The 44,577-nt window shown below is 59.7% G+C and carries 44 protein-coding genes (1 of these 44 only partly in view); 23 read left to right on the top strand and 21 right to left on the bottom strand.

What is annotated here, in order from left to right; all coding sequences use genetic code 11:
* The 5 genes from DXA66_RS06745 to DXA66_RS06765 all read left to right on the top strand — a co-directional run.
* On the top strand, window positions 1–636 hold the 3' portion of the coding sequence (locus DXA66_RS06745) for an energy-coupling factor transporter transmembrane protein EcfT (RefSeq protein ID WP_097776963.1). The gene continues 180 nt to the left of window position 1, outside the view; the window shows 636 of its 816 coding nt (coding positions 181–816); its start codon lies beyond the left edge, outside the window; its stop codon occupies window positions 634–636.
* A 225-nt stretch (window positions 637–861) separates the two neighbouring features.
* Window positions 862–1,608, top strand: a complete 747-nt coding sequence (gene truA, locus DXA66_RS06750) for a tRNA pseudouridine(38-40) synthase TruA (RefSeq protein ID WP_097776964.1) — start codon at window positions 862–864, stop codon at window positions 1,606–1,608.
* Window positions 1,609–1,620: 12 nt separating this feature from the next.
* Window positions 1,621–2,853, top strand: a complete 1,233-nt coding sequence (locus DXA66_RS06755; protein WP_118527729.1) for a DUF5711 family protein — start codon at window positions 1,621–1,623, stop codon at window positions 2,851–2,853.
* Window positions 2,854–2,927: 74 nt separating this feature from the next.
* Window positions 2,928–3,623 (top strand): hypothetical protein, encoded by a 696-nt coding sequence (locus tag DXA66_RS06760; RefSeq protein WP_097774251.1) that lies wholly within the window; start codon window positions 2,928–2,930, stop codon window positions 3,621–3,623.
* Between the two features lie 24 nt (window positions 3,624–3,647).
* Window positions 3,648–5,957: an ATP-dependent Clp protease ATP-binding subunit gene (locus DXA66_RS06765; protein ID WP_118527731.1), complete on the top strand. Its 2,310-nt coding sequence runs from the start codon at window positions 3,648–3,650 to the stop codon at window positions 5,955–5,957.
* Between the two features lie 394 nt (window positions 5,958–6,351).
* On the opposite strand, the gene DXA66_RS06775 is transcribed toward DXA66_RS06765, so the two are convergent.
* Window positions 6,352–6,954, bottom strand: a complete 603-nt coding sequence (locus DXA66_RS06775; RefSeq protein ID WP_118527733.1) for a Type 1 glutamine amidotransferase-like domain-containing protein — start codon at window positions 6,952–6,954, stop codon at window positions 6,352–6,354.
* A 179-nt stretch (window positions 6,955–7,133) separates the two neighbouring features.
* Here DXA66_RS06775 and gltX point away from each other — a divergent pair, with 179 nt between their 5' ends.
* From gltX to DXA66_RS14375, 4 genes are all read left to right on the top strand, one after another.
* Window positions 7,134–8,603, top strand: a complete 1,470-nt coding sequence (gene gltX, locus DXA66_RS06780) for a glutamate--tRNA ligase (RefSeq protein ID WP_118527735.1) — start codon at window positions 7,134–7,136, stop codon at window positions 8,601–8,603.
* A gap of 185 nt (window positions 8,604–8,788) precedes the next feature.
* Window positions 8,789–11,077, top strand: coding sequence for a PP2C family protein-serine/threonine phosphatase (locus DXA66_RS06785; protein ID WP_243089046.1), 2,289 nt, complete (start codon window positions 8,789–8,791; stop codon window positions 11,075–11,077).
* Between the two features lie 81 nt (window positions 11,078–11,158).
* Complete coding sequence (locus tag DXA66_RS06790; protein WP_118527739.1) at window positions 11,159–12,106, top strand: pectinesterase family protein; 948 nt, start codon at window positions 11,159–11,161, stop codon at window positions 12,104–12,106.
* A 48-nt stretch (window positions 12,107–12,154) separates the two neighbouring features.
* Complete coding sequence (locus tag DXA66_RS14375; RefSeq protein ID WP_165852638.1) at window positions 12,155–12,316, top strand: hypothetical protein; 162 nt, start codon at window positions 12,155–12,157, stop codon at window positions 12,314–12,316.
* 104 nt (window positions 12,317–12,420) lie between these two features.
* Here DXA66_RS14375 and DXA66_RS06795 read toward each other — a convergent pair whose 3' ends face one another.
* From DXA66_RS06795 to DXA66_RS06845, 11 genes are all read right to left on the bottom strand, one after another.
* Window positions 12,421–13,947, bottom strand: coding sequence for a cell wall metabolism sensor histidine kinase WalK (locus DXA66_RS06795; protein ID WP_118527741.1), 1,527 nt, complete (start codon window positions 13,945–13,947; stop codon window positions 12,421–12,423).
* A gap of 18 nt (window positions 13,948–13,965) precedes the next feature.
* Complete coding sequence (locus DXA66_RS06800; RefSeq protein ID WP_044953253.1) at window positions 13,966–14,652, bottom strand: response regulator transcription factor; 687 nt, start codon at window positions 14,650–14,652, stop codon at window positions 13,966–13,968.
* A gap of 351 nt (window positions 14,653–15,003) precedes the next feature.
* Complete coding sequence (locus DXA66_RS06805) at window positions 15,004–16,050, bottom strand: sulfate/molybdate ABC transporter ATP-binding protein (RefSeq protein ID WP_118527743.1); 1,047 nt, start codon at window positions 16,048–16,050, stop codon at window positions 15,004–15,006.
* Window positions 16,047–16,718 carry a molybdate ABC transporter permease subunit gene (gene modB, locus DXA66_RS06810; protein WP_118527745.1) on the bottom strand — a complete coding sequence of 224 codons (672 nt, stop codon included), beginning with the start codon at window positions 16,716–16,718 and terminating at the stop codon, window positions 16,047–16,049. The genes DXA66_RS06805 and modB overlap by 4 nt, the downstream gene beginning before the upstream one ends.
* Window positions 16,719–16,778: 60 nt before the next feature.
* The gene (gene modA, locus DXA66_RS06815; RefSeq protein WP_118527747.1) at window positions 16,779–17,666 is read right to left on the bottom strand and encodes a molybdate ABC transporter substrate-binding protein; all 888 of its coding nucleotides are present in this window, start codon (window positions 17,664–17,666) and stop codon (window positions 16,779–16,781) included.
* Between the two features lie 79 nt (window positions 17,667–17,745).
* Window positions 17,746–18,678: an MOSC domain-containing protein gene (locus DXA66_RS06820; RefSeq protein ID WP_118527749.1), complete on the bottom strand. Its 933-nt coding sequence runs from the start codon at window positions 18,676–18,678 to the stop codon at window positions 17,746–17,748.
* Window positions 18,679–18,687: 9 nt separating this feature from the next.
* Window positions 18,688–19,656 (bottom strand): GTP 3',8-cyclase MoaA, encoded by a 969-nt coding sequence (moaA, locus tag DXA66_RS06825; RefSeq protein WP_118527751.1) that lies wholly within the window; start codon window positions 19,654–19,656, stop codon window positions 18,688–18,690.
* Window positions 19,649–20,146: a cyclic pyranopterin monophosphate synthase MoaC gene (gene moaC, locus DXA66_RS06830; RefSeq protein WP_118527753.1), complete on the bottom strand. Its 498-nt coding sequence runs from the start codon at window positions 20,144–20,146 to the stop codon at window positions 19,649–19,651. The genes moaA and moaC overlap by 8 nt, the downstream gene beginning before the upstream one ends.
* A 195-nt stretch (window positions 20,147–20,341) precedes the next feature.
* The gene (locus DXA66_RS06835; RefSeq protein ID WP_118527755.1) at window positions 20,342–21,361 is read right to left on the bottom strand and encodes a molybdopterin-binding protein; all 1,020 of its coding nucleotides are present in this window, start codon (window positions 21,359–21,361) and stop codon (window positions 20,342–20,344) included.
* A gap of 12 nt (window positions 21,362–21,373) precedes the next feature.
* Window positions 21,374–21,889: a molybdopterin-guanine dinucleotide biosynthesis protein B gene (locus DXA66_RS06840; protein ID WP_243089047.1), complete on the bottom strand. Its 516-nt coding sequence runs from the start codon at window positions 21,887–21,889 to the stop codon at window positions 21,374–21,376.
* Window positions 21,890–21,923: 34 nt separating this feature from the next.
* Window positions 21,924–22,151: a DUF1653 domain-containing protein gene (locus tag DXA66_RS06845; RefSeq protein WP_154256597.1), complete on the bottom strand. Its 228-nt coding sequence runs from the start codon at window positions 22,149–22,151 to the stop codon at window positions 21,924–21,926.
* Window positions 22,152–22,392: 241 nt separating this feature from the next.
* On the opposite strand from DXA66_RS06845, the gene DXA66_RS06850 reads away from it, so the two are divergent.
* The 4 genes from DXA66_RS06850 to DXA66_RS06865 all read left to right on the top strand — a co-directional run bounded on the left by DXA66_RS06850 (window position 22,393) and on the right by DXA66_RS06865 (window position 27,033).
* Entirely contained in the window at window positions 22,393–23,706 is a 1,314-nt protein-coding gene (locus DXA66_RS06850) for an SMP-30/gluconolactonase/LRE family protein (protein WP_118527759.1), read from the top strand.
* A gap of 27 nt (window positions 23,707–23,733) precedes the next feature.
* Window positions 23,734–24,294: a TIGR01440 family protein gene (locus DXA66_RS06855; protein WP_005937663.1), complete on the top strand. Its 561-nt coding sequence runs from the start codon at window positions 23,734–23,736 to the stop codon at window positions 24,292–24,294.
* A 5-nt stretch (window positions 24,295–24,299) separates the two neighbouring features.
* A complete protein-coding gene (locus DXA66_RS06860) occupies window positions 24,300–25,022 on the top strand; it encodes a YggS family pyridoxal phosphate-dependent enzyme (RefSeq protein WP_118527761.1) in 723 nt (240 codons plus the stop codon).
* Between the two features lie 220 nt (window positions 25,023–25,242).
* Window positions 25,243–27,033, top strand: coding sequence for an ABC transporter ATP-binding protein (locus DXA66_RS06865; protein WP_118527763.1), 1,791 nt, complete (start codon window positions 25,243–25,245; stop codon window positions 27,031–27,033).
* An 80-nt stretch (window positions 27,034–27,113) separates the two neighbouring features.
* On the opposite strand, the gene DXA66_RS06870 is transcribed toward DXA66_RS06865, so the two are convergent.
* The 6 genes from DXA66_RS06870 to DXA66_RS06895 form a co-directional block, all read right to left on the bottom strand.
* Window positions 27,114–28,064, bottom strand: coding sequence for an ROK family glucokinase (locus DXA66_RS06870; RefSeq protein ID WP_118527765.1), 951 nt, complete (start codon window positions 28,062–28,064; stop codon window positions 27,114–27,116).
* A gap of 148 nt (window positions 28,065–28,212) precedes the next feature.
* Window positions 28,213–29,097 (bottom strand): fumarylacetoacetate hydrolase family protein, encoded by an 885-nt coding sequence (locus DXA66_RS06875; RefSeq protein ID WP_118527767.1) that lies wholly within the window; start codon window positions 29,095–29,097, stop codon window positions 28,213–28,215.
* Window positions 29,098–29,111: 14 nt separating this feature from the next.
* Window positions 29,112–29,663, bottom strand: a complete 552-nt coding sequence (locus DXA66_RS06880; RefSeq protein WP_118527769.1) for a DJ-1 family glyoxalase III — start codon at window positions 29,661–29,663, stop codon at window positions 29,112–29,114.
* 161 nt (window positions 29,664–29,824) lie between these two features.
* Window positions 29,825–30,124, bottom strand: a complete 300-nt coding sequence (locus DXA66_RS06885) for a YerC/YecD family TrpR-related protein (RefSeq protein ID WP_097776983.1) — start codon at window positions 30,122–30,124, stop codon at window positions 29,825–29,827.
* A 102-nt stretch (window positions 30,125–30,226) separates the two neighbouring features.
* Window positions 30,227–30,721: a GNAT family N-acetyltransferase gene (locus DXA66_RS06890; protein ID WP_118527771.1), complete on the bottom strand. Its 495-nt coding sequence runs from the start codon at window positions 30,719–30,721 to the stop codon at window positions 30,227–30,229.
* 8 nt (window positions 30,722–30,729) lie between these two features.
* Complete coding sequence (locus DXA66_RS06895; RefSeq protein ID WP_118527773.1) at window positions 30,730–31,251, bottom strand: nitroreductase; 522 nt, start codon at window positions 31,249–31,251, stop codon at window positions 30,730–30,732.
* 224 nt (window positions 31,252–31,475) lie between these two features.
* Here DXA66_RS06895 and DXA66_RS06900 point away from each other — a divergent pair, with 224 nt between their 5' ends.
* Together DXA66_RS06900 and DXA66_RS06905 are read left to right on the top strand one after the other, a co-directional pair.
* Window positions 31,476–32,069, top strand: coding sequence for an RICIN domain-containing protein (locus DXA66_RS06900; RefSeq protein ID WP_097776986.1), 594 nt, complete (start codon window positions 31,476–31,478; stop codon window positions 32,067–32,069).
* Between the two features lie 162 nt (window positions 32,070–32,231).
* Window positions 32,232–32,741 carry an 8-oxo-dGTP diphosphatase gene (locus tag DXA66_RS06905; protein ID WP_044953245.1) on the top strand — a complete coding sequence of 170 codons (510 nt, stop codon included), beginning with the start codon at window positions 32,232–32,234 and terminating at the stop codon, window positions 32,739–32,741.
* Window positions 32,742–32,864: 123 nt separating this feature from the next.
* Here DXA66_RS06905 and DXA66_RS06910 read toward each other — a convergent pair whose 3' ends face one another.
* Entirely contained in the window at window positions 32,865–33,923 is a 1,059-nt protein-coding gene (locus tag DXA66_RS06910) for a PTS transporter subunit IIC (protein WP_118527775.1), read from the bottom strand.
* Window positions 33,924–34,265: 342 nt separating this feature from the next.
* Between DXA66_RS06910 and DXA66_RS06915 the strand changes: the two genes are divergently transcribed.
* The 8 genes from DXA66_RS06915 (at window position 34,266) to DXA66_RS06950 (ending at window position 43,327) form a co-directional block, all read left to right on the top strand.
* On the top strand, window positions 34,266–35,468 hold the full coding sequence (locus DXA66_RS06915; RefSeq protein ID WP_243089048.1) for a GH25 family lysozyme: 1,203 nt from the start codon (window positions 34,266–34,268) through the stop codon (window positions 35,466–35,468).
* A gap of 14 nt (window positions 35,469–35,482) precedes the next feature.
* Entirely contained in the window at window positions 35,483–36,325 is an 843-nt protein-coding gene (locus DXA66_RS06920) for an HAD-IIB family hydrolase (protein ID WP_118527779.1), read from the top strand.
* 107 nt (window positions 36,326–36,432) lie between these two features.
* On the top strand, window positions 36,433–37,155 hold the full coding sequence (locus DXA66_RS06925) for a DUF4830 domain-containing protein (protein WP_097776991.1): 723 nt from the start codon (window positions 36,433–36,435) through the stop codon (window positions 37,153–37,155).
* A gap of 293 nt (window positions 37,156–37,448) precedes the next feature.
* A complete protein-coding gene (locus DXA66_RS06930; protein ID WP_005937619.1) occupies window positions 37,449–37,712 on the top strand; it encodes an HPr family phosphocarrier protein in 264 nt (87 codons plus the stop codon).
* Between the two features lie 106 nt (window positions 37,713–37,818).
* Window positions 37,819–39,459: a phosphoenolpyruvate--protein phosphotransferase gene (gene ptsP, locus DXA66_RS06935; RefSeq protein ID WP_097776992.1), complete on the top strand. Its 1,641-nt coding sequence runs from the start codon at window positions 37,819–37,821 to the stop codon at window positions 39,457–39,459.
* Window positions 39,460–39,642: 183 nt separating this feature from the next.
* Window positions 39,643–40,824 (top strand): cation diffusion facilitator family transporter, encoded by a 1,182-nt coding sequence (locus tag DXA66_RS06940; protein ID WP_118527781.1) that lies wholly within the window; start codon window positions 39,643–39,645, stop codon window positions 40,822–40,824.
* A 19-nt stretch (window positions 40,825–40,843) separates the two neighbouring features.
* The gene (locus DXA66_RS06945; protein WP_097776994.1) at window positions 40,844–42,031 is read left to right on the top strand and encodes a pyridoxal phosphate-dependent aminotransferase; all 1,188 of its coding nucleotides are present in this window, start codon (window positions 40,844–40,846) and stop codon (window positions 42,029–42,031) included.
* An 84-nt stretch (window positions 42,032–42,115) separates the two neighbouring features.
* Window positions 42,116–43,327: an NADP-dependent isocitrate dehydrogenase gene (locus DXA66_RS06950; RefSeq protein ID WP_118527783.1), complete on the top strand. Its 1,212-nt coding sequence runs from the start codon at window positions 42,116–42,118 to the stop codon at window positions 43,325–43,327.
* Between the two features lie 99 nt (window positions 43,328–43,426).
* On the opposite strand, the gene DXA66_RS14380 is transcribed toward DXA66_RS06950, so the two are convergent.
* Together DXA66_RS14380 and aroD are read right to left on the bottom strand one after the other, a co-directional pair.
* Entirely contained in the window at window positions 43,427–43,597 is a 171-nt protein-coding gene (locus DXA66_RS14380; protein WP_165852900.1) for a hypothetical protein, read from the bottom strand.
* 32 nt (window positions 43,598–43,629) lie between these two features.
* Window positions 43,630–44,385, bottom strand: a complete 756-nt coding sequence (gene aroD, locus DXA66_RS06955) for a type I 3-dehydroquinate dehydratase (protein ID WP_118527785.1) — start codon at window positions 44,383–44,385, stop codon at window positions 43,630–43,632.
* Window positions 44,386–44,577: the final 192 nt, after the last annotated feature.

The following is a 44,577-nucleotide window of genomic DNA, read 5'->3' on the forward strand; positions in this document are numbered from 1 at the left end:
ATTCCCGGCAAAATGATCCTCAAGAGCTTAAAGCCCATCCTGCCCATCGTGATATTCACAGCGGTGCTGAACCTGTTCTTTGTGTCAGGCGAGGGCGAACCGCTGGTGCATATCTGGTTTTTGACCATTTATGCCGAGGGCGTGCGCTATGCTGTGCTGATGGCGGTGCGCGTCATGGCGCTCATCGCGGGCACCAGCCTGCTCACCTACACCACCAGCCCCATCGTGCTCACGGATGCCATCGAGCAGCTGCTGAAGCCCTTGGGCAAACTGCACTTCCCGGTGCACGAGCTGGCGATGATGATGAGCATTGCCCTGCGGTTCATCCCCACCCTCATTGAGGAGACGGACAAAATTATGAACGCCCAGAAAGCCCGCGGTGCTCAGCTGGACACCGGCAAGATGACCGACCGGGTAAAAGCCTTGGTGCCGGTGCTCATCCCGCTGTTCATTTCGGCCTTCCGCCGCGCGGACGAGCTGGCCATGGCCATGGAATGCCGCTGCTACCGGGGCGGCGACGGCCGCACCCGCCTGAAGGTGCTGCGCTGCGAAAAGCAGGATTATATCGACCTTGCCGTGTGCATCGCCTGCTTTGCAGTGATCCTTGCCTCCCGGCTGGTGTTCCCGAATTTTTAAAACTCCCCAGTCGCCTTCGGCGACAGACCCCTCGAGGAGGGGGCCTTATAGCCTCCCACTTTGGAAAATGACTTTTTCTGATGGGAGAAAAATGCTGCTTTCCAATGCGGCCCCTCCGGTGAAAATGCGTCTGTCGCGGCCCGCAGGCCGCGACAGACGCGAAATAAAAACTCTTTTCCGCTGAATATGGCCAAAGCAAAGCGGAGGCCATTTTAAATTTAAACTATGAACTTTTTACTTACCCTTGCCTACGACGGCACGAACTACTGCGGCTTTCAGGTGCAGCCCAATGGCCGCAGCGTGGCCCAAACCTTTCAGGACGCGCTGCAGGCCGTGCTGGGCAGCCGCCCTGATATCAAGGGCTGCAGCCGCACCGATGCGGGGGTGCACGCGCTGGGCTTCAAGCTCAACTTCCACGCCGACACCCGCATTCCGCCGGAAAAGCTGCCGCTGGCGCTGAACCAGCATCTGCCGCCGGATATCCGGGTGCTGGACGCGCAGGTGGTGCCGGAGGACTTCCACGCCCGGTACGCGGCCCATACCAAAACCTACCTCTACCGCATCCACAACCACCCCATCGACTCGCCTTTTGATGCGGCTTATTACACCCGGGTGCCCCGGCATCTGGACGAAGCCAGAATGCAGGCGGCGGCACAGCAGTTTGTGGGCAGGCACGATTTTCTGGCCCTGTGCGCGGCGGGCTCTTCCGCTGCAGCCCATGGCGATACCGTGCGCACCATCACGGACTGTCATGTTACCCGCAAGGGGGACGAGATCGACATTGAAGTGACCGCCGACGGCTACCTGTACAATATGGTGCGCATTCTGGCGGGCACTTTGTGCGAAGCAGGCGCAGGCCGGCTGGACCCGGCGGAAATTCCCGCCATTCTGGAAAGCCGTGACCGCAGCCGCGCCGGGCCGACCCTGCCCGCCAAGGGCCTGTTTTTGAAGTGTGTGGAGTATGATCTGTAAGGAGAACCATTCATGAGCAAAATTCGCCGCGGCGGACATTCCGCCGAAGGGAAGCCGCTTTCTGCCGGGCGCGTCGAATATCTGGAAGCCGCCCGGGCCCGGGTGCGCACACGGCGCATCCGCCGCACCGTCATCATCGTAGCGGTGCTGACCATCCTTGTCCTGTTTGCCACCGGCGCAGTGGGGTCTTCCATTGCGCGCGCAAAAGACCTTGTGGATACTGCCGTCATCGCGCTGGCACCAGCCGCAGGTTGGCCACAGCAGACCGGCATCACCGACCCGGATGCGGTGGCGCAGATGTCTGGCAGCTTTGTGGAGATGGGCGGCGACAGCTGCGTGGTATACAGTCTTGGCGGCACCCGCCTGAACAGCATCCAGAGCGGCTATGCCCGCCCGGCCATTGCTGCAGGCAAGACCCGCTTTGTGCTGTACAACCGCTCCGGCAATGAGCTGCGGGTGGAAAGCCGCACCCAGAACCTTTATACCAAAACCATGGACAGCACCATCTCGCTGTGCGCCGTGGCAGATGCCGGACAGGTGGCTGTTGTGACCGACAGCACCGACAGCGTGGCAAAGCTGACCGTTTACAATTCCAGTATGCAGCAGCAGCTGGTGTGGAACCTGACCAGTGAGCAGGGCACTCCGCTGCGCATGGCCTTTGCGCCGGACAGCCGCCGCCTTGCCGTGGCCGCTGTATCGGCGGTGGGCGGCCAGCTGAGCACGAACCTTTATGTACTGCCCCTCTCGCAGGGCGACCCGGTATGCCTTGGCTCCGAGAACAGTGTGCCCCAGTGGATGGGCTGGATGTCCAACGGCTTTTTGCTGGTGCTTTATGAGAACCGCGCCGTGCTGTACAACACGAGCGGCGGCAGCGCAGGCGAACGCGCCAGCTACGATTTTGGCGGCGGCACCCTCGTCAGCGTGTCCAACACCAGTAACGGTGCAGCCCTGCTGCTGAGCAATGGCCAGACCAGCACGGCGGTGCTGCTGGACGGGGAGCTGACTGTGGGTTACAGCGGCAGCGTGCTCTCGGCCAGCCAGATCATCCGGGCAAAGAACGACGGCTTCTACCTGCTCACCGACAGCACGGTGGAGCGCTTCAACAGTGTGGGCGAGTTCCAGTGGAGCCAGCCGCTTTCGGCCCGGCCCCGGGCGCTGATTGAGGGTAGGCAGATTTTGGTGTTCACCGGCAACACGGTGCAGGTGGTCACACCGCCGGAGCAGACAGCTTCCAGCGGACAGTGATTTTTGGGTGAGAAGATCATGCGGAAATAGCACTCTTGCGGGGAAAGTGATAAAAATAACAGGGAAAACAAGGTATGTTCAAGAATCCGTCATTTCTTTTTGATATCATATGCACGGCAGCATGGATCATTCTGGTGGTGCGCTATGCGCGCAAGGGCTTTCTTTCGTCCATTGTGCAGCTGGTGGGCAACCTGTTCAGTCTGCTGGGGGCCAAGGAGCTTTCCGCTGCCTGCGCCGGCTGGGTGTTCGAACACATGCTGGCAGGTGGCTTCCGCACCCAGATCGCAGCAAACATTGCTGCGGGCGGTGCAGTAGACCTTTCCGGCATTGCGGAAAAGTATGCGGGCTTCCTGCCTGCTTCTTTCCGCGCTTCCATCGTGGCAGCCTGCGAGCGCTCCATTGGCGCTGTGCTGGCCGATAACGCGGTGGTGCTGGCCGATTCCATTGTGGAAAACGTGCTGCAGCCGCTGCTCACACCGGTGATCACGCTGGTGCTGTTCTTCTTGTTCTACGCGCTTTTGCGCCTGCTGGTCAGTATGCTGGTCACGGTGCTGGGCCTTGTGAACAAGCTGCCGGTCATTGGCACGGTAAACCGCGGCCTTGGCTGGCTTGTGGGCGGTGCCACGGCGCTGCTGGATATCTATTTGGTGCTGTGCATCCTGTGGGGCATCATCGTCATCACAGGCGGCAACCTGAATGTGCTCAACGATACGGTGATGAGCAGCAGTCTTTACTACAAAATCTTCAATCTCTTCAACCCTTTCCTGTAAAGGGTTTTGCATAAAGGAGGAACTATGGTCTGTATTCGATGCCAGAAACGTCCGGCGATCATCTTCATCCAGCGGATGGACAATGGTCAGATGAAGCAGGAGGGCTACTGCCTGCACTGCGCCCGTGAGCTGCACATCAAGCCGGTGGACGATCTGATGAAGCAGTTCGGCATGTCGGATCAGGATCTTGATAACATGGAGAACCGCATGGAAAGCATGATGGAGGAGATGGGCGATGCAAACCCGCTCTCCATGATGATGAACATGGCGAACGGCGGCGAGGATGCTGACCCGGACAGCATGGACGAAGATCTGATCCCCGGCAGCAATGCCACCTTCCCGCTGGGCTTTACCAGCAGCGAGAAGAAGGATGGCGACAAAAAGGCCGACCGCAAAAACGGCAAAAAGCCGCCTAAGCGCAAATTTCTGGATACCTATTGCGAGAATCTGACCCGCAAGGCCCGGGAAGGAAAGCTGGACGATATCATTGGCCGCGACCGCGAAATTTACCGCACAATCCAGATCTTGAGCCGCCGCCAGAAGAACAACCCCTGCCTGATCGGCGAAGCCGGTGTGGGCAAGACCGCCATTGCCGAGGGCATTGCGGAGCGCATTGCCAAGGGGGATGTGCCCATCGGCCTGAAGGATAAGGAGATCTATCTGCTGGACCTCACCAGCCTTGTGGCAGGCACCCAGTTCCGCGGCCAGTTCGAGCAGCGGGTCAAGGGCCTGCTGAGCGAGGTGAAGGCCGCAGGCAACGTGATCCTGTTCATCGACGAGATCCACACTATCACCTCTGCCGGTGAGAGCGAGGGTGCCATGAACGCGGGCAATATCCTGAAGCCCGCCCTCTCCCGTGGTGAAATTCAGGTCATCGGTGCCACCACCTTCAACGAGTACCGCAAGTATATCGAGAAGGATCAGGCGCTGGAACGCCGTTTCCAGCCCGTGCGGGTGGAAGAACCCAGCGTGGCCGATACCCTTGCTGTGATGAACGGCATCAAGCACTACTACGAGCAGCACCATCATGTGCAGGTGCCTGCCGATGTGCTTTCTGCCACTGTCACCCTGAGTGAGCGCTATATCACCGACCGTTATCTGCCCGATAAGGCCATCGACCTGCTGGACGAAGCCTGCGCCTGCTGCAATCTGGCCCACCCGGTCATTTCCGAGTATCTTGGGATGCAGAAGGAGCTGGATGCCCTCAAGCAGGAAGAAGCCGAGATGGAGAATGCGGATGTGAACGAGCCCATCGACTACGAGCGCGTGGCCGAGCGCAAGACCCGCATTGCAAAGCTCGAAGCCGACCTGCCCGCAAAGCAGGCTGCTGCCAGCGAGATTCAGGTGACCATGGACGATGTGGCCAAGGTCATTGAACTGTGGACCGGCATCCCGGCGGTGAAGATCCGCGAGACCGAGTTCGCAAAGCTGGCAAACCTTGAGGGCGAGCTGAAAAAGAAGATCATCGGGCAGGACGAGGCCGTGCATCTGGTGGCGCAGGCCATCAAGCGTAGCCGCGCCGATCTTTCCGGCCGCCGCCGTCCCGCAAGCTTCATCTTTGTGGGCCCCACCGGCGTGGGCAAGACCGAGCTGGTCAAACAGCTGGCAAATCAGCTGTTCGACGGCCCCGACCCGCTCATCCGTCTGGACATGAGCGAGTATATGGAAAAATACGCGGTGTCCCGCATGATCGGTTCGCCTCCGGGCTATGTGGGCTACGAGGAGGCCGGTCAGCTCACCGAGAAGGTGCGCCGCCGCCCCTACAGCGTGGTGCTGTTCGATGAGATCGAAAAGGCGCACCCGGACGTGATGAACATTCTGCTGCAGATTTTGGACGAGGGCAAGATCAACGATGCGCAGGGCCGCACGGTGGATTTTTCCAACACGGTCATCTGCATGACCTCCAACGCCGGCAGCAGCGACCAGAGTACCGGTGGGCTTGGCTTCAATAAGAGCGAGGAACAGCTCAGCGAGGAAAAGACCCGCAAGGCGCTGGCCCAGTTCCTGCGCCCGGAGTTCCTTGGCCGTGTGGATGAAGTGATCGCCTTCAAGCCTTTGACGGAACAGACGCTGCAGGGCATTGCGGCCCTGATGCTGGACGAGTACAAGCCCGGCATGGAGGCCAAGGGCATCGCTTACAGCTACACCCCGGCAGCGCTCAAGGCACTGGTGAAAAAGGCCGAGGGCGGCAAGTTTGGTGCGCGCGATTTGCGCCGCGTCATCCGCAAGGCCGTGGAAGACCCCGCCGCCGAGCGCCTGATCGACGGTACGCTGGCTTCCGGCAGCACTCTTGTGGTGGATGCCGGTGAAAACGGCGAAATTATCCTGAAGTAAACAAAAAGAAAGCCCCTGCATCCGTTTTTGGAATGCAGGGGCTTTTCCACTGTTCAGTGCTGTACGGCAAACTGGAACTTGTCGGGGCGAGGCCCCTCCATCTTGCTGCCGCAAGACCGTTCGGTCGCTTAAAGTCCCCACTGGGGACTTTATTGTTCCGCTTCGCTGCGCAAACGCGAACTTGTCGGGGCAAAGCCCCTCCATCTTGCTGCCGCAAGACCGTTCTGTCGCTTAAAAGCCCCACTGGGGCTTTCATTGTTCCACTTCGCTCCACAAACGCGAACTTGTCGGGGCGAGGCCCCTCCATCTTGCTGCCGCAAGACCGTTCTGTCACTTAAAAGCCCCACTGGGGCTTTCATTGTTCCGCTTCGCTCCACAAACGCGAATTTTCAAATTAGTCTTTACAAATAACCTTTGAATCTTCACCATCAATTACAATTCCCTGACGGTTGTTAATTGGGCATAGATTCAAATCCGAAAACTCAGTCATTATTTTCTCGGTAACTTTCTTAAATGGTGCTGTAAGATAATGCGGAAGAACATAGAAATCAATCAAAGCAAGCCCTGCATCATCTTCTTGTGAGTAGTCCTCCGGCTTTTCATCCATTTGCTCGATATATTGGATGCTTGGAGCGCATATAATTGCACCTGCCGATTCACCAATCATCAGTTTTCCCTTTGCCAATTCTTTCTTCAACAGCTCATCCGTTCCCGTTTTACGGAGCTGGTCTATAAGGAAAAAAGAATTTCCGCCGGTAAAATATATCACATGCGCATCTTCAAAAACAGACTGTATCGTTGAATAAGCCTCCGTTGAAATATCAATTTCAGTTACGATTGCTCCCAACTTTTTGAATAATTTTCGAGCCGAGCCGACATAACCGGTGTAGCCTTCACGCAGTGAAGCTGTTGGAATAAATGCGACTTTCTTATTTTCAATTTCTTCCTTTATCAGACTTCCTACACTTGAAAAGTGCGAACATAAAAATAGTTTCATCAATATTCTCCTTTATAAATTCCGAGTTGTTGCATTGAGTATAGCATAGTGCGAACAAAAAGAAAAGCGGCGCTGTGAATGCATGATGTTATCCCGCATTGACAAAACTGCGCAGAATCAGTACAATAAAACATAGCTATCCGCAAATTTTTTGCATGAGAATAAAGGAGCGTTTTTCTATGCCGAGCAATAAAGTCCGCACCCGTTTTGCGCCGTCGCCCACGGGTTATATGCACGTTGGCAACCTGCGCACTGCCCTGTACACCTACCTGATGGCCAAGCACGAGGATGGCACCTTCATCCTGCGCATCGAAGATACCGATCAGGGCCGCTATGTGGAGGGCGCTGTGGATGTCATCTACAACACCCTGCGGGAGACCGGTCTGCTGTGGGACGAAGGCCCGGACGTGGGCGGCCCCGTGGGCCCCTATGTGCAGAGTGAGCGCATGGGCATGTTCAAACAGTATGCCGAGCAGCTGGTGGCTGAGGGCAAGGCATATTATTGCTTCTGCACCGAGGAGCGTCTGGAGGCCCTGCACGCCGAGCAGCGCGCCAACGGTGAGATGACCCACTATGACGGATGCTGCCGCGACCTGCCCAAGGACGAAGTGGAAAAGCGCCTTGCCGCCGGGGAACCCTATGTTATCCGCCAGAAGATCCCTCGCGAGGGCGTGACCGGCTTCGACGATGTGGTGTACGGTCATATCGAGGTGAACAACAGCGAGATGGACGACCAGATCCTCATCAAGACCGACGGCATGCCCACCTACAACTTTGCAAATGTGGTGGACGATCACCTCATGGGCATCACCCACGTGATCCGCGGCAGCGAGTATCTGTCCTCCACCCCTAAGTACAACCTGCTGTATCAGGCGTTCGGCTGGGAGATCCCCACCTATATCCACTGCCCGCCGGTGATGAAGGATGCGCAGAATAAGCTTTCCAAGCGCAACGGCGATGCCAGCTATCAGGATCTGGTAGCAAAGGGCTACCTGACCGAGGCCGTGCTGAACTACATCTGCCTGCTGGGCTGGAGCCCCAAGGGCGAGTATGCCGAGCAGGAGATCTTCTCCCTGCCGGAGCTGGTCAAGATCTGGTCTCCGGACGGCATCTCCAAGTCTCCGGCCATCTTCGATCCCCTCAAGCTGCGGGCCATCAACGCAGAATATATCCGCCGCCTGTCCCCGGAAGAGTTCCAGAAGAAGGCGGAGCCGTGGATCGACAAGGCCGTGCACACCTCCATCGACAAGAAGCTGCTGTGCGCAAACCTGCAGCCCCGCTGCGAAGTGCTGGGCGAGATCCCGGAGCAGCTGGATTTCTTTGATGCGATGCCCGAGTACGATGTGAGCATGTACGCCAACAAGAAGCAGAAGACCACCCCGGAGACCGCCAAGGAGGCACTGGAAGCCCTGCTGCCTGTGCTCAGCGACGAAGCACTGGATTTTGGCAATCGCGATGCCGTCTTCGATGCCTGCAAGGCCAAGGCTGAGGAGCTGGGCAAGAAGAACGGCTGGCTGCTGTACCCGCTGGGCATTGCCCTTTCTGGCAAGCAGCGCACCCCCGGCGGCGGCACCGACCTTGCCTGCATGATGGGCCGCGAAACCACCCTTGCCCGCGTAAAAGCGGCAATTGAAAAGCTGAACGGCTGATTTTTGCCATAAAACCACAAAGCTCTGCAGCATTTTTGAACGCTGCAGGGCTTTTTTGCGTCTTTGGGCCGGTTTGCGGCAGAACACTGCACCGCGCCAAAAATCGCCGCGCGCCCGCGCTACAGTATATGCAGAAAGCGCGGGGAACAGAACCACAACGCCCCGCCGGAAAGCGGGGAGTTTTTATGACAGAGCGGATGGGTCTGGCAGCGGTCGGGCGGCAGAATAGACAGCGGGCAGCGCTGGCACGGCGGGCAGAGCTACGCCCGGCAGCGCGCAGGCTGGCGGCTGTGGCAGTGGGATTTGCGGGCGGCTGGGCCGTTCTGTACGGTGCACTGATGCCTTTTGGTCTGGGCTTTGTGCTGGGCTTTGCAGAGGACTGCTTTGCCCCCTGTGCGGCGGGTGCGGCGCTGGGTGTGCTGCTGCACGGGTTTGGGGCACTCTCGCTGCGCAGTGTCTGTATGCTGTGCGCACTGGGTGCTGCAGTGGCAGCGCGGTGGATGGGTGCCAGAACACTGACCCCGGCGGCACTGGCGGGCTGCGGCACGCTGGTGGGCGTGGCGCTGTGCTTTGCCTTTGGCGGCGGCGGGGCAGAGCTGGTGTTTTACAGTGCAGCAGATGCCCTGCTGGCCGCAGCCATGGGCTTTTGTCTGCGGCAGTTCGCGCCCGAAAAGCCGGGTGCCGGGATGCTTCTGGTGGGTGCGGCCGCAGCGGCGGCACTGGGCAGCATACAGCTGTGGCAGCTGCTGCCGGGCGTGATCGTCTGCGCGGCGCTGGAACTGTATTTATGCAGCAAAGGGCAGGCCAAAGCCGCGCTTGCGGCCTGCGCGGTGCTGGGCGCTGCGCTGTGCGCGGCAGACCCGGCCCTCAGCTTTGCGGCATCCGGCCTTGCCTGTGCCACGGTGGCAGCGGCAGTGCTGGCACCCGGACGGCGCATGGAAACGGTAGCCGCCTACGCGGGCGGCTGCGTGACCGGTGCACTCTGTGTGCAGCCGCCCGGGAGCGCGTTCCAATATCTGCTGAACGTCTGCATCGGCATCACGGCCGTAGCGGCCATGCCCGCAGCATGGCTTGTGCCGGAGCCGGAAGAAAAGCCGCAGGCAGGGCAGGCCCAGCCGCAGCAGTACAGTGCAGCGGCCACCCGGCTGGAACAGGTGTCCCAGAGCCTTGCATCGCTGGCAGAGACCGTGAACGATGTCTACGAAACGCTGCCGCACCGGCGTGAGGATTTCCATTGGGTAATTGATAACACACATGATACCCTTTGTTTTAACTGCGGACGGCGGGATACCTGCTGGAAGCAGGAGTATGCCGCCACGCTGGAGGGCATGGAAGCACTGCGCCCTCTGCTGGAAAGCAGCGGCGGGCTGGAAACGGCTCAATTGCCCGGGCAATTATCCCGGTGCATCCACCCGGCAGCACTGTGCGCAGCGGCAAACCGCTCCTTTGCGCTGTACCGCAGCCGCAAGGAGGCCCGCCTTCATGCCGAAGCCATGCGCACTGCCCTGACCGAGCAGTACAGCGCCGTGGCCGAAGCGCTGGGCGTGTTGGGAGAACAGCTGGGCCGTCCGGGCGACCCGGAACCCTATAAATCCGGCCGGGTGGCGGACTTTTTTGCGCAGCTTGGCACTCCGCCGCAGGAGTGTGCCGTCACGCTGGATGATCTGGGCCGCACCCATGCGACGGTCACGCTGCCGCGCACCCGCTTCTCGGCGCAGGAGCTGGCCGCGCTGGCCGGGGAGGTGGGCCGCATCTGCCGCCGCACGCTGGAAGTGCCGCAGGTGCTTTCCTGCAAGGGAATGACCACTCTGCTGTTCAGCGAAAAGCCTGTGCTGCGGGCCGTGTTCGGCATGGCGGGCGCGGCGGCGCGGGGCAGTATTTCCGGCGATGCGGTGCAGCAGTTCTGCAGCCCGGCGGCAGCGCAGATGATCCTGTGCGACGGCATGGGCACCGGCAGGCCTGCAGCCGTGGATGGCAACCTTGCCGCCGAGCTGACGGCCCGGCTGCTCAAGGCGGGCTTTACCGCAGAGCTGGCGGCAAGGCTGGTCAACGTGGCCCTTGCCCTGAAAAGTGAGGATGAGAGCGGTGCCACGCTGGACCTCATCAGCGTGGATCTTTACACCGGCACGGCAAGGCTGTTCAAGGCCGGTGCGGCACCGGGCTTCCTTGTGCACGGCGGGCGGGTGCGTGCTGTGGGCGACACCAGCCTGCCGGTGGGCATTCTGGGCGGAGTGAACGGACAGAGCCGGGTGGTGCATTTGACGGTGGGCGATTATGCGGTGCTGGTCTCGGACGGGCTGCTGGTGGACGGCCCGGGCTGGGTGGCAAAGCAGCTGGAGCTTTCTGCTGCGGCAGGAGAAGCGCCGGAAAAAGTTGCAAAGACGCTGGTGGAAACAGCCCGCGTGCGCGCCCAGAAGACCGGCAGGCCGGACGACATTACGGCGGCGGTGCTGCGGCTGGAAAAATGCGTTTGATGTTCATACAAACTTCGTTGATTTTCGACGGAGGAGAAGGTATACTATGAAAGCATAGAAACAAAACGGGAGGACAGAAACATGCTTACCATAACCGTAGCGCAGGATGGCAGCGGCGATTTTGCTTCGGTGTCCGAAGCGGTGCTGGCCGTGCCTTATGCCTGCGCAGCAGAGATCTGCATTGGCCCGGGCGTTTACCGCGAAAAGCTGGTGTGCGAAAAACAGGATATCACCCTGATCGGCGCAGGCATGGAAAGCACCCGCATCGTGTGGGGCGACGGCGGCAAACTGCCGCACCCGGACGGCAGGCCCACCCACACCTTCCGCAGCTATACCGCGTTTTTCCGGGGGACAGAACTGCGGGTGCAGGACCTGACCATTGAAAACGATGCCGGCCCCGGGGCAAAGGTGGGGCAGGCCGTGGCGGCTTATGTGGACTGCTCTCACACCCTCTTTGAGAATGTGCGGCTGCTAGGCAATCAGGATACGCTGTTCTGCGCCCCTCTGCCGGAGAAGGAGCGGGAGAAGGATGGCTTCCTTGGCCCGGGCCGCTTTGCGCCCCGCCGCCCGACGGCCCAGTATTACCGGCACTGCGAGATCGCGGGAGATATCGATTTTATTTTTGGCGGCGCGGACGCTCTGTTTGAGCAGTGCACCATCCGCACCGTGAACAACCACCTGCCTGCAAGCTACGTCACGGCTCCCTCGGGCCGTGCCGATGGCCTCGGGTTTGTGTTCTGGGACTGCGACTTTGTTTCGGACGACTGCCCGGCGGGCACGGTGTTTCTGGGCAGGCCGTGGCGGCCCACCGGTAAAACGGCTGTGCTGGACTGCCGTCTGGGGGGCCACATTGCACCGGAAGGCTTTTCCGCATGGCAGAGCCGCACCGACTCCGACCTTGCCAGCTTTGCCGAAGCGGGCAGCACCGGCGCAGGCGCTGTGCCGCGCGGTGCATGGGTGAAGCAGCTGGACAGCCAGCAGGCCGAAGAGCTGCTCAGATGTGCACGGAAGCTTTGCAGACCGGAATAAAAGCGTAAAATATAAAATAAAGTATAAAACGGATTTGAAGGATCTTCTATGAAAAAACTGCCGAATTTTGTCAAATGGATCATCATTCTGGCGGCACTGGCTGCAATGGGCTGGATGATGTGGGCTGTGAATGATCGTGCCTCCCGGGTGGAAATGCCCGCACCGGATAATACATTCGGAATTTATCGCACAGCAGATTCCAGCCAGTAAATCATTTGGAATGGCCGCAGCATTGCAGGCAGAAACGATGCTCTATAGAAAAAGCAAAAGCCGGGACGACCACACGGTCATCCCGGCTTTAAAATTATTCCTGATTATTCCTGCCCGGCCATCTCGGCTGCATTGGCGGGCAGGTCGTTCATGATGAACCAGAACGTAGTGCCCATGCCGATGGCGCTCTGCACACCAAAGCGGAAGCCGTGCTGCTGGAAGATGGCCTTGGTGATGGAAAGGCCCAGACCGGTGCCCTGCTTGCCGGCATCCGAACGGGAGCGGTAGTACCGATCAAAGATATAGGGCAGGTCGTCGGCAGAGATGCCGGGGCCGTGGTCCTCCACCTCGATCCGCACGCCCTCGGTGCAGCGCTGGGCCCGCAGGATGAAGATGCCGTCTTTGCCGATGTGGTGCATGGCGTTGCCCAGCAGGTTATGCAGTGCGCGCTGCATCATGTTGGGGTCTGCGTAAACGGGCAGTTCCTCGTCCGGCAGCTCCAGCTGGAGCTGCCAGCCGTTCTGGGCGCAGATGGCATCGTACCGTTCACTCACCTCGTCGCACAGCTGGCCCATATCAAAGTGCACACGCTCGCATTTGTCGGCACCGCTGGTCACCTTGCTCAGCTCCATCACGCTGGAGACCAGTGCGGTCAGGCGGTCGGTCTCGTCCACGATAATGTTCATCTGCTCATCGCGGTGGGCCTTGTCGTCGCCGGTAATGTCGCGCACCGTCTCGGCATAGCCCTTGATAAGGGTCAGCGGGGTGCGCAGGTCGTGGGAGACGTTGGCCAGCAGGTCGCGCTGCATCTGCGAAGAATGCTGCACCTCGCTTGCCATGTGGTTGAAGTCCCGGGCCAAATCGCCCAGCTCATCGCTGCGGCGGGTATCCACCTGCACGGCATAGTTGCCCATGGCCATCTGGCGGGCAGCGCTGGAAAGCTGGCGCAGCGGCTTTGTGAACCACTCACTGAACAGCCATGCCGCTGTCATGGCAAAGGCAAAGATCAGCGCCGCTGCCATGGGCAGCACGGTGCTCAGCACCTTGCCGGCTTCGGCCACATGCACAAGGCTGGTAGTGACCAGAACGGTGTACTCGCCGCCGGAGGTGTTGCGCCCTACCAGCAGCTGTGCCGAGCCGGAGAGCCGCGGCGGATTCAGGGTCTGCACAAAGCCGCCGGTGGTGCGGCATTTCTTGCGCATGGCCACAGCGGTGGAAACGATCATATCGTTGTTGGCGGAATCCGAGAGCAGCGTTTCGTGCAGGTTGCAGTAGGACTGGTTCTCGATCTTATAGATCGTGCGCATGGTGGTATCGGAAATATCCACACAGAAGCTGTTCAGCGAACCGCTGGCGTACAGCTGGGTGGCAAGCCGGTCAAAAAACGTGGTGTTGACCGTAAGATGGCCAAAAGACCATGCCGAAAGGGATTCGCCGTTTGCAATAGCCTTGTCCAGCTCGGCGGTGATGCTTTCTGCCTGAGTGGTCAGCTGTTTTTCAATGTGCTTGGTGTACAGCGGTTCCAGCAGCTGGGTGGACAGAAACCACACCAGTGCCAGCAGGAACAGACAGATACAACACAAAAACCACATCAGCTGGCCGCGGATGCCGGGGGAGTGATGGTGCCGCATGAATCCTTCGCTCCTTTATCAGCGCGTTGCGTCGGGGTCGAATTTGTAGCCGATGCCCCACACGGTAGCAATGTAGCTGCGGCACTTGCCCAGATGGCCCCGCAGCATTTTGACATGGGTATCCACGGTGCGGTCCTCGCCAAAATAGTCGTAGTTCCACACCTTCTGCAGGATCTTTTCACGGCTGAGGGCGATGCCCTTGTTGGAAGCAAGGAACACCAGCAGGTCGAACTCCTTGGGGGTCAGGGCCACCTCCTCGCCAGAAACGCGCACCGTGTGGCTGGCCGTGTCGATGGTCAGCTCACCAAAGGTCATGGTGTCGGAGGCAGCGGCGGGCTTGGGCATGGTGCGGTTCAGCACGGCCTTGACGCGGGCTACCAGCTCACGGGGAGAGAAGGGCTTGACAACGTAGTCGTCGGCACCGCTCTCCAGGCCGGCCAGCTTATCGTATTCCTCGCCGCGGGCGGTCAGGATGATGACTGGCGTGTTGATGTGGCGGGCGCGCATCTCCCGCAGGCAGGTCATACCGTCCATGAACGGCATCATCAGGTCCAGAATGACCAGATCGAAGGCTCCGCCGGAAAGCTGGGTCAGCGCAGCTGTTCCGTCGGCGGCCTCTTCACAGATATAACCGGAATATTGTAAATGTTCGCGGATCAGCTCGCGGATGCGCGGCTCATCGTCAACGATCAGGATCTTAGCCATAATACAGACACCTTCCTCAATAATAGACTTCTTGACCAGAATATCATACAGCAAGAATAAAAAAAAGCTGTGAAGTTTGCGTGAATGCTTTTCAAAAAAGTGCCCGCAGCGGCGGGCTGCTTCCAATACCAGTATACCACAGAAAAACGGCCCTGCACAGCCGGAGTTTGCAGGGCAGACCGCAGGCCCAGCCGGATGGTGGTGCTTTCCGACCTGCACAATTCCGAGTTTGGCGCATATAATAGTGAGCTTGTGGATAAGGTGCGGCTGTTTGGCCGTGGGATGTGCTGTGCGGCTTTGCAAAGCCGCTGCTTTCCACAGCGCCCTGCAGGGCGGTTTTTACGCTGTCCGTCACCCCAGCGGCATGATGTTCTGCGGTGCAGTGCCCAGAAACGCCGGTGCCTCCGGCGACGCAGCGGTCAGGTTCGTCTTGCTCACCTTCCACCACAGGCGGGTGGTGCCGTCCGGCGCGGTAAAGATCAGGTTCCAGTCAAAGGGATTCTCGCTGGTGGAGTTCAGCTGCACCGGCAGAGCGTTCGGCGCAGCTGGTGCGCAGGGGGCAAAGTCGTGGGCGCGGATGCCCACGGCGGTGCAGGTTTCCGGCACCTCGGCGGCAAGGTGAAGGGGCGCATCCCAGCCGGTCAGGCGCACGGTGTGGGCATCCACGCGGGTACAGGACAGAATGTTCTTGCAGCCGGTCAGCCGTGCGGCGGTGGTGCTCTGCGGGTCTGCAAACACCTCTTTGGTGCCGCCGGTGCGCAGCACCTGCCCGCTATCCATCACGATCATATCCCGGCACAGGCGGTAGGCTTCGTCACGGTTGTGGGTGACCAGCAGCGCCGTGCCGCCAAACCCGGCCAGCAGGCTGCCCACTTCGCCTTCCACTTCCTCGCGCAGGTAGCTGTCCAGCGCACTGAACGGCTCGTCCAGCATCAGAATTTTGGGCCTGCCCACAAGGATGCGTGCCAGCGCGGTGCGCTGCTGCTGTCCGCCGGAAAGCTGGGCCGGGTAGCGCTTGGCAAGGGATTCCAGCCGCATGGCCTGCAGCATTTCGGCGCAGCGGGCCTTGCGGGCGGCCTTGTCTTTTTCGGCTTTCAGGCCGCAGAGCACGTTCTGCTCCACGGTCATGTTGGGGAACAGTGCGTAGTTCTGGAACAGCAGGCCCACGCCGCGCTGCTGCGGCGGCAGGTCGATGTGCTGGGCGCTGTCAAACAGCACCCGGCCGTCCAGTACGATGCGGCCCGCATCCGGCTTTACGATACCGGCAATGCAGCGCAGGGTCATGCTTTTGCCGCAGCCGGACGCGCCCAGAATGGCCGTGGCGGTGCTGCGCGCGGCAAAGTTGGCGTGAAGGGTAAAGCCATCCAGCTTTTTGGTAATGTTCACTTCAAGACTCATGCGCGGCCACCTGCTTTCTGTTTTTTCTCCAGCAGATTCACGGCCAGCAGCACCACTGCCGAGATCACGATATCCACCAGCACCCAGCGCATGGCACCGGCTTCGTCGTTGGTGCGCCACAGCTGGTACACGGTGGTGGCAATGGTGGCGGTCTTGCCGGGGGTGTAGCCTGCGATCATGCTGGTGGCACCGTACTCGCCCAGCGCGCGGGCAAAGGCCAGCACCGTGCCGGCCAGAATGCCCTGACGGCAGCAGGGCATCCGCACCCGCCAGAAGATCCACACGTCCGACTGGCCCAGCGTTTGCGCCGACCATGCCAGCGTTTTGTCAAAGTTTTCAAACGCGCCGCGCGCCGTGCGGTACATCAGCGGAAAGGCCACCACGATGGATGCAAAGATGGCACTGTACCAGTTCATGACCAGCTTCACGCCGAAATGCTCCATGAAAAAGGCACCCAGCGGCCGCTTTGCGCCGAACAAAAGCAGCAGAAAATAGCCCACCACCGTGGGCGGCAGCACCATGGGCAGGGTGAGCACCACGTCCAGCGCGCCCTTGACAGTGCGCGGCAACTTGGCAATATAGTAGGCGGCAAAAATGCCAAGGAAGAACACCGCCGCGCAGCTGACGAGGGCGATGCGCAGGCTGTTCCAAAGGGGATACCAGTCCATAAATGATACCTCCGAATAAAAAGGCTTCCCCCGGAGGGGAAGCTCTGAAAAACAACGGATTTACAGTGCGGTGAAGCCCACGCGCTCGAACACGGTCGCGGCGCGGTCGGTCTGCAGATAGGCCAGAAACTCCCTGGCAGCCTCGGCGTTGGGGGCGGCCTTCAGCACGGCGGCAGGATAGATGACCTGACCGCACATCTCCTTGGTGGCCTCATCCACGGGGGTCAGGCCTGCGCTGTAGGCATCGGTGCAGTACACGACACCGGCATCCACGCTGGCTTCGGTGATCTGGGTGGTGACTTCCTTGACGTTGGAGCCGTAGGTGATGACACCGGCTGCGGCCAGTGCTTCCTCGTCCAGAGCGTAGTAGGCAAGGATCTTCTGGGTGTACTGGCCCACGGGCACATCGCTGTTGCCCATGCAGAACAGGATGTCCTCGGCCTTGAGGTGCTCGGCCAGAGAATCGAAGCTGTCGATGCCCTTATCGCCATTCTCGGGCACGCACAGAACGACCTTGTTCTCCAGCAGGTCCACGCGGGAATCGCTGTCCACAAAGTCCAGTCCTTCGGTGTTCACATCGGCGGAAGCGGTGCTGTCCAGCTGGTTCATCTGCTTCTGACCGGCGGAGATGAACAGGTCGCAGTCCGCGCCTTCCTGGATCTGGGTCTTGAGGGTGCCGGAGGAGTCGAAGTTGAAGCGGAGGGTCACGCCGGGGTTCTCGGCAGAGTAGATCTCGCCGATGGCGGTGAGGGTCTCGGTGAGGGATGCGGCGGCAAACACGATCAGCTCCATGGATCCACCGGTAGCTTCAGAAGAAGCAGCGGCAGAGCCTGCCACGGAAGATGCAGTGCTGGAAGCGGAGGAGCCGCAGGCGGTCAGGGCCGCAGCGGCACCGGCGATACCGGCAGCAGCCAGAAAGCTGCGGCGGGAAATTTTAGTGTTGTCCATGATAAGCGCTCCTGTTTTTAAAATGAATCTTTGCATTTGATACGGTACAGGATGCGGTGCCGCCCACCGGGATACTTTTTTACTTCCGGGCGCATTCGCCGTCCAGCCCGGCGGCAAGGCGGATGCCGTGCGCAAGGCTGGGCAGGATGTACTCGAGGTTTTCTTTTACGGCCTTAGGGCTGCCCGGCAGGTTCACGATCAGGGTCTTGCCGCGCAGCACACTGGCGGCACGGCTCAGCATCCCGCGCGGTGTGATGGTAAGGCTATGGTACCGCATGGCCTCGGCAATGCCGGGCGCGTTGCGTTCGGCTACGCTCAAAGTCACCTCCGGGGTGATATCCCGGGGTGCAAAGCCGGTGCCGCCGGTGGTGAGGATCAGGTTCACCTGACGGGCATCCGCAAGGCGCAGCAGCTGGGTTTTGAGCTGGGCGGCATCGTCCGGCAGAAGCAGCGCTTCCTCCACCTTGTAGCCTGTGGCGGTGAGCATCTCCACAATGAGTGGGCCGCTTTTGTCCTCCCGTTCGCCGCGGCTGCCCTTATCGGAAAGGGTGATCACCGCCGCGCGCAGGGGCAGGTCTGCCGGGGTGGGCAGCAGCTTCATCTCGTCGCCGGTGTGGATGGTGCCGCCTTTTACCACCCGTGCGAACACGCCCTCCCGCGGCATGATGCAGTCGCCGGTCTGCTGGCGGATGGCGCAGTCGCTGTGGCACTCTTTACCGATCTGGGTCATTTCCAGCACGGCATCCCCAATGGCAAAAAAGCTGGGCACCGGCAGGGTGGCGAGATCGAACCCTTCCACCACCAGATTTTCGCCAAAGGCACCGTAGTCCACCCAGAGCTTTTGACGGAAAGCTTCAATTTTTTCCGCGCTCAGCAGGCTGACCTGCCGGTGCCAGCTGCCGCCGTGGGCATCGCCCACAATACCCCACTCCGGGGTGAGAACAGCGGACGGCACCGGCGTTTTCAAGGTGCCGCGCCGGGGGCTTGTGCAGATAGCCAGAATTTTACCCATAAATTTGTGTTACCCTCCGATCCGGTACATCCCTCGTGTGGCGGGCATGGAGCCTTGGCCGAAGTGATGTTCCCGGGGTTTTGCCAGAATCGTGTTTTGAATGGCCTGCAAAAGGGCCGCGTCGTCCGCGCCGCTGCGCAGCAGAGCACGCAGGTCGGTGCCGGATTCGCTGGCAAGGCACGGACGCAGAAAGCCCTGACTTGTCAGCCGCACCCGGTTGCAGGAAGCGCAGAATTTGCCGTGCACGGCAGCGATCAACCCGATGCTGCCGCGCCAGCCGGGCGCAGAATAATACACCGCCGGCCCATCGCCAAAGGCCGCACCGGTCACCGGCTGCAGCTGCGGCCAGCGGCGGTAAAAGCGCTCCAGCAGTTCCGGGCCGGAAAGGCCGGGCAGCCCGGCACCAAAGCCAATGGGCATCATCTCAATAAAGCGCACCTGCAGCGGATGCTCCTGTGCGAGGGCAGCAAGGCTTTCCAGCTCGCCCTCGTTCACGCCGGGCTGCGGCACACAGTTCAGCTTGACCGGTATGCCGCTGGCAAGGGCCGCCCGGATGCCGTTTTGCACGGCGGCAAGCTCGTCTTTTCCGGTGATGCGCCGGAAGGTCTCCGGGTGCAAGGTGTCAAGGCTGATGTTCACGCTGTCAAGGCCCGCCGCCAGCAGGGCGGGCAGCTTCTGGGCCAGCAGTACGCCGTTGGTGGTAAGGGCAACGCGGCGGATGCCGGGAATGGCTTTCAGGCCCGCCGTCAGTTGTTCCACGCCCCGGCGCACCAGCGGTTCACCGCCGGTGATGCGCACCGTGTCGATGCCGCACTGGGCGAACAGCGCAGCCAGCCGCAGAAATTCCTCATAGGTCAGAATATCTTCGTGGGCCAGCTTTGGCACGCCGTCCGGCATACAGTAGCGGCAGCGCAGGTTGCACAGGTCGGTGACCGAAAGGCGCAGATAGTGGATATTGCGGCCGTATGCATCAAACATAGCCGCCCTCGGCCCGCACATAGTGCCCGCTCTTGCCGCCGGTCTTCTCGACTAAGTGGATCTCGCCCATCTCCATGCCCTTATCCACGGCCTTGCACATATCGTAGATGGTGAGCAGCGCGGCAGAAACGCCGGTCAGAGCTTCCATTTCCACGCCGGTCACGCCGATGGTCCTGGCGGTGCACACGGCCTCTACGGCCTGCTGTTCGGGCAGAAGGTGAAAATCCACAGTCAGCTTGCTCAGCGGCAGCGGATGGCACAGGGGGATCAGCTCGCTGGTGCGCTTGGCCGCCATGATGCCTGCAATGCGGGCCACGCCAAGCACGTCGCCCTTCTGGGCGGTGCCGTCCCGAACAGCGGCAAAGGCTGCCGCATTCATAGTGATGATGCCGCGGGCCACAGCCTGCCGTGCAGTGACGGGCTTTTCGCTCACATCCACCATCACGGCGCTGCCGGACGCATCAAAATGAGTCAGATTCTTTTCGTTCATAAAGATCGTATCTTTCTTGTTAAAATGAATCAAATTTTCAAACGTCCTCGCCCTCTCAGGCTCATTTCATTCGCCAGCTCCCCCAAAGTGGGAGCCCTTGGCAGTCCACGCAAGTTTCATCTCTTTGCCAAGGCCTCTCCCTTTGGGAGAGGTGGGTTTGCAAAGCAAAGACGGAGAGGGCGAGCAAGCTGAAGATCAGCAATGCCCGAAGCCGCAGTTGGGCCAGTGGCATTCGGCGCAGCCTAAGCACAGCCCGCCCTCGCCCAGCCGGGCAATGTCCTCGGCAGTGATGGGGTCATCGGCCAGCAGGCGCGGCAGCAGCAGGTCAAAAATGGTGCGCTTGGCGTACATCACGCAGCCGGGCAGGCCGCACACCGGCACACCGTCCAGATAGCTCACAAGGAACATGGCACCCGGCAGCACCGGTGCGCCATAGGTGATGATCTCGGCACCGGTGTTCTTGATGGCAAGCGGCGTGCGGTCGTCGGGGTCTACGCTCATGCCGCCGGTGGTAAAGATCAGCTCGCAGCCTGCGGCCTTTGCTTCCAGAATGGCGGCGGTGATCCCGGCGGGGTCATCGTCGCAGGTTTTGTGATAGGTCATCTCGCAGCCGTATTCGGCCAGCTTGCCCACCAGAATGGGGGTGAATTTGTCCTCGATGCGTCCCTTGAACACCTCGCTGCCGGTGGTGATGACCGCAAACTTTTTCGGGTGGAAAGGCAGCACGTTCAGGATGGGTTCGCTGCCTGCCGCAGCCTGCATGGCATCCATCTTCTCCTGCTCGATCACCAGCGGGATGATGCGGGTGCCGGCCAGCTTCTGGCCCTTTTTCACGGGCAGGTCGCCGTGGATGACAGCGATCATCATTTGGGGTGTGCGGTTCACAGCCAGCAGGGCGGCGCGGTCGATCTTCAAAAGACCGTCGCAGTCGGCAACCAGTTCGATCTTGCCTTCCTTCGGCTCAGTGCCGTGGATGTTGCGGCCCGCCGCTGCCTTGTACAAAAGGGCAGCGGCTTCGTCCTCATGCAGGATGCCGGGGCGCTTCTCCCAGACATAGAGATTTTCTTTGCCAATGGAGAGCAGCACAGGGATATCCTCCGGCTGGACAATGTGCCCTTTGCGGAAGCGTGCTCCCTTGAACTGGCCGGGAATGATCTGTGTGATGTCGTGGCAGAGCACCTGCCCGACAGCGTCTTCGGTACGGATGAGTTTCATGCAGAACCTCCGTTACAGGGACGGCATCTGGTTCTCGATCCAGTCTGCCAGAGCAGCAGGATCGTCCAGTGCAAAATCAGCGTCCGGCACATCGCCCACGATGGCCATGGGCTGGAACGCGGTGCCCACCGGGCTGACCGAGCTGCGCACCACCTCGATCTTGGCCCAGCCGCTGTCGCCAAAGCCTTCCAGCAGTACAAGGTCGTAGCCGTGGCGCTCGAACAAAGCCAGCAGGTCCTGCTCGTTCAGGCGGAACTGCTCGGTAAGCAGATAGCGCCCGGCAGTAAACACGGCCACACCCTCGGCACCGGCCTCATGCAGGCGGTCGGTCTCGGCGGGCAGGCGCAGATCGTCAGCCTCGCGAATCACGCCCACCTTCAGCCCGCGGCTCTTGAGCACCGGCAGCAGCGCGGCCAGCAGAGCGGTCTTGCCGCTGCCTGCGGAACCGCTGACAGCCAGCACTGCCGGATGCTTGAAGCTCAGTTCGGCGGCAAGCGCCTGTTTTTGTTCACTGTACAAAAGTATCACCCTCCATTTTATCCCATCGGCAAAAACTGCCGGTTCACTCCTCAATGCGCACAAAGCGCGGCTGCACTTTGCCGTCCCGCTCCACGGTCTCGCACCACATGGCGGCAGGACGCACCCAAAGCCCACGTTCCCCGTACAGGGCGCGGTACACCACCATTTCCTCTTCGGTCTCGCTGTGGCGAGCCATGCCCAGCACTTCGTATTCGTTGCCCTTGAAATGCCGGTAGCGGCCCGGCTGCACATGATATTTGAATGCTTCCATGTTATCCTCTTTTACACTGACACGCGGCATTCCGGTGCAGAATGCCATATTTATAATCAGTATAGCATATTTCAGCACGGCAAAAAAGGCTTTGGCAGGAAAGATGGAGAAAAAGGCGGCAGGCGGCGGCAAAAGCCGGGAGACAGAGTTGGGTGCTTGAACTGCCGCGCCACAGATGCTATACTAAAACGATAAGGGGATACCCCCCTGAAAAAGCTCTGAAGATAAAGGAAAAAGCCCTATGAGGATCGGACTTGTTGAATTTCTGCTCATCCTTGCCATTGCGTCGCTCACCATCGGGCCGCAGGTGGCATTGTTCGTGGATCGCTGGATGCGCCGGGCAAACCGCGCCAATGCCCGCGCTGCCCGCCGCCGTGCCGAGTATGCGGCCCAGATGGCGGTGGAGCGGGACGCGCTGCTCAAGCGGTTCCGCACGGCCAGCACGGTGTTTGGCGTGTGCATCCTGCTGGCGCTGGTGTATGCACTGGTGTTCCGGCCCATCGATACGCCGCCACAAGGCTACACCGCGCCGGATGTCCGGCAGGACACCGGTGCAGCACAGACGGCCCTTGCCACCGATCATAAGGGAACGCTGGATCTGGGCGAATATCAGGGTGTGGACTGCATCCGCACACAGGACGGCCTTGTGTATGCCGCAGCATACGACGGCGCAGCCTTAAAAAAGCGCACGAGCGACCTTGTGCGCACCGACGGCGGACACGATGCGGCCATCCTTTCCGTGGACGGTGAGCTGACCGGTTTTGCCTTTGACGGCAGCGGGGACCTGTGGCTGAGCATCCTTACGCCCGGCGGCGGCAGCCTGTGCCGCGCCGCCCACGACAGCTGGGGCACGGCGGTGGAGCAGGTAGTGACCCAGATCGACGGTGCACCGCTGGGCGCAGTCTCGGCGGTGGAAGCCGCGCCGGACGGCAGGATCTACTTTGCTGTTGCTGCCAGTGCCAGTGCCGCGGATGGGCTGGAGAGCACTCTGCGCACCGAACTGCTGGCCCACACCGGCACGGGCTGCGTGTATGTATACGACCCGGCAGCACGCACGGTGCAGAAGGTGCTGGGCGGTGTGGCCGGTGCTTCCGGGCTGGCCCTGAGCCGGGACGGCAGCACGCTGTTCGTGGCTGACCTTGGGAACCGCTGCGTGTGGAGCGCTGCCGCCGATGCCCGCGACCTGACGGCGGGCGGTAAAAACTGCCAGAGCTTTGTTTCCGGCCTGCCGGGGTATCCCGGTGCGCTTGCTGTGGATGCAGACGGCATCCTGTACATCGGCTACCGGTGGGCGCGCAGCAGCTGGCTGGAAAAGAACGCCGACAGCACCCTGCTGCGGGGCATTGCCCTGCGTGCAGGCCGGAATCTGCAGGAAAAGCTATTCAGTCTGCCTGCCGATGCGCCCTGCGCGGAAGCTGTAGATACGGCAGACGGCAGCTGGAAGCGGACGGTCTCCAGCAAGGGTGCAGGCAGCGTGACAGCTCTGTGCCCGGTGGAGAGCAGGCTGTATCTCGGCCTTGCAGGCAGCGAAAAGGTGCGCAGTGCAAATCTTTGATCTTTGATAAAAACCGAGGTGTTTTTTATGACAGAAGAATTCAAAAAACAGATCGAGACGCAGGCCCGGCAGGCAGTGACCGAACTGCTGGCCGAAGCAAAGCTGAAAAAGGGCGATGTGTTCGTGGTGGGCTGCTCGTCCAGCGAGATCGTGGGCGGGCACATTGGCAAGGATTCCAGCCTCGAGGCGGCACAGGCCGTGTACGCGGGCATTGCCCCAGTGCTGGCCGAAAACGGCATCTGGCTGGCCGCACAGTGCTGTGAGCATCTGAACCGCGCTATTATCATCGAGCGCGAAGCCGCCGAAAAATACGGCTGGGAAGAGGTGTGCGTGGTGCCGCGCCCCCACGCAGGCGGCAGCTGGGCCACTACCTGCTGGAAGAAGTTCCGGGAGCCTGTGGCCGTGGAAGAGATCCGTGCCCATGCAGGCATTGATATCGGCGGCACCCTGATCGGGATGCACCTGAAGCGTGTGGCGGTGCCGGTGCGGCTGAGCCTTTCCAAAATTGGTGAAGCGAACATTCTGTGCGCCCGCACCCGCCCGAAGCTCATCGGCGGCGAGCGCGCCAAGTATACCGAGGAGGACTGAGCATCATGGCAGAAAAGAATCTGGAACAGATGCAGGAGGCCGTGGCAGAGATCCGGGAAAAGATGGCAGCCGCGGCCCGTGAAGCAGGCCGCGACCCGGCAGCGGTGCAGCTGTGCGCCGCCTGCAAGACCCGCACAGCACAGACCGTGGCTGCAAGCGCAGCCCTGCCCATCGATGTGTTCGGTGAGAACCATGTACAGGAGCTGTGCGCAAACTTTGACGCAGGTGCTTACTGCGGCAAGCCCAGCCACTTTATCGGCCATCTGCAGACGAACAAAATTAAAAAAGTGCTGGGCCGTGCCAGCCTCATCCAAAGCGTGGACAGTGAGCATCTGCTGAACGCCATCGAGAAGGAAGCAGCCAAGGCCGGCATCGTGCAGGACGTGCTGTTGGAGGTGAACATCGGTGGCGAGGAGAGCAAGACCGGCGTGGCACCGGAAGCGCTCTGGCCGCTGCTGGATGCTGCTGCCGCACAGGAGCACATCCGGGTCAAGGGGCTGATGGCCATTCCGCCCGTGAACGACGACGATGCCCGCAACCGCCGCTATCTGGCCGAGGTGTACAAGCTGTTTGCGCAGGCCGGAGAGCGCGGCTATTCCAACGTGTCCATGGAGACCCTCTCCATGGGCATGAGCGGCGACTTTGAAAACGCCATCCGGGAGGGTGCCACCCTTGTGCGCATCGGCACCGCCATCTACGGCGAGCGGGATTACAGTAAAAAAGTGTAAAAATAAAAACGGCCTCGCCCTCTCAGTCGCTTGCGCGACAGCTCCCCCAGAGTGGGAGCCTTTGGCAGTCCACGCAAACTTCATCTCTTTGCCAAGGGCTCTCCCTTTGGGAGAGCTGGCATCGAGCAAGGCGAGATGACTGAGAGGGCGAGCCAGCTGAAAAATATCTGCAACGTCTTGAATCGTAAAAGCTTGAAGAAAATCAAAAAACGGAGGAACCATGTCAAAAACCAAGATCAACGACCCCGGGGCGCACCACGCAGGCAGCGGTGCGCTGATCCGGCGTTTTCTGCCCTATCTGGCAAAGTACAAAATGACCCTGTTTCTGGACCTGTTCTGTGCAGCGCTGACCACCCTGTGTGATATCGTGCTGCCCAAGATCATGAGCACCATCACCAACGCCGCCATGGGCGTGGGCATCACCCTGACGGCGGGCATCGTGCTGCGGCTGGCAGCACTCTATTTTGTGCTGCGCATCATCGACGGTGCAGCCAGCTATTACATGTCCAGCATCGGTCATATCATGGGCGTGCACATCGAGACGGATATGCGCCGCGATGCCTTTGACCACCTGCTCAAGCTGGACCACACCTACTACAACAACACCAAGGTGGGTACCATCATGGGCCGCATCACCAACGACCTGTTCGATGTGACCGAGTTCGCCCACCACTGCCCGGAGGAATTTTTCATTGCGGCCATCAAGATCGTGGTGTCCTTTATTATCCTGTGCCGGGCCAGTGTGCCGCTGACGCTGGCGGTGTTCGCCTGCGTGCCGCTGATGGGCGTGGTGTCCGTTTACCTGAACGGACGGCTGCGGGCGCGGTTCCGCCAACAGCGCGTGCAGATCGGCGAGCTGAACTCCACCATTGAGGACAGCCTGCTGGGGCAGGGTGTCGTGAAGGCCTTTGCAGCCGAGGATGAGGAACGCGAGAAGTTTGCAAAGGGCAACCGGGATTTTGAGCAGATCAAGACCCTCGGCTACTACGCCATGGGTGCCTTCAACACCTCCACCCGCCTGTTCGACGGCCTGATGTATCTGGTGGTCATTCTGGCAGGCGGCCTCTCGCTGGTGTACGGCAGGATCACCGCCGGTGACATGGTGGCCTATATGCTGTACGTCACCACCCTCATTGCCACCATCCGCCGCATCGTGGAGTTTGCCGAGCAGTTCCAGCGCGGCATGACCGGCATCGAGCGCTTTGCCGAGATCATGGACACCCCTGTGACCATCGGCGACGCCCCGGATGCGGTACCGCTGCAGCCCGGCCCCGGTGACATCCGGTTTGAAAACGTCAGCTTTGAGTACCCGGACGACCACAACAAGGTGCTGCACAACGTCAGTCTGGATATCCGGCCGGGCGAACGGCTGGCGCTGGTCGGCCCCTCGGGCGGCGGCAAGACCACCCTGTGCAACCTCATCCCCCGCTTCTACGAGGTGACCAGCGGCCGCATCCTGATCGATGGGCAGGACATCCGCCATGTCACTCTGAAGAGCCTGCGGCAGGACATCGGCATCGTGCAGCAGGACGTGTACCTGTTCAGCGGCACGGTGGCCCAGAACATCGCCTACGGCAAGCCCGGCGCCACCCGCGAAGAGATCATGGAAGCGGCGCGTCTGGCGGGGGCCGAGCGGTTCATTCTGGCCCTGAAGGACGGCTTTGACACCTACGTGGGTGAGCGCGGTGTCAAGCTCTCCGGCGGACAGAAGCAGCGCATCGCCATTGCGCGGGTGTTCCTGAAGAACCCGCCCATCCTCATTCTGGACGAGGCCACCAGCGCACTGGACAACGAAAGCGAGATCCTGGTGGGCCAAAGCTTGGAAAAGCTGGCCCATGGCCGCACCACCCTGACCATCGCCCACCGCCTGACCACTATCAAGGACTACGACCGGATCCTCGTGCTGGGCGAAGAGGGCATCGTAGAATCCGGCACCCACGACCAGCTGCTGGCAAAGCAGGGCGTTTATTACCGCCTGTGGAATCAGCTGCCGGGGGAAGATACGCTGTAAATTTTATTGAACGTACAAAGAAAAACCCGGAAACGACCGTCGTTTCCGGGTTTTTAAGTTTCTGAGAAAATACCGCTGAATCATTCACCCACGATCAGGCGCACAGAACCATAGATACCAGCATCGTTGCCGAGGATAGCGGGCACGATGGGGGTCTCACAGCAGGACTTGAAGGCATAGACCTTGAAATGCTCCCGCAGCGGGGCAAACAGCACCTCGCCTGCGCGGGACACACCGCCGCCGATCATAAACATCTCGGGGTCGGTGGTGGCGGCGATGCTGGCAAGTGCCAGACCCAGCGTGTCGGTCATCTCGTCCACCTCACGGGCGGCAAGGGCATCGCCATCGCGGGCGGCATCAAACACGTCCTTGGCGGCAAACTCGGTGCCGCGCAGGGTGCAGGGAGTGTCCGGGTTCTCGTCCAGCAGTTTCTTCATGCAGCGCACAACGCCGGTGGCACTGGAATACTGCTCCAGACATCCGTGCTTGCCGCAGCCGCAGGCGGCGGTCTCGTGGCGGTCCACGGTGATGTGGCCGATCTCGCCGCCGGCACCGTGGGTGCCATCAATGACCTTGCCGTTGACGATGACACCGCCGCCCACGCCGGTGCCCAGCGTGACCATGACCGCGCTGCGGCAGCCCTTGGCGGCACCCATCCAGATCTCGCCCAGAGCGGCCACGTTGGCGTCATTGCCCACAAGGACCCGGATGCCGCTCAGCATACCGCCAAGCTCTTCGGCCACATTGTGTTTGCCCCAGCCGCCGAGGTTTGCACAGATGATGGGCACGATGCGGCTGTCCAGCACAGGGCCGGGCACGCCCACGCCCACGCCCTCTATCTGCTCAGCGGCAAGGCCTTTTTCCTGCATCTTGCCCTGCACGGCAGCGGCCAGATTTTTCAGAATGTGCTCACCGGCGTTGGAGGTGTCGGTGGGAACTTCCCACTTTTCCAGCAGTTCGCCGGTGGTCTTGAACAGGCCGATCTTGGCGGTGGTGCCGCCCAGATCGATGCCGAATGCGTATTCCTTCATAGTTCATTTACCCCTTCTGCGGCCCGGGGCCGCATTTTTCATTCATACAGCCAGTATAGCACACCCGCTCCGAAAAGAGCAGTGCCGCTGCGGATTTTCATGCAAACAGACGGAAAACACAGTGGATATTTGGCACAAATGCCAGTGCTCACCGCACGGTGTTGGTCAGGCTACCAATGCCGTCGATCTCGCAGCGCACCGTGTCGCCGGGCTTCAGAAACTGCGGCGGGTCCATGCCCATGCCCACGCCTGCCGGGGTGCCGGTGGCAATGATGGTGCCGGCCTTCAGGGTCATGCCCTGAGTCAGCTCGTGGATCACGTGGTCGATATCAAAGATCTGCAGGCCGGTGTTGGAGTCCTGCCGCTTTTCGCCGTTGACAAAGCTTCGGATGCCGAGCTTGGGCGGGTAGGTGCCGAACTCGTCTGCGGTAACGATGCAGGGGCCGATGGGCGTGAAGCCATCGAGACTCTTGCCGAAGTACCACTGCTTGTGGGCGGTCTGCACATCGCGGGCGGAAACATCGTTCAGGATGGTGTAGCCGAACACATAGTCTTTTGTCTGCCCGGCGGGCACATCCTTGGCATCTTTGCCCAGAACCACAGCCAGTTCGCATTCGTAGTCCAGCTTCTGCACAAGGTCGGTGTGAGCTTCAATAAAGCCGCCGTCCGGCACAGCGCGGGAAACGCGCTTGGAAAAATAAATGGCATCCTGATGTTTGGTTGCAAAGGCATCGGCAGAGTATTTCTCCGCTTCGTCCGAGTGGGCCATGTAGTTGATGCCAAGGCACACCACATCCTGCGCCGGGCAGGGGATGGGGCTTTGCAGCTGCACGGCATCCACGGGCAGGGCCGGGATGCCCGCAATGGCAAGCTGCAGGCCTGCCCGAACCTGCGGGGTCAGAAAGGGGATGGCGTCGGACAGGGTTTCGTAGGAAAGACCCAGCCAGCTCAGCGGCCAGATCTGTGTGCCGTCCGGCGAAAGAATAGCCGGATCTTCTACGCCGTCCGGCAGGCGGCAGGTGACAAAACGCATTTCAGTTTCCTCCCTCAGTGGCGGTAGGCGATGGCGTTCTGGATGCGGTCGGCCTCAGCCTGCCCGGCCAGCTGGCGCACCAGCTCCAGCGCAAAGGGGATGGCACCGCCCAGACCGTAGCTGGTGGTGATATTGCCGTCCACTACCACTTCGGTATCCAGCACCTCAGCACCGGCCAATTTGTCTTGGAAACCGGCGTGCGCCGTGGCTTTTCTGCCCTCCAGCAGGCCGAGAGATGCCAGCACGCTGGGTGCTGCGCAGATGGCAGCTACCTTTTTGCCGCTCTTTGCAAAGGAAACGCAGGTGTCGGTAACGGTCTTGTTGGCGGCAAGGTTCGGGGTGCCGGGGATGCCGCCGGGCAGCACCACCATGTCCACATCCGAATAATCCACCTCTTCGGCCAGTGCGTCGGCGGTGATATGCACCTTGTGGCTGCTCACGATCTCGCGGCTGCCGGATGCGCTGGCCGCGGTCACCTCCACCTTGGCGCGGCGCAGCAGATCGACCACCAGCAGGGCTTCACATTCCTCGGTGCCCTCGGCAAAAAATACAACAGCTTTGCTCATAAAAATCAAACCTCCCTGATTTCTGATGAAGACGGCGCATCTGCGCCGCATGAGGAAAAACGATAGAAGTACCCCGCTGGCGTGGGGACTTCTGCCTTCCCGGTTGAATGATAAAAGCCGCATACCGCACGGGCGGCACGCGGCATGGTTTGTGTGGAAGTTCAGTTTTGATCGTCGGCAGCTTTTTCCGCTTCCAGCAAGGCGCGCAACACGCTGTCGTCGGCACTCAGCACCCGGCTTACCCGGCTGATGATGGCGCTGGATGCACCGGTCTTATCCATGATCTCGGTGTAGATGCGCTTGTCCACCAGCATCTCGGCAATGTTGTAGCGCTGCTCCATTGCGCTCAGCTCGGAATAGCTGCACACATCCTGTAAAAAACGGTAACACTGTTCCGGAGTCTTGAGCTGCAAAAATGCCTGATACAGACCGGACTGGCCGGTAGGATGATCTTTTGCCATGTCGTTCTCCTTTTTTGCAGATGCCGCCCACAGGCAGGCACTTTATTACACTACACCAGTGTAGTACAAACGGGGAGAAATTTCAATAGCTTTTGCAGCTTTTTAGCCCAGCGTGTGCTCAAACACCACTTCGTCCCGGGGGACGGTGCCGTTTTCCTGCTCGGCGGGCTTTAAATTGCGGTAGCGCAGGGCCTTGAAGAACTGCTGCACCGGCAGGGCCTTGGCGTGCACGGTGCACCACACACGGCCCTTGCCCTCGCCGCGGGCCAGCCGCTCGCAGGAGAGCACGATGTCCCGGCCCAGTGCCTTGCCGCGGTATTCGGGCTTGAGGTACAGGTGCATCAGGTGCAGGGCGGTGTTCTCCATCTTCCACGCAAAGTAGCCGATGGTCTTGCCGCCCAGAACCACGAGGAAGTAGTTCACATCGTTGTCGATGTCCTCTTCAATGGCATCGGCGCTCTGCAGCTCTTCCACAAGGGTGTCCAGCTGTTTTGCGGGGTAATAGCGCTTGTACACCTCATGCCAGAGTTCACTGGCAAGGTCGGCGGCGGCGTGGATATATTTGGCCTTGGCGACCAGCTTGTAATCAGGCTTCATAGTTCTCCTTACACTTTTACGATATAATCCGGCTTGCGGGGTGCTGCGGGCTTGGGGTCTGCAGCAGGGTAGCCCAGAATGCAGTGGCCGATGCCGACCCAATCGCCCTCGATGCCCCACTGCCGGAGCAGGGCCTTGCCCTCTTCTGTTTCAAACTCTTCCTTTGCGCGGTTGATCCAGCAGCTGCCCAGCCCCAGCGAAGCGGCAGCCAGCATCAGGTTGCCCATGACAAGGCTGCCGTCGGGTACGGCATTTGCGGCGTGAGCATCGGCCAGCACCACCAGAATGGTGGGAGCGCCGTACATGGGGTCGGTGTCCCTGCCCATGACAGCGGCGTTCATGCGGGTGAGCTGGGCGCGGGCGGCAGCGTCCTGCACGACCACGATCTTTGCACTCTGGCGGCCCATGGCGCTGGCGGCGTAGGTACCGGCTTCCAGCACGGCATCCAGTTCTTCGTTTGTGATCTGCTCCGGCTTATAGGCACGGCAGCTGCGGCGGGTTTTGATGGTTTCCAAGGTTTCGTTGGTCATGGCAATTCCCTCCCTTAAAGCATGTGCCTTTATTGTATCACAAGACGGGCCGGAGTGTAAAGAAATTCCCTGCAGAGACGGTTTTGTTGTGCGTAAACGTTATCGTTGCGGGAATCATGTCAAAATGCACAATAAAACGTAAAAAGATTATGGAAAAGCATCCTTGCTGACAAAGGGTAAATACGTTATAATAGGGCTACCAAACTGGAAAGGAGTCGTGCTCTATGGCAAAGGCATCGCAGGCAGTCATTCTGGAAAATGAATTTTATATCATCAAAGCCCCCAATGGGAAGGTGCTGGAAGTAAAGAACTTCAACACCGAGAACGGCGCGGCCATCCAGCTGTGGAGCTATGCGGGCCATCCGTGGCAGCAGTGGCAGTTCGTGGACGCAGGCGAGGGCCGCTGGCGAATCTGCAACCGCTTTACCGGAAAGATGATGGATCTGGCCCTTGGCGGTGTGGTGGAGGGCACATGGCTGCACCAGTGGAGCCGCACCAGCGGGCTGAGCCAGTGCTGGGCGCTGGAGCCCACCCGCAGCGGGCGCACCCGCATCCGCAATGTGCTGGCGGATAAATACATTGACCTTGTGGGCATGAACACCGCCAACGGTGCACAGGCCCAGATCTGGAACTTTGTAGCAGGCGGCAATCAGGAGTGGACGCTGGAACGCATCGATCCGGACACCGCCCAGAGCGGACGCCGCGCCGAGGAGGCCAAAGACCCGCAGCCCACGCCCAGCCAGCGCAAGCATCAGAACGACCTTGTGCGCAAGCTGAACAATGCGGGCAAGGGAAGAGCAAGCCGGAAGGGGCAATGATTTTAAATTGCCGCCGCGTTGCTCTGGCATATTCAGAGGAAAAAGTTATTTTTGGTTTGCACCCCGGCAAAGCCTGCGGGCTTTGCCGGGGTGCTTTTTCCCGGGAGGGGCCGCAGCGTAAAACGGCATTTTCCACAAAAACAAAATCAAAAGGAGAACTCAATGAATCTAGGAGCCTTCATGAACCCGGAATTTCCCATTTTCAGCACCACGCTGTGCTATCTGGAACGGGACGATGCCTACCTGATGCTGCACCGCATCAAAAAGCAGGACGACTACAACCACGACAAATGGATCGGCGTGGGCGGAAAGTTTGAGCGGTTTGAAAGCCCGGAGGACTGTCTGCTGCGGGAAGTGAAGGAGGAGACCGGCCTGACGCTGAAGCGCTTCCGCGCCCGGGGTCTGCTGACCTTTATTTGGGGCAACATGACCGAGTTCATCCACCTGTACACCGCTGATGAATGGACGGGCGAGATGGTGCAGGGCGATGCCTGCAGGGAAGGCGTGCTGGAATGGGTGCCGAAGGATAAGGCGGCTGAACTGCCCATCTGGGAGGGCGACAAGATCTTCTTCCGGCTGCTGAATGAGGAACGGCCTTATTTCTCCCTCAAGCTGGTGTATGAAGGCGATACCCTTACGCAGGCGGTGCTGGACGGGAAACGGATCGTTTGAGCGCTTCCTGTGCAGAGCGCAGCCGCGTGTTTAACCGTGAAAAGACAAATCCCGGCAGACCGCAGCCTGCCGGGATTTGCTCAATCAAAAAGCAAAAAGCAAAAAGAATTTTCCGCTTAAAAATCAGTTCAGCTTCAGGTCGCCCTCTTTGATCCAGCCCAGCTTGCGCTCGATCTCGCAGAAGATCACGCTCAGCACAGCGGGCAGAACAAAGCACAGCAGCACCATGGCAGCCCAGTCCATCGGGGTGATGGCGGCTTTGGTACCGGCGGCAATGTCGCTGACCCAGCCGGTGTACACGCCGATCTGACCCACCAGACCGCAGGTGCCCATGCCGGAGGACACAGCGGCACCGTTCATCTCAAAGTGGAACACGCAGGTGGCCAGCGGGCCGGTGATGGCACTGGCCAGTGTGGGCGCGATCCAGATACGGGGGTTCTTGACGATGTTGCCCATCTGCAGCATACTGGTGCCAAGGCCCTGACTGACCAGACCGCCCACGCCATTCTCCTTGTAGCTCATCACGGCAAAGCCGATCATCTGGGCGCAGCAGCCTGCCACGGCGGCACCGCCGGCAAGGCCGGTCAGACCCAGCGCGGCGCAGATGGCGGCAGAGGAAATGGGCAGGGTCAGCGCCACGCCCACAATGACGGATACCAGAATGCCCATGGCCAGCGGGGCCTGCTCGGTGGCCCACATGATCAGGGTACCCACCTGACTTGCGGCAGCGCCAATGGGTGCGGCGATCAGCATGGAAAGGCCCACGCCGGAAAAAATGGTCACCAGCGGGGTCACGAGGATGTCCACGCGGGTCTCCTTGCTCACGGCCTTGCCCAGCTCGGAAGCCACGATGGCAATGATGAGCACGGCCAGCGGGCCGCCTGCGCCGCCCAGAGCATTGGCCGAGTAGCCTACGGTGATCAGGCTGAACAGCACCAGCGGCGGGCAGTGCAGTGCCCAGCCGATGGCACAGGCCATGGCCGGGCCGCTCATGGCCGTGGCGTAGCCGCCAAGGTCTACCAGTACGTCAAGGCCGGTCTGCTGGCCCAGCGTCTTGATGATGGTGCCGATCAGCAGGCTGGCAAACAGGCCCTGCGCCATGGCACCCAGCGCTTCAATGAGATAGCGCTGCGGAGTGATGACGATATCCTTGCGTTTTAAGAAATCTTTCACATTTGACATGAGAAACTGCCTTTCTGTTTCAAGATGGTGGATTCAATGCAAAAACTGCATGTCAAGTATAATACCATACACATGTCAAGACAGCAAGACAAAATGCTGATTTTGCTGGAAATATCTGCAATTTTTGGCTTTGTGCAATGTTTTTGCGGGCTGAGACGTATCTGTTTTGGAGCATTTTCTGATACCGGGGCGGCAGCTTTTCGGAGCTGCGCTTTGCAGTGTGCGGCAATTGACGGGGGCTTGCCCGCGGGTGTATACTGAAAGAGTATTGAGAAGATGAAACGCTGCCCTTTTTGCGAAGGGCGGCATCCCGATAAAAATGCATGAGGTTTGGAGCACAACATGAAAAAAACGTTCTGGAATAAACTGACTGCCCGCGGCACCCGCGGCAAAACGCGGTGTGCAGCGGCAGTTCTGGCATTGGCAATGACCTTTTCAATGGGCGCACCGCTGGCACTGGCTGCACAGCCGGAAGAAAGTACCGCGGCAGTGACCGAGACTGTTTCTGCACAGCAGGAAACGGCAATGCCCACCCTGCAGACGGAGACCCCGGAGCTTGCTGCACAGGACCCGGAAGCACCGCCTGTACAGGCCACTGAAGCGGAGGAGAACAGCACGAACCAGCACACGCCGGAAAACAGCGTGGTGCTGACCCCGGAGGAGATCCGTGCCGCACTGGATGCCGGTGCCATGGATGCCGCCGAAGCCCAGTGCATCGACCTGAGCGATGAGAACGGCTTTTTCAGCTGGCTGTTCAATTTCCTGTTCGGCTGGCTGGGCAAAGACGAGTCTCAGCCGGAGCCGGCCTACTCCGGCTGGCGTACCTCCGGCGGCAAGACCTACTACTACAGCCAGACCACCAACAAACCGGTGACCGGCATCCAGTGCATCGACAATAAACTCTATTACTTCAATGCGGACGGTGTGCTGGAAAATGGCAAGACCTTCGGTGTGGATGTTTCCAAGTATCAGAAGAACATCGACTGGAACCAGATCAAAAAGGCAGGCGTGAGCTTTGTGATCGTCCGCATCGGCTACCGCGGCTATGGTGCTTCCGGCACGCTGGTGCTGGACCCCATGTTCGAGGAGCATTTCACCAATGTGAAGAATGCGGGCCTGAAGGTGGGCGTGTATTTCTTCAGTCAGGCCACCACCGAGGAGGAAGCCAAGGAGGAAGCCTTTGCCTGCGCCTACGTACTGAACGGACGCAAGCTGGATTACCCCATCTTCTTTGACACCGAAGCATCCGGCGCTTCCAATGGTTCCGGCCGCGCCGACGGTCTGGGTATGGAGGACCGCACCAAGTGCGCCATCGCCTTCTGTGAGGAGGTCAAGGCACAGGGCTACAAACCCGGTGTGTATGCCTCTACCCTGTGGTACCGCAAGCGTGTCGATCTGAACAGCCTGAAAAAATATACCATCTGGAACGCACATTATGGTGTTGCCAGCAGCCCCATCGACTGCGCCCTGTGGCAGGGCACCTGCACGGCACGCCTGCCCGGCTATAAGGGCGATATGGACGTGAACATCAGCTACATCGGATAAGTGAGGAAACTGCAATGGACCGCATTCGCCTGATCGCATCGGACATGGACGCGACCCTTCTGGACGAGTACAGCCAGTTGCCGCCAAAGTTTACCGAGACCATCCGTGCACTGGCCGGGCAGGGCATCTTGTTTGCCGCCGCCAGCGGGCGGCCTCTGTACACACTGGAAACGATGTTCCCCGATCTGCTGGAGGAGATCATCCTCATTGGCGACAACGGCGGCGCTGCCCGCTGGAAAGGGAAAGACCTGTTTGTGTCCGAAATGCCTGCCGAGGGCTGGCGGCAGCTGGCCCGCAGCACGAAGCAGGCCGGAGACGTGGGCCTTTTGTGCGGCCTGCAGGCTGCTTATGCCGAAAAGCAGGATGAACGATACGATGCCGTTTTCAAGAATTTTTATACCCGGGTGGAATATGTGGATGACTTGACTGCGGTGGAAGCGGCGGCGGATAAGTTTACCGTCTATCTGCCCAACGACGACTCGCAGGAAGCCTTCGACCGGACCTACGGCGCATTCCACACCGGAAATGGCGGTGCATTCTCGGTGGCAGTGGCAGGCAGAAACTGGGTGGACGTGATGAACCCAGGTGTGCACAAGGGTGCAGCACTGGCAAAGGTGGGTGCACTGCTGGGCATTCCGGCCGACAGCATGATGGCCTTTGGTGACACCTACAACGATGCCGAGATGCTCACCACCGCGAAGTACGGCTTTTTGATGGAGAACGGCAGCGGACCGCTGCGGGCGCAGGTGTCGTTTCTGGCACCGTCCCACCGGGAATACGGTGTGATGCAGGTGCTGAAACAGGTGCTCCGCCAGAACGGCGAAGTAAGCTCGGAAGATTTTACAAAAGCACATTGATCGATATTGACAAAAGGGCAGGTTTTACCTGCCCTTTTGTCATACACCCCAGCTGTGCTGAATAAATTGTTCTCAGAGCAATAAACAGGCTGGGGAGGCATGGGGATATGTTTGTAGTCACGTTAAGCAAAACGAGCCTGAAAAAACTGGGTCTGGGTGCCATGTGCTGCGCACTGGTGGTGTGCAGTGCTCTGCTGGGCCGGTTCATCAGCAACCGCACCGTTGCGGTCTCGGCGGCGGTGAACAAAATTGAGAGTGCACAGGACATCCAGACATGGTTCACCGGCTACGGTCTGGATGTGGACGGCGCATCCATCACAGCAGACAAGGTCAAGATCCCCCGCAAGTGGGATGACAGCTTTTCGGCCTTCAACGGGGTGGTGCAGCAGAGCGGCATGGACCTTGCACGCTACAAGGGCAAGACCGTGGAAAAATGGACGGCGCTGATCCCGGCGGCAAGCAGCGGCGAGACCAGCCGCTACGGTGTGCTGTTGGTGTACCGCAAAAAGGCCGTGGGAGCTTACCTGCTGGAACGGCCCTCCGGCGTTGTGGTGGGCCTGAAAGACATGCAGGCCGCCATGGCGGAAGCTGAGGCAAAGCAGACTTCCGGCGAGGACTACGAGGGCGACTGGGGTGAGCGCCACGACGAAGAGCTGACCGGCAGCGAACCGGCACAGCAGACCTCCGGCGAGGACTACAGCGGCGATTGGGGCGAACGCCATGACGAGGAATTGACCGCCCAGCAGACCTCCGGTGAGCCGGATGCCGTGCCGCAGGCTGTACCTTATACGGAACTGCCGCTGGATGCCGAGGGATATCCGGTGGAATGAGCACCGGAACGACCTACCAAAGCCGGAAACGACCGGGAACAGCTTCGGGTTTTGATGCAAAATCAGGCCGCAATTTGCCTAAAATTTGCGCACAAGCAGAAGAAAAAGTGAAATGCGTGCATTTTTGTCACATTTGTATGTTCAATTGTACCAAAATTTTGCATAAAAAATTAGCAATATGAAATGGTGAAAAATTCCCGGCAAGGGTTTATAATAGATGTATCAACCGTGCCGCGGCTCGGCCGCGTCTGGTGCAAGTGCAGAAGCGCCGCACGGGATCAAGTAAGGAGAAAATGATTATGAAGGAATTCCAGTATACCGTTAAGGATGCATGCGGCATCCACGCTCGTCCCGCCGGCCTGCTCGTCAAGACTGTCAAGGGCTTTGCCAGCAGCGCTACCCTGGAAAAGGACGGCAAGAGCTGCGATATGCGCAAGCTGATGGCTCTGATGGGCATGGGTGTAAAGCAGGGTGAGACCGTTACCGTCAAGGTCGAGGGCGACGACGAGGAAGCTGCAGCAGCAGCCATCCAGAAGTTCCTGACCGAGAACGTCTGATTCCGCAGTTAAGATGAGGAAGGCCCTCGCGGGTGAGCTGCGGGGGCTTTTTTTGGACTGTCGGAGCAGTGCGGCCCCGGCACAGATGAAGAAGGAGTAGTGTGCAATGCAGGTAGGCACCGGTAAGAGCATCCTGAATGGCATCGCCATCGGCAAGCTCAAGATCTACAAGAAAAAGGATACTGCCATTTCTGCCGCAGAGGTAGCGGATACCGCAGCGGAAGTGGCGCGTTTTGAAGAAGCGCAGCAGAAGGCCATTGAGCAGCAGACTGCGCTGTATGAAAAGGCACTGGCAGAGGCTGGCGAGGACATCGCCGAGGTGTTCAACATCCATGCCATGATGCTGGAAGACGACGACTTTGTGGATGCCATCAAGGAGATCATCAACAGCCAGAAAAAGTGTGCCGAGTACGCCGTCAAGACGGCAGGCAACAATCAGGCTGCGGTGTTCGCCGCCATGGATGACCCGTATCTGCAGGCCCGCAGTGCAGATGTCATCGATATCGCACAGGCCATTCTGGACATCCTGCAGGGGGTGGACAACGCCAGCCTGCAGGGCACCGAGCCCAGCATTCTGGTCGCGGAGGATCTGGCCCCGTCTGAGACCGTCCGCATGGATAAGAGCCTGCTGCTGGGCTTTATCACCCGTGAGGGCAGCTCCAACAGCCACACCGCCATTCTGGCCCGCAGCATGAACATCCCTGCCCTGATCCAGTGCAAGGATATTCAGGACGACTGGGACGGCAAGATGGCGGTCATCGATGGCTACAACGCCTGCGTTTACGTTGACCCCACCCCCGACCTGCTCAAGAGCCTGAAGAAGCGCCAGCAGGAAGATCAGAAGAAGCAGGCCCTGCTGCAGGAGCTGAAGGGCAAGCCCAACACCACGCTGGACGGCAAGACCATCAATGTCTTTGCCAACATCGGCGGCATGAGCGATGTGGGCGCTGTGCAGCAGAACGACGCCGGCGGTGTGGGCCTGTTCCGCACCGAGTTCGTCTATCTGAACTGCAAGGACTTCCCCACCGAGGACTACCAGTTCGAGGCCTACAAGCAGGTGGTGGAGAGTCTGGCTCCCCGCAAGGTGGTCGTCCGTACCTGTGACATCGGTGCCGATAAGACCGTCGATTACATGAAGCTGGATCACGAGGAGAACCCCGCTTTGGGCTACCGCGCCATCCGCATCTGCCTGACCCGCAGGGACTTCTTCAAGACTCAGCTGCGCGCTCTGCTGCGTGCTTCTGCCTACGGCAACATGAGCATCATGTTCCCCATGATCACCAGCCTGCGGGAGCTGCAGGATGCCAAGGCTGTTCTGGAAGAATGCCGCGCAGAACTGACCGCCGAGGGCGTGAAGATGGGCCAGAACATCGAGGTGGGCACCATGATCGAGACCCCCGCCGCTGTGCTGATCGCGGACGAGCTGGCTGCCGAGTGCGACTTCTTCTCCATCGGCACCAACGACCTGACCCAGTACACCTGTGCGCTGGACCGCCAGAATGCAAAGCTGGAGCCGTTCTTCAACCCGCACCATCCCGCTGTGCTGCGCGCCATCAAGATGACCATTGAGGCGGGCCACCGTCACGGCATCTGGGTGGGCATCTGCGGTGAGCTGGGCGCAGACACCGCCCTCACCGAGACCTTCCTGCGCATGGGCGTGGACGAGCTGTCCATGAACGCCAAGAGCATCCTGCCAGTGCGCAAGATCATCCGCAGCGTGGACCTGAGCAAGCCTTCTGAGAAGTAATTCATCCGAAAATCCCGGTTTACCGTTCCCATAAAGCTCCCCGGCAGGGCATCCCGCTCTGCCGGGGTCTTTCTATACCGGGCAAAAGTTTTCGGAAAATACTTTAAAACGATAAAGCGAAATGCTATACTATAAGCGATGACAGGGTATGCAGGTGTCCAGCGCTGCCCATGGAGGACCGTTATGACTCAGTTTTTGATTCGTCTTTTCATCCGCCAGCCCGACCATGCGCAGGACCCTAAGGTGCGCGCCGCCTACGGCAACCTTGCCTGCTGGGTGGGCGTGGCATGCAACCTGCTGCTGTGTCTGGGCAAGCTGACCGTAGGCACTCTGTTCGGCTCTATTGCCATCATGGCAGATGCCCTGAACAACCTGTCGGATGCCTCGTCCAACGTGGTCAGTCTGGTGGGCTTCAAGCTGGCCGGCAAGGCCCCGGACGCAGAGCATCCCTTCGGCCATGCCCGGTATGAATATCTGGCGGGGCTGGTAGTCAGCGTGACCATTCTCGGCATCGGCTTTTCGCTGCTGAAGGAATCGGTGGTCAAGGTGCTGCACCCCACCCCGGTGGTGTTCAGCTGGCTCACGGTGGCCGTGCTGATCGCATCCATCCTCGTCAAGCTGTGGATGAGCGGCTTCAACCGCACCATCGGGCGTATCATCGGCTCCGAGACCCTCATTGCCACTGCTGCGGACAGCCGCAACGATGTGCTGAGCACCAGCGCGGTGCTCATTGCAGCGGTGCTGTGCCGCGTGACCGGCTGGGATGTGCTGGATGGCCTGATGGGTGTAGGCGTGGCGGCGTTCATCCTGATTTCCGGCTGGGGCCTTGTGATGGATACGCTCAGCCCGCTGCTGGGCGAAAGCCCCAGCGAGGATCTGGTGGACCACATCGAGCAGAAGGTACTCTCTTATCCCGGCGTGCTGGGAATGCACGATTTGATGGTGCACGACTACGGCCCGGGACACCAGTTCGCCTCCCTGCATGTGGAGCTGCCCGCCGAGCAGGACCCGCTGGAGGCACACGACCTGATCGACAACATTGAGCGGGACTTTTTTAAGAATGACCGGCTTTTGGTTACCATCCACTACGACCCCATCGTTACCTCGGATTCTGCCGTGGGCGTGCTGCGCGCCCGCCTGACCGAAAAGCTGCGCCAGCTCGACCCGGCCCTTTCGCTGCACGATCTGCGCATCGTGCCGGGCAGGACCCACACCAACGTGCTGTTCGATCTGGTGCTGCCGGCAGGCTATGCAGGGGATAAGGTAGAGCTGCTGGCACAGCTGGAACAGTTCATCAAGGAACAGGATACAGCCTACAGCTGCATCATCAAGGTGGAACAGAGCTATACGGCTGCCCACAAATAAACTCTCAGGGGGAAGTATTATGCTGAATGAGACCTACCGCGCGATGCTCGGCAATAAGAGCGTCATCCGCGAGACCTTCATGTACGGCAAACAGCGTGCCGCAGAGATCGGATATGAGAATGTGTTCGATTACTCGCTGGGCAACCCCAGCGTGCCCTGCCCGCAGGAGTTCACTGCCGCCATGCAGGACCTGCTGGCCAACGAGGAACCGGTAAACCTGCACGGCTACTGCCCCAGTCAGGGCGACCCGGGCTTCCGCACCGATGTGGCAGCGCACCTGACAAAGACCTTTGGCCTGCCCTATGAGCAGAAGCACATCTTCCCCACCACCGGTGCGGCGGGTGCCATTGCCCATGCCATCCGTGCGGTCACGCAGCCTGGCGACGAGGTGCTCACCTTTGCGCCCTACTTCCCGGAGTACGGCCCTTATGTGGCGGGCACCGGGGCAGTCCTCAAGGTTGTGCCGCCGCAGGCACCGACCTTCCAGCCCAATCTGGACGCATTCGAGCAGATGATCGGCGAAAAGACCACCTGTGTGCTCATCAACACCCCCAATAACCCCACCGGCGTGGTCTACTCTGCCGGGACGCTCACCCGCATGGCAGAGATCCTGACCGAGAAGAGCAAGGCTTTTGGCCACAACATCTTCCTCGTCAGCGATGAGCCCTACCGGGATATCGCATTCGACGGCAAAAAGGTGCCCTACCCGGCGGCGTTCTACCCCCACACTCTCACCTGCTTCTCCTATTCCAAGAGCCTGAGCCTGCCCGGCGAGCGCCTTGGCTATGTGGCGGTGCGTCCGGGCTGTGAAGGCGAGGATGTGCTGGTGGACATGATGGCCCAGATCTCCCGCTTCACCGGCCATAACTGCCCGCCCAGCATCATCCAGCGGGCCGTAAGCCGCTGTCAGGATGTGACCAGTGATCTGAGCGTGTATGAGACCAACATGAACCTGCTGTACGATAAGCTCACCGCGCTGGGCTTTGAGGTGGAGCGCCCCGGCGGTACCTTCTACATCTTCCCCAAGGCTCTGGAAGAGGATGCCAACGCTTTCTGCATGAAGGCCCGGGAGTTTGACCTGCTGCTGGTGCCCAGCGACAGCTTCGGTGTCAAGGGCTATGTGCGCCTTGCCTACTGCATCGATACCGAAAAGGTCAAGCGCAGCCTGCCGGCCCTTGAAAAGCTGGCAGCCGCTTACCGCAAATAAACATTCTGCCGAACTGCCCGCGCGGCATCTGGCAGTGCAGCGCGGCTGGAGAAACGATCCAAAGAGATGAAAGGGAACCCTGCTATGGAAAAGATCAAAATGACCACGCCCCTCGTCGAGATGGACGGCGACGAAATGACCCGCATTCTGTGGAAGATGATCAAGGACGAACTGATCCTTCCGTTTGTGGACCTCAAGACCGAATATTACGATCTGGGCCTGCCCAACCGCGACGCTACCGCCGACAAGGTGACCATGGATGCCGCCCTTGCCAACAAGAAGTACGGCGTTTCGGTCAAGTGCGCCACCATCACTCCCAATGCCCAGCGCATGGACGAGTATAAGCTGCACGAGATGTGGAAAAGCCCCAACGGCACCATCCGCGCGGTGTTGGACGGCACCGTGTTCCGCGCACCCATCATGATCGACAGCATCAAGCCGGTGGTCAAAAACTGGAAAAAGCCCATCACCATTGCCCGCCACGCCTACGGCGATGTGTACAAGTGCACTGAGTTCCGCATCCCGGGTGCAGGCAAGGCTGAACTGGTGTTCACCGGTGCCGATGGCTCTGAGCAGCGCGCCACCGTGTTTGACTTTGAGGGCACTGGCGTTCTGCAGGGCCAGTACAACAAGGATGATTCCATCCGCAGCTTTGCCCGCAGCTGCTTCAACTACGCACTGGATGTGAAGCAGGATCTGTGGTTCGGCGCAAAGGATACCATCTCCAAGAAGTACGACCACACCTTCAAGGATATCTTCCAGGAGGTGTACGACACCGAGTATAAGGCAAAGTTCGAGGCCGCAGGCATCACCTATTTCTACAGCCTCATTGACGATATCGTTGCCCGCGTCATTCGCAGCGAGGGCGGCTTTGTCTGGGCCTGCAAGAACTACGACGGTGACGTGATGAGCGATATGGTCTCCACTGCCTTTGGCTCTCTGGCTATGATGACCAGCGTGCTGGTCAGTCCGGACGGCAAATACGAGTTCGAGGCCGCCCACGGCACCGTCACCCGCCATTACTATAAGTACCTGAAGGGCGAAAAGACCTCCACTAACCCCATGGCTACCATCTTTGCGTGGTCTGGCGCGTTCAAGAAGCGCGGTGAACTGGACGGCCTGCCGGAGCTGGTGAAGTTTGGCGAGGCACTGGAAGCCGCCAGCCTGCAGACCCTGAACGACGGCATCATGACGAAAGACCTGTGCGGTCTGGCCGAGGGCATCACCCCCACCGCTGTGGACAGCGAGGGCTTTATCAAGGCCATCCGCACCCGTCTGGAAGCCAAGCTGGCATAAAACGATTTTCAATATAACATAAAAACCGGAACGATTCACCCGAAAAAGGGACGATCGTTCCGGTTTTTGTTTTAGGCAGGATGTGCGACAAACTGGAATTTAGTAACGCAAAAGGAAATATACGACATATACCCAACTAAGTAATCCATGAAAAATCGCCCAACCGACAGACTTCCACGTTGTATAACTAATAACCATAGCTAATGCACTTCCAAAAGTTATTCCTGATTTTACCGTTTTCTTGACATTCGTTGATTTATTATCTTCCATGTTTGTTTCCTCCACAAATTCCGAGTTGTTGGTTACAAATGCAGTGCATCCAGTACTTCATTTACGATGTCCAGCGATACCTGCCCCGGTGCACTTGCCTGTCCGGGATTGGCAAAGGTCATGGCGGAGCCAAGGGCTTCGCCGGAAAGGCGGCTCACCGCGCCCAGAGCTCCCATGCTCATGGTAATGATGGGAGTCTCCGGATGCCGGTCGGCCATTTCAGCGGTGGCAGCCAGAAGCTCCAGCACATCGGCACGGCTCTGGGGCATCACAGCCAGCTTGGGCAGATTAGCCCCGGCCTGCTGCATGGCAACCATGCGGCTCACCAGTTCGGCGCGCGGCGGCGTTTTATGGAAGTCGTGGCTGGAACACACCACTGCAGCCCCGGCGGTGTGGGCATCTTCGATCAGCGCGGGAAGCTCTGCGCCTGCAGTGAAAAATTCAATGTCGATCAGATCGGCGCAGTCGGTGGCAAGAACGGTGCGGATAAAATGAAGATACTCTTCGTGAGCCAAAGCGGCCTTGCCGCCTTCGGCTTTTGTGCGGAAGGTGAAAAGCAGCAGCTTATCCTTCAAGGCAACACGGAGCTTCGCGGCGCAGTGCACGATAGTCGGAAGGTCTTTTGCGCCTTCAAAGCAATCGATACGCCATTCCACACAATCGGCGCGCAATGTGGAAAACTCGGCAGCTTTTTCAAGAATGGCGGTTTCCGTGGGCTCTACAATAGGAATAATAACTTTGGGGCGGCCCTCGCCGATGCAGCAGCCGCGGATGTTGACACAGGGCATGGCGCTTCTCCTTTATAGAATAAGTATAGCTACCTTACACAGGATGCTGGGGGATGACTCCATAATACGTTCTGCCCGCCGCCTTGTCAAGAAAAAGGCACGCCCTGAAACGGGTGAAAAACGGGGAGATTCTTTGCGCTGCAAAGAAATTGAAAAAAGTTGTCAAAAAGTGTTGACAAGGAGGCGGGGGTG

This window comes from Faecalibacterium sp. OF03-6AC, assembly GCF_003478175.1.
GTDB classification, from domain to species: Bacteria; Bacillota; Clostridia; order Oscillospirales; family Ruminococcaceae; genus Faecalibacterium; species Faecalibacterium taiwanense.

Bases quoted from the DNA above. Each gene is read 5' to 3' on its own strand.
- DXA66_RS06875 (WP_118527767.1), bottom strand. From the start codon at position 29,097: ATGCGTTTTGTCACCTGCCGCCTGCCGGACGGCGTAGAAGATCCGGCT.
- DXA66_RS06765 (WP_118527731.1), top strand. From the start codon at position 3,648: ATGGTCTGTATTCGATGCCAGAAACGTCCGGCGATCATCTTCATCCAG.
- DXA66_RS06860 (WP_118527761.1), top strand. From the start codon at position 24,300: ATGGCAGAAAAGAATCTGGAACAGATGCAGGAGGCCGTGGCAGAGATC.
- truA (WP_097776964.1), top strand. From the start codon at position 862: ATGAACTTTTTACTTACCCTTGCCTACGACGGCACGAACTACTGCGGC.
- DXA66_RS06930 (WP_005937619.1), top strand. From the start codon at position 37,449: ATGATTATGAAGGAATTCCAGTATACCGTTAAGGATGCATGCGGCATC.
- DXA66_RS06850 (WP_118527759.1), top strand. From the start codon at position 22,393: ATGAGGATCGGACTTGTTGAATTTCTGCTCATCCTTGCCATTGCGTCG.
- DXA66_RS06805 (WP_118527743.1), bottom strand. From the start codon at position 16,050: ATGAGTCTTGAAGTGAACATTACCAAAAAGCTGGATGGCTTTACCCTT.
- DXA66_RS06820 (WP_118527749.1), bottom strand. From the start codon at position 18,678: ATGGGTAAAATTCTGGCTATCTGCACAAGCCCCCGGCGCGGCACCTTG.
- DXA66_RS06950 (WP_118527783.1), top strand. From the start codon at position 42,116: ATGGAAAAGATCAAAATGACCACGCCCCTCGTCGAGATGGACGGCGAC.
- DXA66_RS06885 (WP_097776983.1), bottom strand. From the start codon at position 30,124: ATGGCAAAAGATCATCCTACCGGCCAGTCCGGTCTGTATCAGGCATTT.
- DXA66_RS06865 (WP_118527763.1), top strand. From the start codon at position 25,243: ATGTCAAAAACCAAGATCAACGACCCCGGGGCGCACCACGCAGGCAGC.
- DXA66_RS06775 (WP_118527733.1), bottom strand. From the start codon at position 6,954: ATGAAACTATTTTTATGTTCGCACTTTTCAAGTGTAGGAAGTCTGATA.
- DXA66_RS14380 (WP_165852900.1), bottom strand. From the start codon at position 43,597: ATGGAAGATAATAAATCAACGAATGTCAAGAAAACGGTAAAATCAGGA.
- modA (WP_118527747.1), bottom strand. From the start codon at position 17,666: ATGGACAACACTAAAATTTCCCGCCGCAGCTTTCTGGCTGCTGCCGGT.
- DXA66_RS06920 (WP_118527779.1), top strand. From the start codon at position 35,483: ATGGACCGCATTCGCCTGATCGCATCGGACATGGACGCGACCCTTCTG.
- DXA66_RS06800 (WP_044953253.1), bottom strand. From the start codon at position 14,652: ATGGCTAAGATCCTGATCGTTGACGATGAGCCGCGCATCCGCGAGCTG.
- DXA66_RS06905 (WP_044953245.1), top strand. From the start codon at position 32,232: ATGAATCTAGGAGCCTTCATGAACCCGGAATTTCCCATTTTCAGCACC.
- aroD (WP_118527785.1), bottom strand. From the start codon at position 44,385: ATGCCCTGTGTCAACATCCGCGGCTGCTGCATCGGCGAGGGCCGCCCC.
- DXA66_RS06785 (WP_243089046.1), top strand. From the start codon at position 8,789: ATGACAGAGCGGATGGGTCTGGCAGCGGTCGGGCGGCAGAATAGACAG.
- DXA66_RS06790 (WP_118527739.1), top strand. From the start codon at position 11,159: ATGCTTACCATAACCGTAGCGCAGGATGGCAGCGGCGATTTTGCTTCG.
- moaA (WP_118527751.1), bottom strand. From the start codon at position 19,656: ATGTTTGATGCATACGGCCGCAATATCCACTATCTGCGCCTTTCGGTC.
- ptsP (WP_097776992.1), top strand. From the start codon at position 37,819: ATGCAGGTAGGCACCGGTAAGAGCATCCTGAATGGCATCGCCATCGGC.
- DXA66_RS06915 (WP_243089048.1), top strand. From the start codon at position 34,266: ATGAAAAAAACGTTCTGGAATAAACTGACTGCCCGCGGCACCCGCGGC.
- DXA66_RS06895 (WP_118527773.1), bottom strand. From the start codon at position 31,251: ATGACCAACGAAACCTTGGAAACCATCAAAACCCGCCGCAGCTGCCGT.
- DXA66_RS06855 (WP_005937663.1), top strand. From the start codon at position 23,734: ATGACAGAAGAATTCAAAAAACAGATCGAGACGCAGGCCCGGCAGGCA.
- DXA66_RS06835 (WP_118527755.1), bottom strand. From the start codon at position 21,361: ATGAAACTCATCCGTACCGAAGACGCTGTCGGGCAGGTGCTCTGCCAC.
- DXA66_RS06900 (WP_097776986.1), top strand. From the start codon at position 31,476: ATGGCAAAGGCATCGCAGGCAGTCATTCTGGAAAATGAATTTTATATC.
- DXA66_RS06925 (WP_097776991.1), top strand. From the start codon at position 36,433: ATGTTTGTAGTCACGTTAAGCAAAACGAGCCTGAAAAAACTGGGTCTG.
- modB (WP_118527745.1), bottom strand. From the start codon at position 16,718: ATGGACTGGTATCCCCTTTGGAACAGCCTGCGCATCGCCCTCGTCAGC.
- DXA66_RS06910 (WP_118527775.1), bottom strand. From the start codon at position 33,923: ATGTCAAATGTGAAAGATTTCTTAAAACGCAAGGATATCGTCATCACT.
- DXA66_RS06755 (WP_118527729.1), top strand. From the start codon at position 1,621: ATGAGCAAAATTCGCCGCGGCGGACATTCCGCCGAAGGGAAGCCGCTT.
- DXA66_RS06945 (WP_097776994.1), top strand. From the start codon at position 40,844: ATGCTGAATGAGACCTACCGCGCGATGCTCGGCAATAAGAGCGTCATC.
- gltX (WP_118527735.1), top strand. From the start codon at position 7,134: ATGCCGAGCAATAAAGTCCGCACCCGTTTTGCGCCGTCGCCCACGGGT.
- DXA66_RS06890 (WP_118527771.1), bottom strand. From the start codon at position 30,721: ATGAAGCCTGATTACAAGCTGGTCGCCAAGGCCAAATATATCCACGCC.
- DXA66_RS06795 (WP_118527741.1), bottom strand. From the start codon at position 13,947: ATGCGGCACCATCACTCCCCCGGCATCCGCGGCCAGCTGATGTGGTTT.
- DXA66_RS06940 (WP_118527781.1), top strand. From the start codon at position 39,643: ATGACTCAGTTTTTGATTCGTCTTTTCATCCGCCAGCCCGACCATGCG.
- DXA66_RS06870 (WP_118527765.1), bottom strand. From the start codon at position 28,064: ATGAAGGAATACGCATTCGGCATCGATCTGGGCGGCACCACCGCCAAG.
- DXA66_RS06760 (WP_097774251.1), top strand. From the start codon at position 2,928: ATGTTCAAGAATCCGTCATTTCTTTTTGATATCATATGCACGGCAGCA.
- DXA66_RS06880 (WP_118527769.1), bottom strand. From the start codon at position 29,663: ATGAGCAAAGCTGTTGTATTTTTTGCCGAGGGCACCGAGGAATGTGAA.
- DXA66_RS14375 (WP_165852638.1), top strand. From the start codon at position 12,155: ATGAAAAAACTGCCGAATTTTGTCAAATGGATCATCATTCTGGCGGCA.
- moaC (WP_118527753.1), bottom strand. From the start codon at position 20,146: ATGAACGAAAAGAATCTGACTCATTTTGATGCGTCCGGCAGCGCCGTG.
- DXA66_RS06845 (WP_154256597.1), bottom strand. From the start codon at position 22,151: ATGGAAGCATTCAAATATCATGTGCAGCCGGGCCGCTACCGGCATTTC.